General features: G+C 56.7%; 62 protein-coding genes and 1 tRNA gene (2 of these 63 only partly in view). 41 read left to right on the forward strand and 22 right to left on the reverse strand.

Features of this window, described 5'->3' with window-relative positions; all coding sequences use genetic code 11:
• From acuI to RUM8411_RS18015, 14 genes are all read left to right on the forward strand, one after another.
• Nucleotides 1-343 carry the 3' portion of an acryloyl-CoA reductase gene (gene acuI / locus RUM8411_RS17955; RefSeq protein ID WP_085824098.1) on the forward strand. The gene continues 653 nt to the left of window position 1, outside the view, so only the last 343 of its 996 coding nucleotides appear in the window; its start codon lies beyond the left edge, outside the window; the stop codon is at nucleotides 341-343.
• A 186-nt stretch (nucleotides 344-529) separates the two neighbouring features.
• Nucleotides 530-1093 (forward strand): ribosome recycling factor, encoded by a 564-nt coding sequence (gene frr / locus RUM8411_RS17960; RefSeq protein ID WP_085824099.1) that lies wholly within the window; start codon nucleotides 530-532, stop codon nucleotides 1091-1093.
• 9 nt (nucleotides 1094-1102) lie between these two features.
• A complete protein-coding gene (gene uppS / locus RUM8411_RS17965) occupies nucleotides 1103-1834 on the forward strand; it encodes an undecaprenyl pyrophosphate synthase (RefSeq protein WP_085824100.1) in 732 nt (243 codons plus the stop codon).
• A complete protein-coding gene (locus tag RUM8411_RS17970) occupies nucleotides 1831-2613 on the forward strand; it encodes a phosphatidate cytidylyltransferase (protein WP_085824101.1) in 783 nt (260 codons plus the stop codon). The genes uppS and RUM8411_RS17970 overlap by 4 nt, the downstream gene beginning before the upstream one ends.
• Complete coding sequence (gene dxr / locus RUM8411_RS17975; RefSeq protein ID WP_085824102.1) at nucleotides 2613-3785, forward strand: 1-deoxy-D-xylulose-5-phosphate reductoisomerase; 1173 nt, start codon at nucleotides 2613-2615, stop codon at nucleotides 3783-3785. The genes RUM8411_RS17970 and dxr overlap by 1 nt, the downstream gene beginning before the upstream one ends.
• A gap of 4 nt (nucleotides 3786-3789) precedes the next feature.
• Nucleotides 3790-5142, forward strand: coding sequence for an RIP metalloprotease RseP (gene rseP / locus RUM8411_RS17980; RefSeq protein WP_085824103.1), 1353 nt, complete (start codon nucleotides 3790-3792; stop codon nucleotides 5140-5142).
• 90 nt (nucleotides 5143-5232) lie between these two features.
• Complete coding sequence (locus RUM8411_RS23170) at nucleotides 5233-5361, forward strand: hypothetical protein (RefSeq protein ID WP_268808365.1); 129 nt, start codon at nucleotides 5233-5235, stop codon at nucleotides 5359-5361.
• A gap of 127 nt (nucleotides 5362-5488) precedes the next feature.
• On the forward strand, nucleotides 5489-7849 hold the full coding sequence (gene bamA / locus RUM8411_RS17985) for an outer membrane protein assembly factor BamA (protein WP_085824104.1): 2361 nt from the start codon (nucleotides 5489-5491) through the stop codon (nucleotides 7847-7849).
• Nucleotides 7850-7957: 108 nt separating this feature from the next.
• On the forward strand, nucleotides 7958-8440 hold the full coding sequence (locus RUM8411_RS17990) for an OmpH/Skp family outer membrane protein (protein WP_234995289.1): 483 nt from the start codon (nucleotides 7958-7960) through the stop codon (nucleotides 8438-8440).
• A gap of 72 nt (nucleotides 8441-8512) precedes the next feature.
• Nucleotides 8513-8986 (forward strand): 3-hydroxyacyl-ACP dehydratase FabZ, encoded by a 474-nt coding sequence (gene fabZ, locus RUM8411_RS17995; RefSeq protein ID WP_085824106.1) that lies wholly within the window; start codon nucleotides 8513-8515, stop codon nucleotides 8984-8986.
• Nucleotides 8983-9768: an acyl-ACP--UDP-N-acetylglucosamine O-acyltransferase gene (lpxA, locus tag RUM8411_RS18000; RefSeq protein ID WP_085824107.1), complete on the forward strand. Its 786-nt coding sequence runs from the start codon at nucleotides 8983-8985 to the stop codon at nucleotides 9766-9768. Before fabZ ends, lpxA begins: the two co-directional genes overlap by 4 nt.
• 4 nt (nucleotides 9769-9772) lie before the next feature.
• The gene (locus RUM8411_RS18005) at nucleotides 9773-10567 is read left to right on the forward strand and encodes an LpxI family protein (protein ID WP_085824108.1); all 795 of its coding nucleotides are present in this window, start codon (nucleotides 9773-9775) and stop codon (nucleotides 10565-10567) included.
• The gene (lpxB, locus tag RUM8411_RS18010) at nucleotides 10567-11724 is read left to right on the forward strand and encodes a lipid-A-disaccharide synthase (RefSeq protein ID WP_085824109.1); all 1158 of its coding nucleotides are present in this window, start codon (nucleotides 10567-10569) and stop codon (nucleotides 11722-11724) included. The genes RUM8411_RS18005 and lpxB overlap by 1 nt, the downstream gene beginning before the upstream one ends.
• Nucleotides 11724-12305, forward strand: coding sequence for a cadmium resistance transporter (locus RUM8411_RS18015; protein WP_085824110.1), 582 nt, complete (start codon nucleotides 11724-11726; stop codon nucleotides 12303-12305). Before lpxB ends, RUM8411_RS18015 begins: the two co-directional genes overlap by 1 nt.
• Here RUM8411_RS18015 and mnmA read toward each other — a convergent pair.
• Nucleotides 12302-13447, reverse strand: a complete 1146-nt coding sequence (gene mnmA, locus RUM8411_RS18020) for a tRNA 2-thiouridine(34) synthase MnmA (RefSeq protein ID WP_085824111.1) — start codon at nucleotides 13445-13447, stop codon at nucleotides 12302-12304. The two genes, RUM8411_RS18015 and mnmA, sit on opposite strands and share 4 nt — an antisense overlap.
• A gap of 129 nt (nucleotides 13448-13576) precedes the next feature.
• Here mnmA and sciP point away from each other — a divergent pair, with 129 nt between their 5' ends.
• The 5 genes from sciP to RUM8411_RS23175 all read left to right on the forward strand — a co-directional run bounded on the left by sciP (nucleotide 13577) and on the right by RUM8411_RS23175 (nucleotide 19240).
• The gene (gene sciP / locus RUM8411_RS18025; RefSeq protein WP_085824112.1) at nucleotides 13577-13885 is read left to right on the forward strand and encodes a CtrA inhibitor SciP; all 309 of its coding nucleotides are present in this window, start codon (nucleotides 13577-13579) and stop codon (nucleotides 13883-13885) included.
• Nucleotides 13886-13951: 66 nt separating this feature from the next.
• Entirely contained in the window at nucleotides 13952-14668 is a 717-nt protein-coding gene (gene ctrA, locus RUM8411_RS18030; protein ID WP_085824113.1) for a response regulator transcription factor CtrA, read from the forward strand.
• Between the two features lie 123 nt (nucleotides 14669-14791).
• Complete coding sequence (ligA, locus tag RUM8411_RS18035; protein WP_085824114.1) at nucleotides 14792-16918, forward strand: NAD-dependent DNA ligase LigA; 2127 nt, start codon at nucleotides 14792-14794, stop codon at nucleotides 16916-16918.
• Nucleotides 16915-19005 carry an ATP-dependent DNA helicase RecG gene (gene recG, locus RUM8411_RS18040; protein WP_085824115.1) on the forward strand — a complete coding sequence of 697 codons (2091 nt, stop codon included), beginning with the start codon at nucleotides 16915-16917 and terminating at the stop codon, nucleotides 19003-19005. Before ligA ends, recG begins: the two co-directional genes overlap by 4 nt.
• A gap of 112 nt (nucleotides 19006-19117) precedes the next feature.
• Nucleotides 19118-19240, forward strand: coding sequence for a hypothetical protein (locus RUM8411_RS23175; protein ID WP_268808366.1), 123 nt, complete (start codon nucleotides 19118-19120; stop codon nucleotides 19238-19240).
• Nucleotides 19241-19424: 184 nt separating this feature from the next.
• Here the strand turns inward: RUM8411_RS23175 and RUM8411_RS18045 are convergent, their stop codons facing one another.
• The gene (locus tag RUM8411_RS18045) at nucleotides 19425-20063 is read right to left on the reverse strand and encodes a MarC family protein (protein WP_085824193.1); all 639 of its coding nucleotides are present in this window, start codon (nucleotides 20061-20063) and stop codon (nucleotides 19425-19427) included.
• Between the two features lie 59 nt (nucleotides 20064-20122).
• Nucleotides 20123-20575 (reverse strand): iron-sulfur cluster assembly scaffold protein, encoded by a 453-nt coding sequence (locus RUM8411_RS18050; protein WP_085824116.1) that lies wholly within the window; start codon nucleotides 20573-20575, stop codon nucleotides 20123-20125.
• A gap of 65 nt (nucleotides 20576-20640) precedes the next feature.
• Between RUM8411_RS18050 and hisI the strand changes: the two genes are divergently transcribed.
• Nucleotides 20641-21012, forward strand: coding sequence for a phosphoribosyl-AMP cyclohydrolase (gene hisI / locus RUM8411_RS18055; RefSeq protein WP_085824117.1), 372 nt, complete (start codon nucleotides 20641-20643; stop codon nucleotides 21010-21012).
• A gap of 5 nt (nucleotides 21013-21017) precedes the next feature.
• Here hisI and gluQRS read toward each other — a convergent pair whose 3' ends face one another.
• From gluQRS to RUM8411_RS18075, 4 genes are all read right to left on the reverse strand, one after another.
• Nucleotides 21018-21914: a tRNA glutamyl-Q(34) synthetase GluQRS gene (gluQRS, locus tag RUM8411_RS18060; protein WP_085824118.1), complete on the reverse strand. Its 897-nt coding sequence runs from the start codon at nucleotides 21912-21914 to the stop codon at nucleotides 21018-21020.
• Complete coding sequence (locus tag RUM8411_RS18065; RefSeq protein ID WP_085824119.1) at nucleotides 21911-22525, reverse strand: class I SAM-dependent DNA methyltransferase; 615 nt, start codon at nucleotides 22523-22525, stop codon at nucleotides 21911-21913. The genes gluQRS and RUM8411_RS18065 overlap by 4 nt, the downstream gene beginning before the upstream one ends.
• Before the next feature lie 37 nt (nucleotides 22526-22562).
• On the reverse strand, nucleotides 22563-23903 hold the full coding sequence (trmFO, locus tag RUM8411_RS18070; RefSeq protein ID WP_085824194.1) for a methylenetetrahydrofolate--tRNA-(uracil(54)-C(5))-methyltransferase (FADH(2)-oxidizing) TrmFO: 1341 nt from the start codon (nucleotides 23901-23903) through the stop codon (nucleotides 22563-22565).
• Between the two features lie 264 nt (nucleotides 23904-24167).
• A complete protein-coding gene (locus RUM8411_RS18075; RefSeq protein ID WP_085824120.1) occupies nucleotides 24168-24953 on the reverse strand; it encodes an enoyl-CoA hydratase in 786 nt (261 codons plus the stop codon).
• Nucleotides 24954-25011: 58 nt separating this feature from the next.
• On the opposite strand from RUM8411_RS18075, the gene RUM8411_RS18080 reads away from it, so the two are divergent.
• Nucleotides 25012-25455, forward strand: coding sequence for a PaaI family thioesterase (locus tag RUM8411_RS18080; protein WP_085824121.1), 444 nt, complete (start codon nucleotides 25012-25014; stop codon nucleotides 25453-25455).
• Nucleotides 25456-25515: 60 nt separating this feature from the next.
• Here the strand turns inward: RUM8411_RS18080 and RUM8411_RS18085 are convergent, their stop codons facing one another.
• The gene (locus tag RUM8411_RS18085) at nucleotides 25516-25743 is read right to left on the reverse strand and encodes a DUF1127 domain-containing protein (RefSeq protein ID WP_085824122.1); all 228 of its coding nucleotides are present in this window, start codon (nucleotides 25741-25743) and stop codon (nucleotides 25516-25518) included.
• Nucleotides 25744-25842: 99 nt separating this feature from the next.
• On the opposite strand from RUM8411_RS18085, the gene RUM8411_RS18090 reads away from it, so the two are divergent.
• Entirely contained in the window at nucleotides 25843-27246 is a 1404-nt protein-coding gene (locus RUM8411_RS18090) for an aminotransferase-like domain-containing protein (RefSeq protein ID WP_085824123.1), read from the forward strand.
• On the opposite strand, the gene RUM8411_RS18095 is transcribed toward RUM8411_RS18090, so the two are convergent.
• Nucleotides 27243-27608 (reverse strand): nuclear transport factor 2 family protein, encoded by a 366-nt coding sequence (locus RUM8411_RS18095; RefSeq protein ID WP_085824124.1) that lies wholly within the window; start codon nucleotides 27606-27608, stop codon nucleotides 27243-27245. The genes RUM8411_RS18090 and RUM8411_RS18095 overlap by 4 nt on opposite strands.
• A 229-nt stretch (nucleotides 27609-27837) precedes the next feature.
• Between RUM8411_RS18095 and rplM the strand changes: the two genes are divergently transcribed.
• Together rplM and rpsI are read left to right on the forward strand one after the other, a co-directional pair.
• Nucleotides 27838-28296 carry a 50S ribosomal protein L13 gene (gene rplM, locus RUM8411_RS18100; protein WP_085824125.1) on the forward strand — a complete coding sequence of 153 codons (459 nt, stop codon included), beginning with the start codon at nucleotides 27838-27840 and terminating at the stop codon, nucleotides 28294-28296.
• Between the two features lie 5 nt (nucleotides 28297-28301).
• A complete protein-coding gene (rpsI, locus tag RUM8411_RS18105) occupies nucleotides 28302-28787 on the forward strand; it encodes a 30S ribosomal protein S9 (protein ID WP_085824195.1) in 486 nt (161 codons plus the stop codon).
• 68 nt (nucleotides 28788-28855) lie between these two features.
• Here the strand turns inward: rpsI and RUM8411_RS18110 are convergent, their stop codons facing one another.
• The 8 genes from RUM8411_RS18110 to RUM8411_RS18145 all read right to left on the reverse strand — a co-directional run bounded on the left by RUM8411_RS18110 (nucleotide 28856) and on the right by RUM8411_RS18145 (nucleotide 37249).
• Entirely contained in the window at nucleotides 28856-30016 is a 1161-nt protein-coding gene (locus RUM8411_RS18110; protein WP_085824126.1) for an ABC transporter substrate-binding protein, read from the reverse strand.
• A gap of 31 nt (nucleotides 30017-30047) precedes the next feature.
• A complete protein-coding gene (locus tag RUM8411_RS18115; protein ID WP_085824127.1) occupies nucleotides 30048-31934 on the reverse strand; it encodes an AMP-dependent synthetase/ligase in 1887 nt (628 codons plus the stop codon).
• 4 nt (nucleotides 31935-31938) lie between these two features.
• On the reverse strand, nucleotides 31939-32712 hold the full coding sequence (locus RUM8411_RS18120; protein WP_085824128.1) for an ABC transporter ATP-binding protein: 774 nt from the start codon (nucleotides 32710-32712) through the stop codon (nucleotides 31939-31941).
• Nucleotides 32709-33473: an ABC transporter ATP-binding protein gene (locus RUM8411_RS18125; protein WP_085824129.1), complete on the reverse strand. Its 765-nt coding sequence runs from the start codon at nucleotides 33471-33473 to the stop codon at nucleotides 32709-32711. Before RUM8411_RS18125 ends, RUM8411_RS18120 begins: the two co-directional genes overlap by 4 nt.
• The gene (locus RUM8411_RS18130; protein ID WP_085824130.1) at nucleotides 33470-34567 is read right to left on the reverse strand and encodes a branched-chain amino acid ABC transporter permease; all 1098 of its coding nucleotides are present in this window, start codon (nucleotides 34565-34567) and stop codon (nucleotides 33470-33472) included. The genes RUM8411_RS18125 and RUM8411_RS18130 overlap by 4 nt, the downstream gene beginning before the upstream one ends.
• A 4-nt stretch (nucleotides 34568-34571) precedes the next feature.
• On the reverse strand, nucleotides 34572-35447 hold the full coding sequence (locus RUM8411_RS18135; RefSeq protein ID WP_085824131.1) for a branched-chain amino acid ABC transporter permease: 876 nt from the start codon (nucleotides 35445-35447) through the stop codon (nucleotides 34572-34574).
• A gap of 74 nt (nucleotides 35448-35521) precedes the next feature.
• A complete protein-coding gene (locus RUM8411_RS18140) occupies nucleotides 35522-36550 on the reverse strand; it encodes an alcohol dehydrogenase catalytic domain-containing protein (protein ID WP_085824196.1) in 1029 nt (342 codons plus the stop codon).
• A 207-nt stretch (nucleotides 36551-36757) separates the two neighbouring features.
• Nucleotides 36758-37249, reverse strand: a complete 492-nt coding sequence (locus tag RUM8411_RS18145; RefSeq protein WP_085824132.1) for a hypothetical protein — start codon at nucleotides 37247-37249, stop codon at nucleotides 36758-36760.
• A 298-nt stretch (nucleotides 37250-37547) separates the two neighbouring features.
• Between RUM8411_RS18145 and RUM8411_RS18150 the strand changes: the two genes are divergently transcribed.
• Nucleotides 37548-38138 (forward strand): GNAT family N-acetyltransferase, encoded by a 591-nt coding sequence (locus RUM8411_RS18150; protein WP_159453927.1) that lies wholly within the window; start codon nucleotides 37548-37550, stop codon nucleotides 38136-38138.
• 197 nt (nucleotides 38139-38335) lie between these two features.
• Here the strand turns inward: RUM8411_RS18150 and RUM8411_RS18155 are convergent.
• A tRNA-Ser gene (locus RUM8411_RS18155) sits at nucleotides 38336-38425 on the reverse strand.
• Between the two features lie 123 nt (nucleotides 38426-38548).
• Between RUM8411_RS18155 and RUM8411_RS18160 the strand changes: the two genes are divergently transcribed.
• The 9 genes from RUM8411_RS18160 (at nucleotide 38549) to RUM8411_RS18200 (ending at nucleotide 46011) form a co-directional block, all read left to right on the forward strand.
• Nucleotides 38549-39391 carry a DUF2059 domain-containing protein gene (locus RUM8411_RS18160; protein WP_085824134.1) on the forward strand — a complete coding sequence of 281 codons (843 nt, stop codon included), beginning with the start codon at nucleotides 38549-38551 and terminating at the stop codon, nucleotides 39389-39391.
• Complete coding sequence (locus RUM8411_RS18165) at nucleotides 39391-40191, forward strand: DUF2059 domain-containing protein (protein WP_085824135.1); 801 nt, start codon at nucleotides 39391-39393, stop codon at nucleotides 40189-40191. The genes RUM8411_RS18160 and RUM8411_RS18165 overlap by 1 nt, the downstream gene beginning before the upstream one ends.
• A 212-nt stretch (nucleotides 40192-40403) precedes the next feature.
• Nucleotides 40404-41021 carry a 50S ribosomal protein L21 gene (locus RUM8411_RS18170; RefSeq protein WP_085824197.1) on the forward strand — a complete coding sequence of 206 codons (618 nt, stop codon included), beginning with the start codon at nucleotides 40404-40406 and terminating at the stop codon, nucleotides 41019-41021.
• Nucleotides 41022-41032: 11 nt separating this feature from the next.
• The gene (rpmA, locus tag RUM8411_RS18175) at nucleotides 41033-41302 is read left to right on the forward strand and encodes a 50S ribosomal protein L27 (RefSeq protein WP_085824136.1); all 270 of its coding nucleotides are present in this window, start codon (nucleotides 41033-41035) and stop codon (nucleotides 41300-41302) included.
• A 93-nt stretch (nucleotides 41303-41395) separates the two neighbouring features.
• Complete coding sequence (locus RUM8411_RS18180) at nucleotides 41396-42004, forward strand: LysE family translocator (protein WP_085824137.1); 609 nt, start codon at nucleotides 41396-41398, stop codon at nucleotides 42002-42004.
• Nucleotides 42001-42537, forward strand: a complete 537-nt coding sequence (locus tag RUM8411_RS18185; RefSeq protein ID WP_085824138.1) for a GNAT family N-acetyltransferase — start codon at nucleotides 42001-42003, stop codon at nucleotides 42535-42537. Before RUM8411_RS18180 ends, RUM8411_RS18185 begins: the two co-directional genes overlap by 4 nt.
• 37 nt (nucleotides 42538-42574) lie before the next feature.
• The gene (gene obgE, locus RUM8411_RS18190; protein WP_085824139.1) at nucleotides 42575-43609 is read left to right on the forward strand and encodes a GTPase ObgE; all 1035 of its coding nucleotides are present in this window, start codon (nucleotides 42575-42577) and stop codon (nucleotides 43607-43609) included.
• Nucleotides 43597-44703, forward strand: coding sequence for a glutamate 5-kinase (gene proB, locus RUM8411_RS18195; RefSeq protein ID WP_085824140.1), 1107 nt, complete (start codon nucleotides 43597-43599; stop codon nucleotides 44701-44703). Before obgE ends, proB begins: the two co-directional genes overlap by 13 nt.
• A 45-nt stretch (nucleotides 44704-44748) precedes the next feature.
• On the forward strand, nucleotides 44749-46011 hold the full coding sequence (locus RUM8411_RS18200) for a glutamate-5-semialdehyde dehydrogenase (RefSeq protein WP_085824198.1): 1263 nt from the start codon (nucleotides 44749-44751) through the stop codon (nucleotides 46009-46011).
• Here the strand turns inward: RUM8411_RS18200 and RUM8411_RS18205 are convergent.
• Complete coding sequence (locus tag RUM8411_RS18205) at nucleotides 46008-46604, reverse strand: histidine phosphotransferase family protein (protein ID WP_085824141.1); 597 nt, start codon at nucleotides 46602-46604, stop codon at nucleotides 46008-46010. The genes RUM8411_RS18200 and RUM8411_RS18205 overlap by 4 nt on opposite strands.
• 42 nt (nucleotides 46605-46646) lie before the next feature.
• Between RUM8411_RS18205 and RUM8411_RS18210 the strand changes: the two genes are divergently transcribed.
• The 5 genes from RUM8411_RS18210 (at nucleotide 46647) to tsf (ending at nucleotide 50446) form a co-directional block, all read left to right on the forward strand.
• On the forward strand, nucleotides 46647-46829 hold the full coding sequence (locus tag RUM8411_RS18210; protein ID WP_085824142.1) for a DUF3553 domain-containing protein: 183 nt from the start codon (nucleotides 46647-46649) through the stop codon (nucleotides 46827-46829).
• A 97-nt stretch (nucleotides 46830-46926) separates the two neighbouring features.
• A complete protein-coding gene (olsB, locus tag RUM8411_RS18215) occupies nucleotides 46927-47682 on the forward strand; it encodes an L-ornithine N(alpha)-acyltransferase (protein ID WP_085824143.1) in 756 nt (251 codons plus the stop codon).
• A complete protein-coding gene (gene olsA, locus RUM8411_RS18220; RefSeq protein ID WP_085824144.1) occupies nucleotides 47648-48523 on the forward strand; it encodes a lyso-ornithine lipid O-acyltransferase in 876 nt (291 codons plus the stop codon). The genes olsB and olsA overlap by 35 nt, the downstream gene beginning before the upstream one ends.
• A 167-nt stretch (nucleotides 48524-48690) precedes the next feature.
• Nucleotides 48691-49494: a 30S ribosomal protein S2 gene (gene rpsB / locus RUM8411_RS18225; RefSeq protein ID WP_085824145.1), complete on the forward strand. Its 804-nt coding sequence runs from the start codon at nucleotides 48691-48693 to the stop codon at nucleotides 49492-49494.
• Between the two features lie 76 nt (nucleotides 49495-49570).
• Nucleotides 49571-50446: a translation elongation factor Ts gene (gene tsf, locus RUM8411_RS18230; protein WP_085824146.1), complete on the forward strand. Its 876-nt coding sequence runs from the start codon at nucleotides 49571-49573 to the stop codon at nucleotides 50444-50446.
• Between the two features lie 392 nt (nucleotides 50447-50838).
• On the opposite strand, the gene RUM8411_RS18235 is transcribed toward tsf, so the two are convergent.
• From RUM8411_RS18235 to RUM8411_RS18245, 3 genes are all read right to left on the reverse strand, one after another.
• Nucleotides 50839-51594: an autoinducer binding domain-containing protein gene (locus tag RUM8411_RS18235; RefSeq protein ID WP_085824147.1), complete on the reverse strand. Its 756-nt coding sequence runs from the start codon at nucleotides 51592-51594 to the stop codon at nucleotides 50839-50841.
• Nucleotides 51591-52040, reverse strand: a complete 450-nt coding sequence (gene aroQ / locus RUM8411_RS18240; RefSeq protein ID WP_085824148.1) for a type II 3-dehydroquinate dehydratase — start codon at nucleotides 52038-52040, stop codon at nucleotides 51591-51593. Before aroQ ends, RUM8411_RS18235 begins: the two co-directional genes overlap by 4 nt.
• A 127-nt stretch (nucleotides 52041-52167) precedes the next feature.
• Entirely contained in the window at nucleotides 52168-53169 is a 1002-nt protein-coding gene (locus RUM8411_RS18245) for an NADPH:quinone oxidoreductase family protein (protein WP_085824149.1), read from the reverse strand.
• 132 nt (nucleotides 53170-53301) lie between these two features.
• Here RUM8411_RS18245 and RUM8411_RS18250 point away from each other — a divergent pair, with 132 nt between their 5' ends.
• Nucleotides 53302-54120 (forward strand): SDR family oxidoreductase, encoded by an 819-nt coding sequence (locus RUM8411_RS18250; protein ID WP_085824199.1) that lies wholly within the window; start codon nucleotides 53302-53304, stop codon nucleotides 54118-54120.
• Nucleotides 54121-54131: 11 nt separating this feature from the next.
• On the forward strand, nucleotides 54132-54521 hold the 5' end (the start) of the coding sequence (locus tag RUM8411_RS18255; RefSeq protein WP_085824150.1) for a phosphotransferase. Its footprint extends 633 nt past the window's final position; 390 of the gene's 1023 nt are visible here — the first part of the coding sequence; it begins with the start codon at nucleotides 54132-54134; its stop codon lies beyond the right edge, outside the window.

A 54521-nucleotide genomic window follows, 5' to 3' on the forward strand; every position in this document is an offset into this window, starting at 1 on the left:
GGCCGGATGTGTGGATGCCGTTGGCGGAGAGATGCTGGCGCGCGTACTGGGTCAGATGAAATACGGAGCGTCTGTCGCGGCCGTAGGTCTGGCTGGTGGCGCGGGCCTGCCTGCGACGGTTATCCCGTTCCTGCTGCGCGGGGTCAATCTGTTGGGTATCGACAGTGTGATGCAACCCTATGACAACCGCCTCCGGGCCTGGCAACGTATCGCCACGGATTTGCCGATGGAAAAGTTGGACGCCATGGTGCACCCCGCAACGCTGGGTGATCTGCCCCAATTGGGGGCCGATATCCTGAAAGGTCAGGTCAAAGGCCGTGTGGTAGTGGACGTAAACGCCTGATCCACATGATTTCCATGGGGCCGGCCTGCCTGTGCACTGGCCGGTCTTTGTGGTCTTGGAATCGTCCAAAAAATGCCGGAAACACCTCTGGTCAATGGCGCATTTCCGCATCATCATTGCTATACATCCCAATTGCGATGGCTTATGAGCCATGCAAACAGTACCTGAAGACGGGGAGTGAGCAGAATGTCTGACGATTTCGAACTGGATACCGATGATCTGAAACGGCGCATGGACGGCGCAATGGCCAATCTCAAAACCGAATTCGCCTCGCTTCGGACCGGTCGTGCGTCGGCCTCGATGCTCGAGCCCGTCATGGTGGATGCCTACGGGTCGATGACGCCGATTAACCAAGTGGGAACGGTCAACGTGCCGGAACCACGCATGGTCACGATCAATGTCTGGGACAAGGGCCTGGTTGGTAAGGTTGAAAAAGCGATCCGCGAAAGCGGTCTGGGTATCAATCCACAGCTGAATGGCACCATCATCATGCTGCCAATCCCGGAACTGAACGAAGAGCGCCGCCGCGAGTTGACCAAGGTTGCTGGTCAATATGCCGAGAACGCTCGGGTCTCGGTCCGTAATGTGCGTCGCGACGGTATGGATCAGATCAAAAAGGCCAAATCAGACGGTATGTCCGAAGACGACCAGAAATTCTGGGAAAGCGAAGTTCAGGATTTGACCGATACGATGATCAAGGCCGTAGACGCCGCGCTTGAGACCAAGCAGGCCGAGATTATGCAGGTCTGAAACCAGAATATGCTCAACTCTCCGCATACTGCGCCCGATGCCGGGCCGCGCCATGTCGCTATCATTATGGATGGCAACGGTCGCTGGGCGCAGGCGCGCGGCAGGCCAAGACTGTTCGGTCACCACGCCGGTGCGCGACGCGTGCGGGAGGTCGTCGAAGCGTGCCCGGGGCTTGGAATAAAGTATCTAACGGTGTTTGCGTTTTCGACCGAGAACTGGAAACGCACGCAGGCCGAGGTCGCAGGTCTTATGAGCCTGTTTCGGCGGTACATCATCAAGGAAACCCGAACTCTGAAGGAAAACGGGGTTCGAGTACGCTTTATCGGCGATCGGGTACGCCTTGATTCCAAGTTGACCGGTTTGATGGACGCGCTGGAAGAGCAAACCAAAGATAACGATCTGATTCACCTGACCATCGCGCTGAACTATGGTGGTCGGGACGAAGTCGCGCGGGCCACCAAACGTTTGGCACGGGATGTGGCCAAGGGGCATCTTTGCCCCGAAGATGTAGATGAAGAAACTTTGACCCGGTACCTGGATACGTGTGTTCTTCCCGATCCGGATCTGGTGATCAGGACAAGTGGCGAGGCACGCATCTCGAATTTCCTTCTGTGGCAATCTGCCTATTCGGAATACGAATTCATCGATACGCTCTGGCCGGATTTCACCGCGGCAGAACTGGAACGGCTGTGCCGTAACTTCGGCACTCGGGATCGCCGTTTCGGGGCAGTTCTGGCATGAGCGACGGCCGATGGTCCGACCTGACTGCGCGGGTTCTTTCCGCCGTCGTGCTGGTTGCCATTGGCTCGGTCGAGGTTTGGCTGGGCGGGTTCTGGTTTGAGACCTTCATCGCCATTGCCTGTGGGCTGATGACCTGGGAGTTGGTCCGGATGATCGACCCGGGCAGCCGTGGAACTGCCATTCAGCTTGGGGTCCTCACAGGGGTTGCCGTGATCCTCAGCTATCATTTGCCGCCGCTTTACAAATTGCCGTTCCTGCTGGCTCCGGCTTTGGTCGGGGCAGGGCAGGTCAGCCGGTCCAAAGGGACCTATGCGCTGTTTGCCATCTGGATTGCCGCCGCCGGGCTTGGCTTTATCTCGATCCGTGAGAACATGGGTTTTGGCTGGATGGTGTGGCTGATCACGGTTGTTGTAGCAACGGATGTGGCCGGGTATTTCGTGGGTAAAACCTTTGGTGGACCCAAGTTCTGGCCCCAGGTCAGCCCCAAGAAAACCTGGTCTGGAACTGCCGGGGGATGGGCCGCAGCCGCTCTCGTAGGGATCGTATTCGCCTATAGCGCTGGGTTTGGAGTCATGTTTGTTGTGATCTCTGTGATGGCCTCAATGGCCAGCCAGGCGGGTGACATCGTTGAAAGCGCGACCAAGCGTAAATTTTGCGTCAAGGACAGCTCGAACCTGATACCGGGGCATGGTGGTTTTCTGGATCGGTTTGACGGGATGATGGGAGCGGCCCTGTTTGTCTTGATTGCTGGGCTTTTCTATTCTCCCGGGGCCATGTGATGCGCAAGGTTTCGATTTTTGGCGCGACCGGTTCGATTGGGCAAAACACCATTGATCTGATCAGCCGGAACCCCTCGGCCTATGACGTAGTAGCGCTGACAGGTGGTGCGAATATTGAACAACTGGCCGACGATGCCCGACGCCTGAGCGCAGATGTCGCTGTCACCGCGCATGAAGATCGGCTGGAGGATCTGCGGTCCGCTCTGACCGGCACCGGGGTTGAGGTTGCCGCCGGGCAGGCGGCCCTGACTGAGGCTGCGGCCCGCCCGGCAGATTGGGTAATGTCCGCCATCGTAGGTGCAGCGGGTCTGCCGCCCGGGCTAGAGGCCTTGAAACAGGGTGCGACCCTGGCGCTGGCGAACAAAGAAACGCTGGTTTGTGCGGGGGCGCTGGTGCTGGGTACAGCCCGCAAGCACAACGCCCAGCTGTTGCCGGTCGACAGTGAGCATTCCGCCGTGTTTCAGGCACTGGTGGGCGAGGATATTGATGCGGTTGAGCGTATCATCATTACCGCCAGCGGCGGAGCGTTTCGCGACTGGCCGCTAGGTGATCTGGCCAGCGCCACAGTTGAACAAGCCTCAAGCCACCCAAACTGGAACATGGGTCAAAGGATCACTATCGACAGCGCGTCGATGTTCAACAAGGCACTGGAGTTGATTGAAACCAAAGAGTTCTTTGGTGTCGCCGCGGATCAGATCGAAGTCCTTGTTCATCCGGAGTCCATCGTGCACTCGCTGGTCGGGTTCAGGGACGGTGCGGTCATGGCGCATATGGGCGCGCCAGATATGCGCCACGCGATCGGTTATGCCCTGCATTGGCCTGAACGCCGCGACCTGCCGATCGAACGCCTGAATTTGGCAAAACTCGGCCAGCTTCGGTTTCAAGACCCGGACGAGGCGCGCTATCCGGCGCTGCGCCTGGCCCGAAACGTGATGGAGCGCGGCGGCCTGTCCGGAGCGGTCTTCAATGCCGCCAAAGAGCGCGCGCTTGATCACTTTATCGCCCGCAAGGTCGGCTTTCTGGAAATGGCTGAAATTGTTGAGACTGTTTTGAACAGATTTGAGGGCGCAGACAGCCTTATTGATGCCCCCATAACCCTTGATAACGTACTGCAAACGGACCATCTGGCACGTAAATGGGCGGATGATACCGTGATGAAAAGAGCAGGATAGAAACTTGGACGTACTCTCTCTGATCCCTCAATTCGGCAACTTGGTTTACACCATCGTGGCCTTTGTGATCGCCTTGTCTGTGATTGTCGCGGTGCACGAATATGGCCACTACATCGTTGGCCGCTGGTCAGGCATCCATGCGGAGGTCTTTTCTATCGGCTTTGGCCCCGTTCTCTGGAGCCGTGTGGACAAACGCGGGACCAGATGGCAGATCGCAGCGCTGCCATTTGGCGGTTACGTCAAGTTTCTGGGCGACGCCAACGCGGCCTCGGGCAAAGACGAAGATGCCATGAATGAGATTTCCGAACAAAGCCCGGAGGAACTGCGCCGCACGATGCATGGTGCGCCACTGTGGGCGCGGGCCGCCACCGTTGCGGCCGGACCTGTGTTCAATTTTGTGATGTCTATTCTGGTGTTTGGTCTGATTTTCTTTTCACAGGGCGTCACTAAAGAACCGCTGACCGTTGGCACCCTGCACCCCTTGCCTGGTACAGCTCAGGGGCTGCAGGACGGGGATGAGATTGTCGCTGTAGCCGGTCAGAACCTACCGGATTTTGATCAGGAGGGGTCCTGGTCCGATTTCACCGACGCGCTTCCGGTCGAACCTGCTCTGGATTATACCGTTATCCGGGACGGCCAAACGATTGATGTCAGTGGGCCCTGGCTTTACCCGCCACTGATTCAGCAAGTTGCCCCGCGCAGTGCAGCCATGGATATTGACCTCAAGCAAGGCGACGTCATCACTGCCGTAAACGGCGATCCAATTTTTGCCTTTGAACAGCTGAAAGATCATGTCGAGAGCTCGGACGGCAAAGTACTGTTGCTGAACGTCTGGCGTGACGGTGCCGATCTTGAATTTGCGCTGGCCCCACGTCGCACGGACGAGCCGGGTTCAGACGGTGGTTTTGTAACCCATTGGCGGATTGGTATTGTTGGCGGCATGGTTCTTGAACCCGCCACCGAACCCGCGGGTGTCATTGCATCCCTGTCAGGTGGCGTTCAGCAAACCATGCGTATCGTCGAGGGATCCCTGTCAGGCATCTGGCATATGGTGACCGGCGCAATCAGCACCTGCAATATGTCCGGGCCTATCGGTATCGCCGAAACATCTGGGGCCATGGCCAGCCAGGGGGCGCAGAATTTCATTTTCTTCATTGCCGTTTTGTCGACCGCCGTAGGCTTGTTGAACCTGTTTCCGATCCCTGCTCTGGACGGGGGACACCTGGTTTTCTACGCCTATGAGGCCGTGACCGGCAAACCGCCCAGCGACGGCGCCCTGCGCATTCTGATGGGTGTTGGTATATCGCTGATTCTGGGTCTTATGTTGTTTTCAGTCACGAACGACCTGTTCTGCTAATTGTGGCGACCCTTACACAGGGATGCCGCAATTCCGCCGCATTCAGGCCGTAGATTATCACGCGAAAATTGTGCGTGTTAGGGGTTTGAGATGACGAAGGCGCTGCAAAAATCTGTACGAAGCTTCGGCTTTCTCTTTGCGCTGAACTGGGATTCTATCCTGTTTTTCAGCGCGACCGCACTAGCGATGGCTGGCTGGGCTTATCTCATCCTTATGTGATTCTGAATCCAGGAATGGATTATTACGTAAACGGCCCTCGTGGCCGTTTTCTTTTTTGGTGTTTTGACAAGGTTACGCAATCTCGCTACTCAGCAATAAAGTCCAAAAATATTGGGTAGTGAAAAAAATGACTAATAGGCGAGGCGCGGGCATATCCTGCGGAGGGCAAAAGCCGGAAAACAAGATTTTGTGGCGACCACTAGCGTTATTTATTCTTATTTCCCTTGTGAGTTTAATGCCTGCCCCTAGGGCAGCATGGGCTCAGTCTTTCACCATCAACTCGTTTGATGTCGAGGGCAATCAGCGCATCGAAACTTCGACGATTATCGCGCGGACGGGGATTGAACCGGGGCAGACGGTAACCGCCGGACAATTGAACGACGCCTTTCAGCGATTGCTTGACAGTGGTGTTTTTGAGACAGTTGAACTGACGCCACGCGGCAACACCTTGCTGATTGAGGTCGAGGAATACCCGACGATCAACCAGATCAGCGTCGAAGGGAATCGCCGCGTTAAGGACGATGTCCTTCTGGAAGCTATCTCTTCTGAATCTCGTCGGGTCTTTACGCCCCAGGTGGCCGAAGCGGATGCTGATTTGATCGCCGAGATATATTCCTCGCAGGGCCGTGTATCCGCGACCGTCATTCCGCGCATCATTCGCCGCAGTGACAACCGGGTCGATCTGGTTTTCGAGGTGGCCGAAGGAACCACGATCGAAGTGGAGCGGGTCAGCTTTGTTGGCAACCGTGCTTATTCGGACCGTCGTTTGCGCCGGGTTTTGCAAACCAAACAGGCAAACGTGCTGCGGACCTTCCTGCGGGGTGACACGTTCATTGCCGACCGGATCGAGTTCGACAAACAGGTCATTCGGGATTTCTACCTGTCTCGTGGCTATGTCGATTTCCGCGTCAACAGCGCCAATGTTGAGTTTACACGAGAGAGAGACGCTTTCTTCCTGGTGATGAATATCACCGAGGGTCAAAAATTCTCATTTGGGCAGATTTCGACTGTCAGCGAAATTCCCGGGGTTGATCCTGCGATCTATCAGGAAGCTCTGAAAATCAAACCTGGCGTGACTTATACCCCGTCGCTGGTCGAGAACTCGATTGCGCGGATGGAGCGTCTGGGGATCAAGCAGGGCGTCGATTTCCTGCGCGTGGAACCACGAGTTTCCAGAAACCAACGAGATTTGACACTGGACGTTCAGTTTGTTCTGACTAAAGGTCCGCGGATTTTTGTTGAGCGGATCGACATCGAAGGCAACACGACGACGCTGGACCGTGTGATCCGTCGTCAGTTCGACACTGTAGAAGGTGATCCTTTCAATCCGCGTGAAATTCGACAGGCTGCGGAACGCATTCGTGCCCTTGGTTTCTTTGCGGTTGCCGATGTGGAACCGCGCGAAGGGTCTTCGCCAAGCCAGGTGATTGTTGACGTGGATGTTGAAGAGCAACCAACCGGGTCGCTGAGCCTCGGTGGTAGCTACTCGGTGTCCGACGGTTTCGGAATCGCGGTTGGTTTGAGTGAATCGAACTTTCTGGGTCGTGGTCAAACAGTGAGCTTGAACTTGGCGACAGCACAGGACGCCGAGCAATACACGATCGGCTTTAGTGAACCCTATTTGTTGGGCCGCAAGCTGCGCTTTGACCTTGGTCTAGGATTGTCTTCGACCAACTCGAGCTTTGCCAGCTATGACACCGAGACGTTGTTCTTCCGCCCTCAAGTTAGCTATGCAATTGGCGAGTTGTCTTCATTGCGCCTGCGCTATGGCTGGGAACGCAGCGAGATGTCGCAGCAAGATGATGAAATCAATGGCGCGGTCGTATCTTCCGAGATCGCTCAGGGCAAACGTACAACCAGCTCGCTGGGTGTGTCGTATGTGTATGACAGCCGCCTTGGCGGTCTGAACCCAAATGCTGGCGTTCTGTTTGAAGTTGGTGTCGATGCAGCCGGGCTGGGCGGTGACAACGAATTCTACAAATCGACCGCGCGTGGTATCGCGCAGACCCGTGTGTGGAACGAAGAAGTTGTACTGCGTGCTTCACTGGAACTGGGCGCACTGCATTGGCGGGGAGACGATTTCAGCCGGACCCTCGACCGCTTTGTTCTGGGGCCCAGCACCTTCCGTGGTTTTGAACCGGCCGGTATCGGTCCGCGTGACCTGTCCAACGGTCAGGATGATGCAACTGGTGGTAACTACTATTGGGTTGCCCGGTTCGAGTCGGACTTTCCCCTGGGCTTGCCTGAAGAACTGGGCCTGCGCGGCGGCGTGTTCTACGATGTCGGGAACCTGTACAACATCGATAACGTAGACACTACCGGCGCCAATATCGTTGGTGCTGACGGCTCGATCCGCCACACCATCGGGGTTTCGGTTTTGTGGGAAACACCGTTTGGACCATTGCGGTTCAACTTCTCGCAAGCGTTGAAGAAAGAGGATTTCGACAAGGAACAGAATTTCGACCTGACTGTTCAGGCCCAGTTCTGATCCCGAATGTTGATCAATCTGATATCTAAGCCACGGGGCCCATTGCGGGCCCTGTGTGTTTTTTTCTTGCTGGCGTGTTCTGCACCGGCAGTAGCACAGCAGCTAGGAGTGCCAGGAACCAGCGTTCTGACGATATCCAGCGACCGCCTGTTTTCGGATTCTGAGTTTGGACAGCGTGTTCTGCGCGAATTCGAGGCCGAAGGCGCTTTGCTGGCCGAAGAAAACGAACGGATCGTGGACGAGCTAAGCCGCGAGGAAAAGGACCTGACCGAAAAACGGGCGAGCATGCAACCCGGTGACTTTCGCCCCCTTGCCGAAGCGTTTGACAACAAGGTGCAATCCCACCGCGAAGGACAACGCGCAAAGCTGGACGCTCTGTCTCGTCAAAGCGAGGAAGCGCGTCAGAAGTTTTACGAATTGGTCCAGCCGATATTGATTGACTTGCTACGCGAGACCGGGGCGTCGGTTATCATCGAACGCTCAAACGTGTTTCTCAGCTCGGACCGGACCGATATCACCGACACGGCCATTGCACGGATCAACACTGTGATCGGCGATGGAAGCGGCCTTGATCCCCAGACCAGCGAATAGCGCAGCTTGCCCTTGAGGCCCGGTATTGCTAACCACGCCGGAAACAGAAATCCAGAACGGGACGACAGCATCATGAGCACGGAAACCAAGAGCGCCGACATTCAGCTGATCCAGCGGATATTGCCGCATCGCTATCCGTTTCTTCTGGTCGACAAGGTCGTGGAAATTTCAGGCTACAATTCAGCGGTTGGCATCAAAAACGTCACCATGAACGAGCCTCATTTTCAGGGTCACTTCCCCGGAACGCCGATCATGCCGGGCGTAACTATAGTCGAGGCGATGGCCCAGACCGCTGGCGTTATGCTGGGCGTTGGCATGGATGTGATCGACAGCGAGTTGCTGATCTATTTCATGAACATCGACAAATGCAAATTCCGCCGCAAGGTTGTTCCGGGCGACGTTCTTGAGATGCATGTCGAAACCGTGCGCGGCAAAAAAGGCGGAAAGATCTTCAAGTTCAGCGGTCGCGCAACTGTAGAGGGTGAGGTCGCAGCCGAGGCAGAATTTTCGGCCTATGTCGACTGGGACATGGAAAAAACGACATGAGCCAAATCCACCCAAGTGCAATTATTGAAGACGGTGCGCAGGTTGGCGATGACTGCATCATCGGCCCTTTCTGCTATGTGGGCAGTCAGGTCACGCTGGCGGATCGGGTCGAACTGAAATCCCACGTTGTGGTAACTGGTGACACGTCGGTTGGCGAAGACACCGTTATCTTCAACTTCTCTGTCATCGGTGAGATCCCGCAGGATCTGAAATTCGGTGGTGAAAACACCCGACTGGAAATTGGTAAGCGCAACCGCATTCGGGAACATGTGACAGTGAACACTGGCACTGACGGTGGCGGCGGCGTAACCCGAATTGGCGACGATTGTTTGCTGATGGCAGGCGTTCATGTGGCGCATGATGTTCAGATCGGCAACCGCGTGATCATGGTGAACCATGCCGGAGCTGCCGGACATTGCATCGTCGAGGACGACGTGATTGTCGGCGGCATATCCGGGCTGCATCAATGGGTGCGCGTGGGGCGCGGCGCCATCATCGGCGCCCTGACAATGGTACCCAACGACGTAATCCCCTATGGTCTGGTGCAAGCCCCGCGGGGTGAGCTGGACGGGCTGAACCTTGTCGGCCTGAAACGCAAAGGCGTCTCGCGTGAGGATATCTCAGCCCTTCGCGCTGCGTTCCGCGAGCTGTCCAAGGGCGATGGCACATTCATGGAGCGTGCGCATCGTGTGGGTGAGGGCAACGAAAGCGAATATGTTCAGCGGATCGTTGACTTTGTGACCGGCCACTCAGACCGGTCCTTTTTGACACCGGGGAAGTAATGCGATGCTGGCGCTGATTGCGGGAACAGGTGCTTTGCCGGGCGCGGTCGTGGGTCACCTCGCAGCGCCTCCTATGATCTGCGGCATCGAAGGGTTCGTGCCAGACTCTGTCACGGCCGAAGTCATTTTTCCGCTGGAGAAGCTGGGCAGTTTTATCGCCGAGTTGCACACGCGCGGCGTGACTGAAATTTGCATGGCAGGCGCGATCGAACGGCCTGTGATTGATCCCTCGCGGATCGATGCCGCTACAATGCCATTGGTGCCGATCCTGCAAAAGGCGCTTATGTCCGGGGATGACGGGGCTCTGCGGGCGGCGATTGGCATATTCGAGACCGCGGGCTTTACCGTACTTGCCGCGCATGAGATTGCGCCGAACCTGCTGCCTCAGCTTGGCAGCCTGACGGATGCAACGCCTTCCGAGGCCGATCTGGACGACGCGACGCGGGGTGCCGGGATTCTTCGCGTCATGGGGTCGGCGGATATCGGGCAGGCCTGTGCCGTATCCAAGGGACAGGCCTTGGCGGTGGAAAGTATCTTTGGCACAGACTGGATGCTACAATCTCTGACTCAGCGCCCAGATGCGGGTGGTGGTGTTTTGTTCAAGGCACCGAAACCCGATCAGGACCGTCGCGCTGATTTGCCGACAATTGGACCTGATACCGTGTCCGCCGCCGTGGCTGCCGGCCTTGCCGGTATTGTGATTGAAAAGGGCGGGGTGATCGTGTTGCAACAAGACCGCGTCGTGGCGGAATGCAACCGGCTGGGCCTATTTCTATACGTACGCGAGCGGGCCAACTGATGCGCGTATTTCTGGTCGCCGGAGAACCCTCGGGCGACCGGTTGGGCGGCGCATTGATGGAAGGTCTGCGCAGCCTGGATCCCCAAGTTCAGTTTGACGGGGTAGGGGGTCCTCTGATGCAGGCACAGGGCCTGCAAAGTCGCTTTCCGATGGCGGAATTGTCAGTGATGGGGTTGGTGGAGGTTCTTCCCAAGTTCTTTCACCTCAAACGTCGAATATCCGAGACCGCGCAGGCCGTGTTGAACATCCAGCCTGACGTATTGCTCACGATTGACAGCCCGGATTTTTCCTTGCGCGTCGCCAAGCTGGTAAAAGCCAGCAGCACGATCCGAACCGTGCATTATGTTGCCCCCAGCGTCTGGGCCTGGCGGCCTGGTCGCGCGGACAAGATGGCCAAGGTAATCGACCATGTTCTGGCACTGCTGCCATTCGAGCCGCCCTATATGGAGCGCGCCGGGATGGAGTGCGATTTCGTCGGCCATCCAGTTGTCAATGAACCGGTTGCGGCGGGCGAGGACATCGCCGCGTTTCGTTTGGCCTATGATCTGGGTGAGGCGCCGATCGTCCTGACCTTGCCAGGCTCACGCGGGGGAGAAATTGACCGCCTGGCCCCAGTATTTGGCGACGCGTTACGCCTGTACTTGCAGGACAGTCCAGATACGCGAGTGGTTGTGCCGACTGTTGCGCACATGGTCGACGTCGTGACTGAGCATGTCAGATCCTGGCCCGGAAATCCGGTGGTCGTGGACCCGAGAAACATGCCATCTGTCGACGCGGTTGCGCAGAAACGGGCGGCATTTGCAGCGGCAGATCTGGCGTTGGCAGCCTCGGGGACCGTATCGCTGGAACTGGCTGCGCAGGCCACGCCGATGGTAATTGCCTATAAGCTCAGCTGGCTAACCCAGAAGATGGCCGAGCGGATGGTCAAGCTGGACACGGTCACTCTGGTCAACCTGGTGTCTGACACCCGAACCGTTCCGGAATGTTTGCTGGATGATTGTCAGCCTGAACAGATCGCAGCTGCGCTTAGACAGGTCGCAGATGCGCCGACTGCGCAGCGCGAAGCAATGGCAACAACGATGGAGAGGTTGGGGCGCGGAGGTGAAGCCCCCGGCTTGCGTGCAGCAAAGGCCGTTCTGGCCCGGATGAGCGCCTGATGCTGGATCTTGCAGTTTTTGGCCTGTCGGCCTTTATGGCGCAGGTTTTGACCAATTTGGACAATCTGGCGGCCTTGCTGGCGTTGATGCTGGTGTCCGGAGCCAAACGTTCGGTTTTTGGGTTTCTGCTGGCACAATTGATTGTGATTTGCGCTGCGATGCTGGTGGCGCTGGGAGTGGATGATGTTGTGCCGCACTGGGCCGGCTACCTGGGTGTCATTCCGCTGAGCCTTGGTATCTTTGCCCTTATTCGGCAAAGGCGCGGCTCGGATATACAAGCTGACCCGCATCTGGAAACCGGCGCATCTATTGTTGTAGTCACGTTGCTGTTCATCAGCTTGTCGATGGACACGTTTGCGGTTCTTGCGCCTCTGCTCGCTGACTCGGCCCCGGGCTACCGAACAGCTGGCGTCGCAGGGGCCGTTTTGGCCGCGCTTAGCCTGGCAACCCTGGCGTTGCTGGGCGCCAAATCCCCTTTGATGACCGGGACACTGGCCCGCAGGCTTGAGACGCTCGTGCCCTACGTGATGATTTGTGCCGGGCTCTATATCCTCAGCAATTCGTGGACCGACGCGGTTTAATACCCGCGCCAGATCCAGCCGCCGCCAAAGATGCGGCTGCCTTCCGAAGCATAGAACACACAGGCCTGACCCGGTGAGACGCCTTCCTCTGACGTCAACAGTTCAACCTCGGCCGTGTTGTCCGTGAGCGGACGTATGATCGCCTCACGCGGGGGTCGGGTTGACCGCACCTTGACCGAGACATGCCATTCCTTCTGCGAGGTAAAGGGCGCATCCCCAAGCCAGTTGATTTCACGCACGGGAATAGTGCGTGTGGCCAACAATTCCTTAGGTCCGACAACAACCTGCTTTTTGTCAACATCCAGGCGTACGACATACAACGGCTCGCTGAGGCCACCGATCCCCAGACCACGGCGTTGGCCGATCGTATAGTGGATGACGCCGTCATGCTGCGCTAGAACGCGACCGTCGTCATGCACGATCTCGCCGGGTTCGGCTGCGCCGGGGCGCAGCTTTTCGATGACACTGGCATAGTTGCCATTGGGCACGAAACAGATGTCCTGACTGTCCGGCTTGTCCGCAACGGCCAGCCCGTATTGCGCCGCCATTTCGCGGGTCGCGTCCTTGGACGGCAAATGCCCAAGTGGAAAGCGCAAAAAGCTCAGCTGCTCGGGCGTGGTCGAGAACAGAAAGTACGACTGATCGCGGTTCGCATCCTCTGCGCTGTGCAGTTCCGGCCCATTGGGTCCCATCATGCGCTGAATATAATGGCCAGTTGCCATACAGTCGGCCTCGAGGTCTTTGGCGGTTTCCAGCAGATCCTTGAACTTCACCCGTTCGTTGCAACGGATACACGGCACCGGAGTGGCACCAGCCAGATAGCTGTCGGCAAACTCGTCGATCACCGCATCTTTGAAGATGTTTTCATAATCCAGAACGTAATGGGGGAACCCGCGCTCTTCTGCCACGCGCCGTGCGTCATGGATATCGATCCCGGCACAACACGCGCCCTTCTTGGCCAGGGCCGCGCCGTGATCATAAAGCTGCAGCGTCACGCCCACCACGTCATACCCCTGATCGGCCAGATAGGCAGCCACAACCGAGCTGTCGACGCCTCCGGACATGGCGACAACCACCCTGGTCTCGGATGGCGACTTGGCAAAGCCAAGTGAGTTCAGTGGTGTCTCGGTATCGAGGGCCATGACGGTTCCAGTGCGGGTTAAGAAAGACCGGCAGAATATAGGAAAATTCTACACACTCTCAAGGGGCGGTTTCACCGCACATTAAGTAGGCTGGTGTCAGCTTTGTCGCAGCACGAAGAGGGCAGAGATATGTATTTGCCCAAAGTCGAAGGGCCAAGGTCCGTAACCCTGCCGGATGGAACGGTTTTATCGCATGCCGATCTGCCGCCGGATGACACGAACCGATGGGTCGCCTCACGTAAAATTATTGTGGTTCGAGGCGTGTTATATGGGCTGATTTCTATGTCAGACGCCAAAAAACGCTATGGGCTGAGTGATGAGGAGTTCAATTCCTGGGTTTCTGCGGTTGCCGAGCACGGAACAGACGCATTGAAGGTCACTGCGTTAAAAAAACATCGACAACCTAAAGATGAAAGTGAACAATTGATTCAACGGTAACGTCAGATTAACCATTTTTGATCAGGCTCATTTTAATTGGAAAATTGAACCGAATTGGAGCAGTAAATGCGTATACTTCTTGTCGAGGATGATCCAACCACGTCCAAAAGCATCGAGCTGATGCTGACACACGCTAATCTCAACGTTTATGCGACGGATCTTGGGGAAGAAGGCATCGACCTGGCCAAGCTGTATGATTACGATTTGATCCTGCTTGATCTGAACCTGCCGGATATGAACGGGCATGAAGTACTGCGACAGCTGCGCATCGCGCGGGTAGAAACGCCCATCCTGATCCTGTCAGGGGCGGACGACACTGAGAGTAAAATCAAGGGCTTTGGTTTTGGCGCCGACGATTACATGACCAAGCCGTTCCATCGCGAAGAACTGGTGGCGCGGATTCACGCGATTATCCGGCGCTCCAAAGGACATTCGCAGTCGATCATCCATACCGGTCGCGTGGCAGTCAACCTGGATGCCAAAACGGTTGAGGTTGAAGGTAAGGCGGTTCATCTGACCGGCAAGGAATACCAGATGCTTGAGCTTCTGAGCCTGCGCAAAGGCACGACTCTGACCAAAGAGATGTTTTTGAACCATCTTTATGGCGGCATGGACGAACCCGAACTGAAAATCATTGACGTATTCATCTGCAAACTGCGCAAGAAACTCAGCAACGCAACCGGTGGCGATAACTATATTGAAACCGTTTGGGGCAGGGGATACGTGCTTCGCGATCCCCAGAGCAACAGTGCTGACGAACCCCGTCTGGCTGTCGGCGCGTGACCTGATCCCAAACCGATCACCGCTGGTCCAGGGCGGTCCCCACACTCACTGAACAGCACGTCTGGACCTGACCATGGCCTCGCCCTATCACTGGGGTCCAAGAATATGTGACAGGGCGAGGCCATGCGTAAATTGATTCCGGTATCTGACCTGACCGAAGATGCAGCACAGGCAGAGCTTGCGCATCTGGCCGCGCAACTTTCACGTGCGAATACGTTGTATCACGGTGAAGATGCGCCGGAGATATCAGACGCGGAGTATGACGCGCTCAAGCGTCGAAATGCTGAGATTGAAGATCGATTCCCACATCTCAAACGCACAGACAGCGCCACAGACCAAGTCGGTGCGCGACCCGGCGAAGGGTTTTCAAAAGTTACACACGCAGTTCGGATGATGTCGCTGGGCAATGCCTTTGACGATGAAGACGTTCAGGACTTTGACCGCTCGATCCGGAAATACCTTGGGTTGGATGCCACGGATCCTCTGGCGTTTACAGCTGAACCAAAGATCGACGGCCTGTCACTTTCGCTGCGCTATGATCAGGGGAAACTTGTCCAGGCGGCAACGCGAGGGGATGGGGAAGTTGGGGAAAATGTCACCGCGAACGCACTAACCATATCCGACATTCCGCACGTCATAGAAGATGCCCCGAGCGTTCTTGAGGTCCGCGGTGAAGTTTACATGTCGCATGAGGACTTTGAGGCACTAAATGCGCGGCAGGCAGAAACAGGTGACAAACTGTTTGCCAATCCTCGAAACGCGGCAGCCGGGTCGCTTCGGCAATTGGACGCCACCATAACGCGCGCGCGCCCGTTGCGGTTCTTTGCGTATGCTTGGGGAGAGTTGTCCGCGCCGCTGGCGAACACTCAACTGCATGCAATTGAACAGCTTGGCGCATTTGGATTTGCAACCAACCCCCTGACTCAGCTCTGCGATACAACGGACCGGATGCTGGCGCATTACCGCGAGATTGAGGCGCAACGGTCGACTCTTGGCTATGACATCGACGGGGTCGTGTACAAGGTAGACGATCTGGCGCTGCAAGCCCGCCTGGGGTTCCGGTCGACCACACCCAGATGGGCGATTGCGCATAAATTCCCGGCCGAGTTAGCCTGGACCCGGCTTGAGGGGATCGACATTCAGGTTGGTCGCACCGGCGCGCTTAGCCCTGTGGCGCGGCTGCATCCTGTGACTGTTGGTGGTGTGGTGGTATCAAACGCAACTTTGCATAACGAGGACTACATCGCTGGGCGGGATGCTAAAGGGGAAACGATCCGTGATGGCAAGGACATTCGGGTCGGCGATTGGGTGCAGGTTTATCGCGCCGGTGATGTCATTCCAAAGCTGGCCGACGTTGACCTGTCAAAACGGCCTGACGGGACGACACCCTTTGCGTTTCCAAAGACTTGCCCCGAATGCCAAAGTGACGCTGTCCGTGAAGAAGGCGACGCTGTTCGACGCTGCACGGGAGGGTTGATTTGCCCCGCACAAGCTGTTGAAAAGCTGAAACATTTTGTATCCCGTAAGGCTTTCGACATCGAAGGGCTAGGCGCGAAACAGATCGAGATGTTCTATGAAGATCCCGATCTGCCTGTCCGGTCCCCAGTGGATATCTTCACTCTGCAGACCCGTGATGCTGCGAACCTGACCAAACTGGCAAACCGCAAGGGCTGGGGCGCGCAAAGTGCCAGCAATCTGTGGTTGGCCATCGATGAAAAACGCAAGATCCCGTTTGGGCGGCTGCTGTTTGCGTTGGGCATTCGGCACATGGGTGAAGCGGCTTCGAACCTGATCGCGACGCACTACGGGATTTGGGAAGAATTCGAGCGCGCCATCACAGCAGCCGCCGGATTTGAAGGTCCTGAATGGGAGGACTTGCTGGACGTCGATGGCATGGGCGAGGTTATGGCCCGCGCGCTTGTGTCCGCCTTCGCGCAGAGCGCCGAACGCGCAAGCATAGACGCGTTGGTGACGCAGTTGGACGTTCAAGAAGCCAAACGCCCCGATACCGCGGGCAGCCCGGTCGCAGGCAAAACCGTTGTGTTTACTGGCACGTTGGAGAAGATGACTCGCGCCGAGGCCAAGGCACGGGCAGAAGCTCTGGGCGCGAAAGTCTCGGGGTCGGTCAGTAAGAAAACCGATATTCTTGTGGCCGGGCCGGGTGCAGGGTCCAAGGCAAAGAAGGCGGCTGAGTTGGGTATTGAGACTCTGGATGAGGATGGCTGGCTGCAGCTGATCACCACGGCATGAGCGGCCGGCCGGAGCTTTTGTTCCCGCTGTTTGCAGGGTTGGAAACGCTTGAAGGTGTAGGCCCCAAGACGGCCCAGGTTCTAACGCAGGCTGGCACAGATTCGCCGCGCGATGTGTTGTTTAGTCTTCCTTATGCCGTCATCGACCGAAGGCGGCGCGAGACGATCAAAGGAGTCGACCTGCCCGCAACTTTAACGGTTGAAATAACAGTTAGTACCCACAGGCCGTCCCGCAACAAGGGCGGTGCCTACCGGGTACATGTTGAGGATACGCAGACCGATTTCCAGCTGGTTTTTTTCCACGCACGCGGGGACTATTTGAAGCGGGTCCTACCAGAAGGCGCACGGCGGCTGATTTCCGGCAAGCTTGAACTGTTCGACGGCATGGCGCAGATGGTTCACCCCGATCATATGGTGCCGCTGGAAGAGGCGCAGGACATCCCGGACTTTGAACCGGTGTATCACCTGACGCAGGGAGTCACGCAGAAAACGGCGTTCAAGGCAGCGCGCAGCGCGTTGACCCGCGCTCCGGTTCTGGCCGAGTGGATTGATCCGGCGCTTATGTCCAAACAAGGCTGGCCAGACTGGGTCGGCGCGATTTCAGCCGCTCATAACCCACAGGGCGCGGACGATGTGGCAGCTCATGCCCCGGCCCGCGAACGCCTGGCCTATGATGAGCTGTTTGCACATCAGATGACGCTGGCTTTGGCGCGGCAACGGGAACGCAAGGCCAAAGGGATCGCCAGTGCCGGAACAGGCAAGCTACAGGCCAAGGTCTTGGCCGGTCTGCCATACCGACCAACAGGTGCTCAAACCCGCGCGATTGATGACATTGCCGCCGATATGGCCACGGGTGCGCGGATGAACCGGTTGCTACAGGGTGATGTCGGATCCGGTAAGACTCTGGTTGCCTTTATGGCCCTGTTGGTCGCAGTTGAGGCCGGCGGGCAAGGTGTCATGATGGCCCCAACCGAGATTCTGGCGCGCCAACACCTCGAAGGCCTGCGCCCCCTGGCCGAAGAGGCTGGCGTTGTGCTGGAAATCCTGACCGGCCGCGACAAAGGCGCGGAACGGCGCGCAAAGCTGGCAGCGCTGAAGAATGGGGACATTCGTATTTTGGTCGGCACCCATGCTGTGTTCCAAAGTGACGTAGAATTCAGTGCCTTGCGCCTGGCCATCGTCGACGAACAGCACCGGTTCGGCGTTCGCCAACGCATGGAGTTGTCAGAGAAGGGGCAGGGCGCGGATGTTCTTGTGATGACTGCCACCCCAATCCCCCGCAGCCTGTCGCTGGCGCAATATGGTGACATGGATGTGTCGGTGCTGGACGAAAAACCACCCGGCCGAAAACCGATCAAAACGGCTGTCATCAGCACAGACCGGATGGATGAGGTTGTGGCCCATTTGCGTCGCGCCATAGATGAAGGTCGCCAATGTTACTGGGTGTGTCCCTTGGTCGACGAATCCGAGGTATCGGATTTGACGGCCGCCGAAGAGCGGTTCAAACGACTGCGGGCGATACTCGGGGAAGGCACGGTTGGGCTGGTGCATGGGCAAATGCCCGCAGCCGACAAAGATGCCGCAATGAAAGCGTTTCAGGAAGGGCAGACCAAGGTTCTGGTCGCAACAACAGTCATTGAAGTTGGTGTCAATGTCCCCAATGCCTCGATCATGGTGATCGAGCGTGCCGAAACCTTCGGGTTGGCGCAACTGCACCAGCTACGCGGGCGGGTTGGGCGAGGTGACGCGGAATCGACCTGTTTGCTGATGTACCAAGCTCCGCTCAGCGAAGGTGGGCGAAAACGGCTTGAGGTTCTGCGCGAAACCGAGGACGGGTTTCGGATTTCTGAAACTGACCTTCAGATGCGTGGGGCCGGGGACCTGATCGGAACGGCCCAATCCGGGCTCCCGAAGTTCCGGATCGCTGATCTGGAGCGTCAGGCCGGGCTGATGGCAACTGCTCAGACAGATGCCCGCGCGTTGCTTTCCGCGGACCCTCAGTTGAACTCGGACCGGGGGCAGGCGGCCCGGGTGCTGTTGTGGCTGATGAAGCAGGATCAGGCAATTCGTTTAATTTCAGTGGGTTAGGAATTATGTTCCGATAAGTTCGCAAATGTTCTCAAAAAGTTCTTTACCGACTCGCTAAAATATGAGAACAAAAGGTCAACAAAGGCTTAAAACTCTGACCGGAGGTGAGACCATGCTGACCCAGATCAAGACCGCAATTAGCCGCTCGCAATCAACGATTGTTCAGGATGCAGTGGGTGCGGTGTCTCTGGTGGTCATGCTGGTGGTTGCCCTTCACATGCCGGGAACGTTCTGACCCTTTCTGCCTGCGATCTCGTGCCGATCTAACCGCGCTGTCATCCCAATCTCAGTCAAGGGTGACCTGCCTGTCCCAATTCCCTTGAGGGGCCATGCCTCGGCCCCGTGCGGCTATCCGGACCCCACACGAGAAACGCATTACCTGCCGCCGCCCTTTCCGCCCGGAAGGAGCGGCGGCTTTTTTATAACTGACCAGTTTTCATGATCTCAAGCATCGCAGACAGGACCGAGTTGACCGCAACCGAAGCCAGGATCATCCCCATGACGCGACTGATGATCGCCGCGCCGGAATGCCCGATAAGCCGGATAATCGGCTCGGCCATCAGCATCAGAACAAACGCAATCGCCACAACAGATAGCATCACAAGCGCGGTTACACCCTGATCCACCACACTGAACCGGTTATTGTCGGTCAGAATAACAATCGCCAGCATCGCCCCGGGGGACGCCAACGAGGGCACAGCCAGCGGAAAGATCGCCGGGTTGTGCTGATGCATTTTGTCTTCCTGATCGTCTTCGGCAGCACGCTGTTCGGCTTCTTGTTTGCTTTCGCCAAAGATCATCGTCAGTGCAAACAAGAACAAGATGATCCCGCCAGCCACCTGAAAAGAGTTGAGGCCAATATCCAGCGCTTCAATCAGCAATTGGCCGAAGATCAGGAAGAACACCAGAATCCCTGCACTGACCAACGAGGCCATAAGCGCTAGCTTGCGCCGTGCGGCGATCTCCATACCCGCAGTCACGGCGATAAAGACCGGGATGGTGCCAATAGGATCAATGACAACCCACAGAGTTACGAAATGCTCAAGCAGACTATTCAAACCAACCACTCCCCCGGAATTTTGCTGAGGTTAGACGGGTTTGCGCAAGAAAGCCACGCTCAGGCGCAATTGGCCTGTTCGGCTTGCTCCATCGCTTCGGTCAGGGCGTCCAATGCCAACAGGATCGAGGCATGGCGGTTCTTGTAGTCCCGCGCCGGGATCAAAACCTCGAGCCCGTCAAACGGCGCGTCGGGTGCGGGGCCGTCCTTCTTCAGCATAGCAGACAACTGATCCCGCGCTGTCTCGATTTGCGCGCGGGTAGTGCCGATAATGGCGCTGCCAACCACCGAGGCAGACGCTTGCCCCAGAGCGCAGGCTTTAACGTCCTGCCCATAGTCTGAAACCTTGCCGTCCTGAACCTTTAAATCCACGGTCACCGTCGAGCCGCACAAGGGTGAGCGCTTTTTCACTGTGGCATCAGCGTTATCCAACCGCTCCAGATGCGGGATATCTGCGGCAAGCGCCAGAATGCGCCCGGAATACAGCTTGATCAGATCGTTCTCGCCCGACATGGCTTTCCCTCGTTGTCTGTTCCCCATACATAGTGAGCATCCACCGGGATGCAAAAGGTTTTCTCATGTCTGCTACTGTCACGTTTGACCCATCAACTCTAAAGCTGAACGAGGCGGGCCTGATCCCGGCGATTGCACAGGATGCAAGCTCGGGCGAGGTTCTTATGATGGCCTGGATGAACGTTGAAGCCATTGAAAAAACACTGGAAACCGGGCGCGTCACTTATTGGTCTCGGTCCCGCCAGTCATTCTGGATCAAAGGCGAAAGCTCGGGCCATGTGCAGGAACTGGTGGATTTCCGCGTCGATTGTGATCGGGATTGTCTTTTGGTCGTCGTGCGCCAAACAGGACCAGCCTGCCACACCAACCGACGCAGTTGTTTCTACACGGCCGTCCGCGATGGCGATGAGGTTGAACTCATGTCACCAATGGAGTGACCGAATTACAAGCCGACCTTCGCCCGGATATCTGCCGGGCTGCAGCCTTCTATGCGATATTTTGAGATCGCTCGAGCATCGTCCCGTTTTGCGAGGCGCTTGCCTGCATCGTCACGGATCAACCGATGGTGATGGTACTGAGGCGTTGGCAGGTCCAGCAACTTTTGCAGCAGGACATGAATTCGGGTGGCCTCGAACAGATCCTGCCCACGCACCACGTGGGTGATGCCCTGTGCGGCATCGTCCAAAACCACCGACAGGTGATAAGACGTGCCCATGTCGCGTCGGGACAGAACAACATCACCGATCGTGTCCGTCAGTTCGGTCAGGTTAAAGTTTACCTCACCAGATTCACCACTCGGACCTGCGCCCGTTTCGACAAAAGATCCAACCTTTGCATTGCCTTGCCTGGCATCACTAATCTGCGCCGCGGCGAAGGTAATGTCCAAACGCAACGGGACATCAGTAGGTCGTTTTCCGATGCCTCGGTTAGTGTCCTGCCATTTTTTCCGGCAAGTACCCGGGTAAATGATTCCATCCGGGCCAAGCAATGGCGCACCTTCTTGCGGCGCACTGGCAGCAGCGGCGATATCCCGACGATTACAAGTGCATGGATATAGCAGTCCGCGCGACCAAAGCGTGTCGAGCGCGCTGGTATAACTGGGCAGACGGTCCGACTGCCGAAATACCGGTTCATGCCAATTCAGACCCAGCCACCCAAGATCATCGTAGATCTGTGCTTCCCATTGCGAACGCGACCGCGCCCGGTCGATATCTTCGATCCGCAGCAAGAACGCGCCGCCCGCAGACTTCGCCAGATCGTTGGCCAATAACGCCGAATACGCATGCCCAAGATGCAGCGGACCAGTGGGGGTTGGCGCAAAACGAGTTCTAAATGTCACGCTTTTTCAACAATATACACGTCTGACTTAAGGTCCATTCCCGGCAGATGAGGGCCATATTCACGGAACAAAAGCCGAGCAGCCCCCATATCCAGCCAATCCGTCAAACGTGTGGTGTAGGACGGGTCCTCAAGGGTATGATCATTAAAGGAAAATGCCAGCAACCCATTCTTAGGCAGAGCGTGCATCAACAGATCGAAGACCTCGGGCGGCGCCGCGCCGGCTCCAATGACACCGATGGCGGTGATTGCCCTATAGGCATCCTGCTCCAAGGGGCTCGGGTCGGTGATCTCAAAGGTGGACAGCGTGCGATAGACCCCTTTGGCCGCAGCGCCTTTCAGCATCTTTGGAGTAGGATCGATCCCGTCGATCACCTGAAACCCCGCAGCGTGCAAAGCCTCGCCCGACAGTCCAGTACCGCAGCCATAATCCAGAATGGGGGTTTGGGGCTCTGGCAGTTTTGACCAGAGCGCTTCAGCCACGCGCCCCGGCGTTGCGTACCCATGCGCGCCAACTTCTGCGTCATAAGAGGAGGCCCATTTCTGGTAATGCGCGCGGGTGGCTTGCGGTGTGTCCAGATTGTAGGTGTCTTTGAGGTACTTATCACTCATCCCACGATGTTACGCCGCGCGGGGCACAGGCGTCCAGTCAGCAATGCGTTAACCAGCTGTTCCATTCTTCCTTGGCCCGGTCTGTATAGGCCTTGTAGCGATCCTTGCGGCCACGTCGTCCACCTTTCAGGCCATCAACCGGACGGAACAGGCCGAAATTGACGTTCATGGGCTGAAAGGTCTTGGCCTCAGCCCCGCCGGTGATGTGATGGATCAGGGCCCCCATGGCGCTGTCCTGTGGTACTTCGGGCAGGACCTGCCCCAGAATTTCAGCAGCAGCCAGACGGCCAGCCAGCAGCCCCATGGCCGCGCTTTCGACATAACCTTCGACCCCGGTGATCTGACCGGCAAAACGGATGTTCGGTCTGGATTTCAGGCGCATCTGAGAATCCAGCAAGGTAGGAGAGTTAATGAACGTGTTACGGTGGATACCGCCCAGACGTGCAAAGCTGGCGTTTTCCAGGCCGGGGATCATGCGGAACACATCGGTCTGAGCACCGTATTTCATCTTGGTTTGAAACCCAACGATGTTGAACAGCGTTCCCAGGGCATTGTCACGGCGCAATTGAACCACCGCATGGGGCTTGACGTCCGGCTGATGCGGGTTGGTCAGGCCAACGGGCTTCATAGGACCATGACGCAGGGTTTCACGCCCACGCTCTGACATCACCTCAATCGGCAGGCAGCCATCGAAATAGCCCGCGGTTTCGCCCTCGTGGAACTCGGTCTTGTCGGCGGCCAGCAGGGCGTCGATAAAGGCTTCGTACTGATCGCGGTCCATCGGGCAGTTCAGATAGGCAGTGCGTTCCTCTTCGGTTTCGCCCTTGTCATAGCGCGACTGCATCCACGCTTTGCTCATGTCGATGCTTTCAGCGTAGACAATCGGTGCAATGGCATCGAAAAACGCCAGCGACTCGGCGCCGGTCTCAGACCGGATGGCCGCTCCTAAATCGGCAGAGGTCAGCGGGCCGGTGGCAAAGATCCAATGTCCATCGTCGGGCAGGGTGGTCACCTCCTCTGAAGTAACTTCAACCCGTGGATGGACCTGCAACTTGGCAGTGACAGCTTCGGCAAATAGATCGCGGTCAACAGCCAACGCACCGCCCGCAGGCAGCTTGTATTCGTCAGCAGTTGTCATAATCAACCCGTCAGCGGCGCGCATTTCCCAATGCAGCAATCCCACGGCGTTTTGTTCATCATCGTCCGAGCGGAAGGAGTTTGAACAGACCATCTCGGCCAGGTTGCTGGTTTGATGCGCAAAGGTGCCCACATTGGGGCGCATTTCGTGGATCACCACGTCCACGCCCATTTCCGCCGCCTGCCACGCAGCCTCGGACCCGGCCATGCCGCCGCCCACGATATGCAATTTCTGTGTCATGCGCTGCCACATATGGCAGGTCACCACACAACGCAACACGAGCCATCATCGACTGTTCGAATTAACAATGCAAAGAGAGGTCTTGGGGTCGCCGTTGCGGGAATGTCTACGCCGGTGAGAGAAACCAGCTCGGAGGGACCTTCCGCCCACAGCGACCCAAAAGTGTATCCAGAGCCTTAGCCCTGACCCAGCTTTGACACAGTGTTGCCCTTTTGAAAAGTGCTAAAATGAGAACAGTAGTGAAAAATGTTGATTACAATCGCCTTATTGACGCCAATTTGGGGGTCTTTTCTCAATAAATGCCGAGATTCCTTCTTCGGTATCCCGATACAACATATTCTGTGCCATTACCTCGCCAGCATAGGCATAGGCCTGTTCAACGGGCAATTCCAACTGCTTGTAGAACGCCTGCTTGCCGATTTTCACCGCAGATCCCAGCTTGGACGCCAATTGATTGGCGAAGGCGGTTGTTTCATGTTCCAACAGCATTTCCGGCACAACACGGTTGATCAGACCCAATTCTGCCGCTTTTTCGGCAGAAATGAAATCGCCAGTGGTCAGCATCTCGAACGCGCGCTTGCGTGGGATGTTGCGACTGAGCGCAACCATCGGCGTTGAACAGAACAGTCCGATATTCACACCGTTGACGCCAAACCGCGTCCCCTCGGCTGCGACAGCCAAATCACAAGTCGCCACCAGCTGACATCCCGCGGCGGTGGCGATTCCGTGAACCTGCGCGATGACGGGTTGGGGCAGAGACTGGATCGACAACATCATCTGGGTGCACCTGCCGAACAGGTCTTCGAAATAGGCCTTTCCGCCGTCTTCTGCCTGACGCCCAGCGGTCATCTGTTTCAGGTCATGCCCGGCGCAGAACGCCTTACCCTCACCGGACAGTACAACAGCGCGAACCGATCTATCCTCGCGCAAAGCGTCGAACTCGGCCTGAAGGGCGGCCAGCATCTCATCGCTCAGGGCGTTCAGGCGCTCTGGCGTGTTCATTTTCAATTTGGCGACCGCGCCGTTGTCGCTACGTTCCAGAATTGCCATCTTGCCCTCCGATGTGATGTCGGGCCAACTCTAGGCGGGCAAATCGAGGAGGGGAAGTATGTCATTGGTCATGAACCAGGAACAGCTTGCGGACTATATGGAGAATATCTTTCCGCAAGTGCATAAGGATTTTGTAGTCGAGGAACTGAACGAGACCTCAATCGTCATGCGCCTGCTGGTCAGGGATGCCCATCTACGTCCAGGCGGAACCGTATCAGGGCCGTCCATGTTTGGGCTGGCCGACGTCTGCGTCTATGCTATCATACTGGCCCGTAAAGGCCGTCAAGCCCTTGCAGTGACAACGGGGTGCTCGATGGATTTCATGCGCAAACCGGACGGCGGCAACGATATGATAGCCCGTTGTACATTGCTGAAACTTGGGCGATCGCTCGCGGTTGGCGATGTTCTTTTGTACTCTGAAGGATCAGACAAACCAGTAGCGCGCGCAACATTGACGTATTCTCTGCCACCCGAAGGCTCGGCCGCTGCGGAATTTGGGTAAAAAAGGGCCGGGTGTAAAACCCGGCCAAGGAAGAGGTCCCGAAATGGGACTGGGGATTAACTAGCCTTGCCAGAACTGGCGGCTTACCTCCTGTGAGGCCTGATACCGGGTTAACCCGACATCCTTCAAAAGCCTGTCGTCCAGTTTTGACAAGTTAATACGGCTGCGGCGTTGACGTTCCCATCTTGTGACAGTCGCCGCAAACCGCACGGCCAGCGCAGCGATCAGCGGCAGCCGGGGACTGTCGTTCAGCAGCATGAGGGCGGGGGTGTGCATTGCGCGTGTCATCGTGGGTATCCTTTCAAATTGTATTGACACAAAGGTAATATGTTCGGTACATGTACTTGATACATTCAGGATTGTGTCAAAATCAAAGGAAGAATTGTAATGGATACAATTTGGCCAGAGGCGCTGCCGAAATCCAAGGGCCCAAAGTACGCCGTAGTCGCTGATACAATCCGAAAAGCGATTGATAACAAGATACTGGAGGTCGGAACAAAGCTGCCTCCGGTGCGGGAACTTGCCTACCGGTTACAAATCACGCCAGGCACGGTCGCGCGGGCCTATACGATTCTGACAGATGAAGGATTGTTACTGGCCGAGGTTGGGCGTGGTACATTTGTAGCCCCCCCAAAGGCCCCGATTTTGGATGACGTCTGGGCCCGGCAACTGCATCTGAAGGACGAAAAGTATGACGCAAATGTCAGCTTGTTCAGCCCGCGATTGGCAGATGTGGGGCAGGTGGCCCTGATCCGGGAGTGCCTTGAGAAAGTCTCGCAGTCTGATCCGCGACTTTTCCTGAACTATCCGACACGCGATGCCTATAAGCCGATGCGGCAAGCGGTGGTGGACTGGTTGTCTGACCTTCCGCTGGGCCCTCTGTCCCATGACGACATTGTCCTGACCCATGGGGGACAAAACGGGCTGTGCCTTGTGTTTCAAACTATCCTGCGCGGGCCCAAACCGGTCGTATTGGTTGAAGACCTGTCTTACGCAGGTTTCCGCCGCGCCGGAGAACTGATGCGCGCCGAAGTGGTCGGCGTGAAGATGGACAAATGGGGGGTCGACCCGATGGCGATGGAACATGTGCTGCGCCAGACCCCGGCGCAGGCCATTTGCGTCTCACCCGAAGTACAAAATCCGACCGGCACCCATACCCCACTTGAACGCCGCAAGGAAATTGTCGACGTCGCGCGGCGGTTCGATGTTCAGATCATCGAGGATGATTGTTATCGCATGGGTGACGCTCGCGAACCCAGCTATCGCGCTTTGGCCCCGGAAAGGGGGTGGCACGTGTCGTCAATCTCAAAAATTCTGACGCCTGCGTTGCGCGTCGGTTTTGCCATTGCACCAAGAGAGCGTAGCGTCGACCTGCGGCGATCTGCTGAATATGGGTATTTTGGGTTGGCGCAACCGCTGGCCGAACTGACCCGCCTGCTTCTGTCCGACCCTCGAACGCGCCAAATCGCTAAAAACGTTCGGGTGCGCATGGGGGACTATGTGCGGGTTGCGGTTAACGCACTGGGCGGGTTCGATCTGAACTGGGCACCCGACGTACCCTTTGTCTGGCTCAGCCTGCCGTCGGGCTGGCGCGCAGCCGCGTTCAGCCGCGCGGCCGAGCGGGAAGGGATTCAATTGCGGTCAGCTGATGAGTTTGCCCTGCGCGACGGACGCGCGCCCAACGCTGTGCGCATTGCCATGAACGGGCATGTGTCACTGGATCGGTTCGAAGACGCGATGCACCGGTTGCGGGCGCTGCTGGACAACCCGCCCGAGCAGATCAGCGTCTAGCCTATGGGGTCAGGGTCCCCAAAAAATCCGGCCAGGAAAGCAATCTTTCCGGCCTCATTCAATCGAACGAAATCGTGGCCAGAGACATACTCACGACCGTCGGGCCCAATCATATGCCATGTAAAGTGGACAACATCGTGATGGTTGGTCGGTTTGCTTGTCAGCTCAACTCGGCCGTCAGAACTCTGCAGAACATCTCCGATATGATCACACAAACCTGTCCGACCTCGTACCTCTGCTGTTGGGTCGACATAACGGCCATCTTCGGCAAAACACGCCTTTAAAAGGTCCAGACGTTTGCCAGCATCCGCTTGTTGCCAGGCTGCTCCATACGTCGCGATAGCTTGCTGCCAGTCTGTCATTGCGTGCTCCTTTAGCGAATTGAGCCTGGGCGAGTGTACTTTGGTTTTGCAAGAAACCAGGAAAATTATGGGGTAATATAATACCTATTTTTTAACGTCTTGTTTTTACTTATTTAAATCAAGATTACTGTCCTTGACGCGCCGATCAGCTGCCTCTAGATACCCATCCATCGAATTCGGACCGCACCGCAAGGGGGCGGTCTTTCACATCAAACAGGACTATCCTGCCATGAAAACCTTTTCTGCAACACCTGCAGACATCGACAAGAAATGGATCCTGATCGACGCCGAAGGCGTTGTTCTGGGCCGTCTTGCCTCGATCGTCGCCATGCGTCTGCGTGGCAAGCACAAAGCGTCGTTCACCCCGAACATGGACATGGGCGACAATGTCATCGTGATCAACGCTGACAAAATCCAGATGACCGGCAAGAAGCGCGAAGAGAACTTCTACTGGCACACTGGCCACCCGGGCGGTATCAAATCGCGCACCAAGCAGCAGATCCTCGAGGGTGCACACCCCGAGCGCGTCGTGACCCAAGCCGTCAAGCGCATGCTGCCAGGCAACCGCCTGTCGCGTCAGGTTATGACCAACCTGCGTGTTTATGCTGGTGCCGAGCACCCGCATGAAGCCCAGTCGCCCGAAGTTCTGGATGTTGCATCCATGAACAAGAAAAACACCCGGAGCTAATGACCATGGCTGATCAGATCAATACTCTCGAAGAGCTGAGCGCCGTTGCAGGCGTTGAAGCCGTGGCCGAAGAAGTCATTGCACGTGAACCCGTGCGTGATGAACTTGGCCGCTCCTACGCAACCGGCAAGCGTAAAGACGCTGTTGCCCGCGTTTGGATCAAGCCGGGTTCCGGCAAGGTCACCGTGAACGGCAAGGACCAGGATGTATACTTTGCGCGTCCCGTTCTGCAGCTGATCCTGCGCCAGCCGTTCCAGGTTGCTGGTGTGGAAGGTGAGTTCGACGTTGTCGCAACCGTCAAAGGCGGTGGCCTGACCGGTCAGGCCGGTGCGGTCAAGCACGGCATCTCGAAAGCGCTGCAACTGTACGATCCGTCCCTGCGTGGCGCATTGAAAGCCGCGGGCTTCCTGACCCGCGACAGCCGCGTTGTCGAACGTAAGAAATACGGTAAGCGCAAAGCGCGTCGTTCGTTCCAGTTCTCCAAGCGCTAATTGCTGCGGGATACGAAAAAGAAAGGGCTCGCAATCGCGAGCCCTTTTTCATTGAGAAGGCGAGAGGGTTATTCCTCGTAGACCAGTGTCCAACTTCCGTTTTCAACGACGCTGACGTAAATGGAATCCGCGCCTTGATGATCATCTGGACCAAACGTCATATGATTGCCGATCAGCTCATCCTGATAGTCCAACGTCTCCATCGCGGCGATAAAGCCTTCTGAGGTCAAATCGGGACCAGCTGCCTCAAGCGCTTTGACCATCGTTTCGGCCGCCGAATATCCCAGCATCGAAAAACCTACCGGGTCTTCACCGGTGGCGGCCTTGTATTCTTCGATAAATGCCGCAGGGGCCGGTTGATCCGCGCGCGCCCATAGGTCCTGCCACGAAGCGGCAGCATAAAACCCATCCGTCACGCCTCCGGGAACCTGCGCCACAACGGTTAGGAAACTGGCCGAGGTTCCCAGAAATTTCATATCTGTCAGGCCCATCTTCTTAGCCGTGCCGACCACGGTGATTGCCTGACGCACGCCTAGGGCTATGGTGACGATGTCGCAGCCTTCTTCCTTCAACTTGCTCAGCGATCCCACAAATTCTGTTTCATCTGGTTTATGAGTAGTTTCTGCGACAAAGTTAATCCCAGCCGCTTCTGCACCAGCGATACTGCCTTCCAGGATTTCCTGCCCGAAATCCGTAGGCAGATACATCGAACATACTGATTGTGATTCAAATTGCTGGGCCAGGTATTTCACGCCTACACGGCTTTGATCAAAATACGTCGAAAAGGCTGTGAACTTGTTGTCCATCGGCTCTTGCAGCATCTGCCGAGCTGCAGACAGCGGAGCGACCGTGGGTATTCCTTTAGGGTCCAGCAGCTTGAATCCCGCCAGATTCATAGGCGTGCCTAGCGACAGCAACATGGCAAAAACCTTGTCGCGATTGAGCAGCTTGTTATAGCCCTGCATCGCGCGCGGCATCTGATAGCCATTGTCTTCGACAACAAATCGGATCGTACGCCCATGGATTCCACCGGCCGCGTTGACCCGGTCGAACACTACATTCGCACCCTTGGTGGCCGGAACGCCGACTGCCGCGAAAATGCCGCTTAGATCGTTGACCGATCCGATGACAATCTCATCATCTGTCACACCTTGCGTTTGCGCTCCTGCGAACGTTGCGGATGCCGTCAAAGCTGTCGCAGTTGCTAGCCGTTTGATCACGTTCCTCATGAGTTCTCCTCCCTTTGGGTAATTCCTTGGTTCAATTGTACATGTCTTCAATTAGATGTCCGTGTTTCTTCTCTACAAAACTCCGCTTTAGCTTCATCGTGGCCGTGAGTTCATCGTCGTCAGCTGTCAGCAGAACGTCGATCAGGCGAAAGTCCTTGATCTGTTCAACCCGCGCAAATTCCGCGTTGACAGCATCGACCTCGGCCTTGATCCGCTGCAAAACCTCAGGGGCAGCGCACAGGGACGCAAAATTCGAAAATGGAATTTTCTGGTCCTGCGCAAACTTCTCGACATTTTCCTGATCGATCATGATCAATGCCGTCAGGTATTTGCGTTTATCGCCAATAATGACCGCGTCCGAGATAAACTGGCTGAACTTCAACCGGCTTTCTATCTCGGCCGGGGTTATGTTTTTACCGCCAGCGGTGATTATGATGTCTTTCTTTCGCCCGGTGATTTTGACGTAGCCCTCATCATCAATCTCGCCCATGTCCCCGGTTTGCAGCCAGCCGTCAGCGGTAAATGTCTCGGCTGTTTTAGAGTTGTTGCGCCAATAGCCCTGAAAGACGTTAAGCCCTTTCAGCTGAATTTCACCTTCCGCCGAGATGCGGATGTCGTTACCTGGAACCGCCCGTCCGATGGTTCCGATCTTATTACCTTTGATCGTATTAAGCGTAGCCAGCCCCGAGGTTTCAGTCATGCCGAACCCTTCGATCAGAGACACACCAATGGCCCAATACCATTTCAACAACTCGGTTGAGATCGGCGCGGCCCCGGTTCCACCACGCCGCATTTTGTCCAGCCCCAACATCCGGCGAAGGTTACGCAGCACCAGCCGATCCCACAGCCAGAACTGCGCGGCGATGGCCGCGGGAACCGGTTTGCCCGCAAGAACATACTCGGCCCGGGCAAGGCCTACCTTTATCGCCATGCCATAGGCAGCGCGGCCTGCCGGGGTTGCGTCCTGTACCAGTATCTGGACCTGGGAAAAAATCTTCTCCCAGACTCGCGGAACGGCGATGAAAGTCGAAGGCGAAACTTCTTGCAGGTTGGCAAAAACAGTCTCGGGACTTTCTGCGAAATTCACCACGCATTTCCCTGCCAGAGGGAAATACACTGACACGTCACGTTCCAGGATATGGCAGAGCGGCAGGAAACACAGCTGCTCATCGCTGTCCAACGTGGGTAAGGCGTGGGCACCGCATTCGATGGCGGCCAGAATGTTCTCATGACTCAGCATCGCACCTTTGGGCATACCTGTGGTGCCCGACGTATAGACCAAAAGCGCCGTATCCTGAGGCGAGGCCAGTGCAATCTCAGCCTCAAAGCGCTCTGGCTCTTCCGCCTCGACCTGTTGCCCGAGTGCGTACAGATCCTGGATCATCATGCAGCGCGGATGGGTCAGGTCATGCAGGCCTTCGTCCTCCAGAATGATGACGTTCACAAGGCCAGACACATCGGCTTCGATCTCTAGATACTTGTCGAGGTGTTCTTCGTTTTCCACGATCAAAAAGCGGCTGTCGCTGTCATTGATCAGATATTTCAGCTGGTTCGCGGAATCCGTTGTGTAAACGCCCGAGGCTATGCCTCCGACGCCCTGAATGCCCATGTCGAACCACGCCCACTCCTTGCGATCTTCGGACAAGATCGAAACAACCTCGCCCCGTTGCAACCCCAGCTTGCGCAGGGCCAGCCCAATCCACTTTGCATGCTGCCAGTAGTCGGCCCAGGAATAGGGCTTCCAGATGCCAAAGTCTTTTTCCCGATGTGCAGTCCGGTCGCCGAGATTCGCGCAGCGCTTTTGGAAAAGTTCGCAAATGGTCTTGCATTCATCCACGACCAAGGGGCGCTGACCGGGGGTCGCGTTGAACCGGATGCCATTGATCGTGGTTTGCGGGGGCAGGGTACTGATGTTCACGCCGTCACCTCCACGTCTTTTTACGCTTCCAGCGGCGGTTTTCCCGCGCGCCCTCTTCTTGAACGCCCAGATAGAAGTTCTGGATGTCGTCGGACTGCATCAGAATATCGGCGGCACCATCCATGACGATGCGACCGACCTCCATCACATAACCGTGGCGGGCCAAATCCAACGCTGCATTGGCGTTCTGCTCGACCAGCATCATGGTCATGTTCTGTTCAGTGTTCAGCCGTTTCAGAATGCCAAAGATTTCCTGTACCAGCAATGGGGACAGGCCCAGGGACGGCTCGTCCAGCAGCATGATCTTAGGGCTGGCCATCAATCCCCGACCAATCGCCAACATCTGTTGCTGACCACCTGACAGGGTGCCCGCCTCTTGCATGCGGCGGTCCTTGAGGATGGGAAAGTAGGAAAACACCAGATCGCGGTCATGGTCTATCTGACCCTTGTTCGAGGATGTGTATGCCCCGAGGCTGAGGTTTTCATCCACCGTCATCAACGGAAAAACTTCGCGGCCTTCAGGAACATGCACAATGCCTTTTTGCACGACCTTATGCGGCTCCAAGCCTTGGATTTCCTGGTCGTCAAAGATGATTTTGCCTTTTTCGGGATCCATCACACCCGAGACAGTTTTCAGCAGCGTGGTCTTGCCCGCGCCGTTGGCTCCAAGGATTGAGACGATCTGACCGACATGGACGTCCAGAGACACACCCCGAATAGCCATGATCGGACCATAAAAGCTTTCGACATTGCGAATGGTGAGGATCGGCTCGGTCATGAGGCCTTCCCCAGATAGGCCTCAACCACGGCCGGATGCGACTGCACCTGCGCGGGTGTTCCCAGCGCCAGCTTGGCCCCGTCCGCCATCGCCAGAACCCGATCGGACACTCCCGACACCAGACCCATATCATGCTCGACCATCAGAACAGTAATGCCCATCTGACGCCGGATATCGTCGATCCACCAGCGCATATCGGTGGTCTCCTCAACCGACAGACCCGAGGCCGGTTCGTCCAGCAGCAACAGTTTGGGATCCGTGGCCAGTGCCCGCGCCACCTCGACAACTTTGCGCACGCCGTAAGGAAGACCCGAGATCATTTTGTCGCGAAAGGCCTGCAGGTCGAGGAAATCTATGATCTTTTCAACCTTTTCCCGGTTCGCAATCTCTTGTCGTCGCGCCGAAGGCAGGAACAAAATCTCGGACAGCACGTTGGTCTTGCGATGCCGATGCCGCCCGACCAGCAGGTTTTGCAAAACGGTAGCGTGTTCGAACAGTTCGATGTTCTGAAATGTTCGCGCCACGCCATAAGCTGCAACGCCTGACGGTTTGACCTTCAGCAGGTCATGCCCGTCAAACTGGATCGTTCCGGCATAGGGATCGTAGAACCGGGAAATCAGATTAAAGACCGTGGATTTGCCAGCGCCGTTGGGGCCAACGATGGCAAAAACCTCGCCTTCTTCAACAGCAAATGACAGGTCCTTTACCGCGGTCAGGCCACCGAATTTCAGGGTGACGTTTTCGAACTCAAGAAGGCTCATCTCAGACGCTCCGTCTTGAGATAGGATTTCTGACGCTTGAACATATCCTTGCGGTAAAAGGGAAACAGCTCGAACCAGGTGCGGATCTTCAGCCAACGGCCATACATGCCCATGGGTTCGAACAGAATGAAGGCGATCAGGATCATGCCGAAGACGCCGAATTCCAACCCCGGTATCGCGACTGTATTACCGCCAAGCAGTGCACCAAAGTATTCCTTCGAGATCGACAGGAATTGCGGCAGGAAGCCGATGATGACAGCCCCCAAAAACGCCCCATGGATTGAGCCCAGCCCTCCGATTACGATCATCATCAGCAACTGGATCGAGATCAAGACGTTGAAGGATTCATTGTTGAAGGCGCCTGCATACATTCCCATCAGCGCGCCGGCCCAGCCTGTAACGGCGCAGGACAGGGCGAAAGAAATCATCTTGGTCCGGGCGATATCCACGCCCATCGCCTGCGCCGAAACCTCGGAATCGCGCACGGCGATAAAACTGCGCCCCAAAGGCGCGCGCAGCAGGTTGATATAGCCAAGTGTGACCAGGACCACGACGCCAAGCACCAGCCAGAAAAACTGAACCGGGGTGGCCCAGCGATCGACAAGATGGCCAAGTATTTCTACGCCACCCAGGTACTTACCAGCCACACCACCGGTAAGAGGTTCGGCCAGAACAATAACGTCATCCATCAGGATCGACAGCGCCATGGTGAAGATCGCCAGATAGATGCCGTGCAGGCGTAGGGCAGGGATGGCAACGGTCACCCCGGCAATCCCGGTCAGGACACCGGCCAAGGGGAAGGCGATCAGAAACGGCACTCCTGCCTCGATCAGGATGACGTTAGCATAGCAGCCAAAGGCCAGAAATGCCGCGTGGCCCAGGCTGACCTGACCGGTGTGACCAGTCAGCACCATGAGACCAAGCCCGGCGACAGCCCAGATCAGGACATTTGTCAGTTCTCCGAGGTAGAAGTCATCCAGCCACCAAGGTGCCACGGCAACAACGACCAGCAAGATCAAATAGAGGCAGAGCTGGTAGCCATCTTTCCATGGTCGGATATCTTGCATGTAGTTGGTTTTGAAAACGATCCGCATGGGCTTAGACCTTTTTGATCCGAACCTGACTGAACAGCCCGTTGGGCCGGAAGATCAGAACCACCAGAAGCAATGCGTAGGGTGCGATCTGGCTGTAACCTGCGGCAATGTAACGGCTGGCAAAAGGTTCAATCACACCGACGATCAGCCCTCCGGCCAGCGCGCCGGGAAGGCTGCCGAACCCACCGATCACCGCTGCGGCAAAAGCCTTGATCCCCAACAGACCGGTTGTAGGGTCCACCGATCCCTTGGCCGCAAACAGGATACCCGCAATTCCGGCCACCACACCCGCCAGCGCCCAGATAAAGCCCTGAACACGTTTTACCGGAATTCCCATGTAATACGCCGCCAACTGGTTCTGCGACGCGCCCTGCATCGCAAGACCCAGCTTTGTGCGGCTGAAAAAGACGTATAGCCCCCAGGTCAACAGGATAGTGACGACGATAACGGCCACGTCCTCCATCCCCAGAACCAGCCCACCAAACCGGACCTCTTTCCCGGCCAGAGGGTTCTGCAGCGTCTGCGGCTCGTGCCCCCAAATCAACCCGGCCGCGAACCGGATGACAAAGCCCAGGGCGATCGTCAGGATCACAACAGCCGTCTGGCTTTCGCCAAATATGCGACGGATGATCAGGCGATCAAGCAGATAGCCCAAGGCCCCCATGATCCCCAGTGAGATCGGTAGAGCCAGCCAGAAGGGCAGGCCCATGTATTCGGTATTGGTAAGGCCGATGGTGACAAACGCCCCCAGCATCATGAAATCGCCCTGTGCGAAGTTCACCGCCTCTGTCGCTTTGTAGATCAAAACAAATCCAAGGGCGATTAGGCCGTAGACACAGCCATTCGCCAGCCCGCTAATCAGCAGCTGCGCGTTATCCAAAGTCACCTCCCAATGCCGGTTCGTCCGGCGTTATGGTGCCCCGGATATGCTCGGCCATCCGGGGCTTGGTTCTACTATGGCGTGATAATCACCTTTCCGTCACCCTTTTTCAGCGCATCAGCCAGATTTGATACCACATCCCGCAGTGCAAGCCGTTCGGATACATCGGTTTTCCAACGTCCATCAGCAAAACGCGCCTGAACTTCACCCACAACCCGCATCTGATCGGCGGGCGGGGTCGAGGTCATCCACTGGGTCAGCCAAAAGCCCTCGATCCGTTTGCCCATGAATATCAACTGCCCGGTTTGCGTCAGTTTCGGCAACTCGGCGCTGAGCTTGCCATAACAAATCCAACGTGCGCCGTTTGGCATGGCGCAGAATATCTGCTCGGATAGCTGATCGGCGACGGCATCCAGAAATACCCGTGGTTTGAGCTCTTTGCTTAGCGCCGCGAATTTCTGGGTTACATCTGGATCGGTTGCGACCAAAACCTCATGTGCGCCCAGCTCTTTGAGCGCTTCGACCGCATCCGACCGACGCACCAGGGCGATGGGTTTCAAGCCCAGATCCCGGCCAAGGCTGCACATGAGTTTGCCCAACTGGCTGGTTGCCGCCGACACAACAAAAGCATCGCCATCGCCGCGCGCGATGTCCACCATCGCCATCGCGGTCAGAGGGTTCACGATCTGCGCGGACCCGTCCTCGTCCGAAATCTCGGGGCGCAGAGGAATGCACATTTGTGCTTGTGTCACCACGTATTCCGCCCAGGCGCCTGCGTTTGCTGCCACAAATGCCACGCGCAGACCATTTAAGGCTTCAGCCCCTGCGCCAGTGGCCACCACATCGCCGCATCCTTCGAATCCAGCCGGGGTATCCTGGACACGGGGTTGGCCGTATTCGCCCTTGATAAAGTGAATATCTGATGGGTTCACCGACGCGGTACGCAAGCGGATCAGAACCTGTCCCGGGCCGGGCTGTGGCACCGGAACCTCGGCTTCGGCCAACCAATCAGCAGCGGCGTCAATAACGGGTCCGGTTGCGGTGTCAGAATACCCGTCATGGGTTTGTATGACGGCGAACATGGTCGAAGGCAGGGTTGTCATTGTCGGTTCCTTATCCTGAAAAATCCCAGCCCCAAAGTGGGGCGGGGATACAGCAAAACCCTGATCTGAGCGCATTGATATGGTTCAGTCTGGTGTGTGCTTCTGTATAGAAGAACCCAAACAAATGCTTGGCGGATCGTCAATCTGGCTAAGCCGTGACGTTACAGGAGTTCGGATCAGCACCGAGAGTCGAGGGCGCCCATAAACTTATTGCCCGGTCAGAAGGGTCCGAAGCTCTTCAATTTTGGCCACAATGGTCTGCGGGGATGCCTTGATGTCATCCAGTATTTGGATGGCCTGTGTCTTGATATCCTGCGCCATAGTGCTTTCCTGAATGGACGCAACCATCGTGTCATAATCAAAGTTCTGCACCGTCAGTGCGCCATCTTCGATCCATGAGTTGATCAGGTCTTGCCCCTGATTTGCCAGCGCAGCAACCTCATCACCTGCCTGATTGGCCAGATCGGTTGCCGCATCTCCGGCTTGTTCTACTGCGTCTGATGCCTGAGTGGCGATCGACGAAGCAGCCTCGTTCGCTTGTTCAGTGGTGGCATCCACTGCGTCGTTGACCGCATCACCAGCATCCTGCGCTGCCGATTGCAATTGTTCGGCCGGTGTGGATTCGGGTTGGTTCAGATAATAATAAAGTCCGGCCCCAAGGCCGGCTATGATTACAGCAAATAGGATTGTTCGCGACATAGGAGTCTCCTTTGGAATGTCAGTCGCTGAGATGTCTGTAAACTATCTGATTGCAAAGGGGAAAACCTGCCAAATCTGTTCAATTACAGGGATTGAGCCACAGAGCGCCGATCAGATGAGACCTTGCTGGCAACAATATGCCACTCATCACGTCTGCATCTCAATTCAGCTAACTTACGCTTCCGCTGGGGCAGTCCTCGACAAACTTTTGGGTATTGGGCAGACTCGATGCGTCGTTTGATCCCTAGAAGGGCTAACTTCGCCTGCCATGACAGAATTTCGCCAAACAGGAGCTTGCATGAGCATCAGATACCTTCGCCCCGATGAGCACGATCTTATTGGCGCGATAATTGGCGAGAGCTTTACTGGTGATCCGGTAAACGACTTTTTGCTGGGGCCGCAGGCCTCAATCACAGCATACAACACGTTTGTTGCCCGGGAATTGTATCTAAAGCATGGCTTCGGCCACGTGGCCGACGATCATTCCGGCGGCACGATGTGGATACCTCCTGAAGTGCCCAAACATATCGCCTTTGTTAAGATGGTTCCCACGGCATGTACCTTGATCCGCCACGGAGGCTTGCGTCGCCTGATCCGGGCATTGCCCGCAGATGACACGATTGCCAGCCACCAACCCAAGGAACCACACTTTTATTTATACGTGATCGGCACAACAGTTGCGGCAAGGGGCACGGGCGTGGGTGGCAAATTGATGGAAGCTGGCCTTGAACTGGCCGATCAGGCCAACAAACCCGCATATCTGGAGTGCAGCAAAGAAGAAAACGTCAGCTTCTATGAACGGTACGGGTTCGAAGTGACCGGCATGTGTAATCCGGTTGAAGGTTGCCCTCCTGAGTGGCTGATGTGGCGTCCTGCACAGCGATCCTGATACGTGTCGGGCGTTTCGAGGCCCGACAATTAAGTCGAACGTTCTGTGGTTGCTTAAGCTGCCAATGAAAGTGAAGGCTCTACAGATTGACCCGGATTAGGCTTGAGCACTAAGTGCTTACACCACAGTTCAACCCTCTTTCCGAAAGAAAAGCCGTTTTGTTTCTTGCAAGTAGTCTAAGCTATGCCTGGGAATAGTGGCGGAGAGACAGGGATTCGAACCCTGGGTGGGCTTGCACCCACAACGGTTTTCGAGACCGCCCCGTTCGACCACTCCGGCACCTCTCCGCGGGGGTCTGTGAGGGGGGGATTTAGTGAGGAAAGCGCAGGGGTGCAAGCAGAAAATTCCGGAAATTCACTAAGTCGGGATTTTCCATTGCCTGACGGCAGAAAACGCCTAGGCTTCTGATTATGACTTATCTAACGCACCGCATCGCCCTTCCTTTTTCCCTGCTTCTTTTGGCCCTGTCATTGGTGCCTTTGCCTTCTGCCGCCGCCAGCCGGGACCGGATTGAGGCATTTCTGACCACAACCGGCTTTGACGTCGCTTTGGAAAGCATCGCGCTGGCGTCAGCTTCGGCGCCGCAGATGTTGGGGATTGATCCCGATGGGTTCGGGTCCGATTGGACGCGCCTGACCAAAGAGGTTTTCGACACCGAGGACATGCATGAAACCGCTGTGTCCATTCTGGAGCAAACCCTGAGCGACGACGCCTTGAACCATGCGGTGGAGTTTTATGCCTCGGATCTGGGCCAACGGCTGGTTGAGGCGGAGAACACTTCGCATATGATCGAAGATGACGGTGCGAAGCAGCTGGAAGGGCAAGAGATTGTCGCCGATCTGATCCAGGAAGGGTCGCTGCGGGTTGAAAACCTCAAACGTATGAACAACGCCATTGATTCCAGCGGAACGGCGTTGCGGGCCCTGCAGGAAATTCAGATACGGTTCCTTCTGGCCGCCAGCGCCTCGGGCATTATTGAACTTCAGCTTGGCGCGGATGAGTTGCGGAACATGATGAAGCAGAACGAAACCGGCATGCGTCAATCGCTGCAACTGTCCGCGTTGGCCGGGGCAGCTTATACCTATCAGGATTTTTCGGACGCGGATGTCATTTCTTATGCGGAAGCGCTGGAACAGCCGTTGATGCAAGAGGTCTATGAACTTCTGAACGCCATCCAATATGAGATCATGGCCCGGAAGTTTGAGATTCTGGCTGTCAAAATGGCGGATCTGCACCCCGCACAGGATATCTGATGCGTCAGGTCGCAGCAGTTGCGGCGTTTGCTCTTTGGGCCTTTCCATTGCAGGCCGAGGAACAGCTGGATCGCCTGATGCAGGCGATGCAAATGGATCAGGTCATCGAAATTCTGCGCGATGAGGGCAACGCTGCGGGGCAAGAGATCAAGACCTCTTTCCTTAACAACGCCGGCGGACCCGTATTCGACGCCCAGGTGGACAGGATTTATGACCCGGTCTGGATGCACAATGAGATTTCCACGGTATTTCGCCAGGAATTAACCGACAGCCAATTAGAACGCGCTATAGTGTTCTTTGAAAGCGATCTGGGCCAGACCATCGTGACGCTGGAGAACTCGGCCCGCGTAGCCTTTGCCGACGAAGCAATCGAGGAATTGGCCAAGGACAGTTATCGGACCGGGGACCGCGACAGCGAGATATTCCGGCTTGTTACTGAGTTCATTCAGGTCAACGATCTGATCGACCAGAATGTTCAAAACGCCATAAGCGCTGATTACAACTTTTTCCGGGGCATGAATGCGCTGCTCGGGGGCGATGATGCCGACCTGCTGGCCGAGCTTTTGTCGCAGCAGGACAGCATAACGCAAGAGACTGAGACCTGGCTTTATTCCTTTCTTCTGCTTGCCTATCAACCGCTGAGCGACGCGCAGATACGCGAGAACATCGCCTTTTCGCGCACCGACACAGGCAAAGCTGTCAATTCGGCCCTGTTTGAAAGCTTTGACCGGATGTATGATAAGATATATTTTGAGATGGGTCAGGCGGTCTCGCAGGTTCTGAGCGGCTCGGATCTTTAAGCCTGCATTACGTGTTGACTTTCTCCTGCAATCTATGGATAAGCGCGCATCCCGGCCGGTTCTTCCGCGCCGGGTCTCGTTATTATTGACCCAACGGGCCTGTCCCAGGGGTCGTCACACAGCCCGAAAAGGGCGCGCTGTTCGAGGTGGCGAAAGCCGAAAACACCCGTGAATCGGGGACCACAGAACGCGGTTTTGAAAAGGAAAGACGCATGTTTGCGGTCCTCAAGACTGGCGGCAAGCAGTACAAGGTTCAGGCGGGTGATATCCTCCGTATTGAAAAGCTGGCTGCCGACGCAGGTGAAAAAGTTCAATTCAACGACGTACTGATGCTGGGCGGTGACGCTCCGGTTGTTGGCGCGCCTTTCGTTGACGGTGCGGCCGTACAGGCCGAAGTGATCGAACAGATCAAAGGTGACAAGGTCATCAACTTCGTCAAGCGCCGTCGTAAACACAGCTCGAAGCGTACTGTTGGCCACCGTCAAAAGCTGACTCTGGTCAAGATCACCGACATCCTGTCGTCGGGCGCTGACAAATCCGGCCTGAAAGCTGCAACCGGTTCCGCACCGGCCGGCGAAGCTGCTCCGGCGGCGAAAAAGCCTGCCAAGAAAGCTGAGCCCAAGGCAGAGGCACCTGCCGCTGCTGCGGCCGCAGACGATCTGACTGCGCTGACAGGTGTCGGCCCTGCCGCTGCCAAGAAGCTGAATGAAGCTGGTATCGAGAGCTTTGCCGCTCTGGCCGCCTTGTCGGACGAGCAGATTGCTGCTATCGAAACGGTCAAAGTGAAACCCGAATGGGTTGAGCAGGCCAAAGAGCTGGCTAAAGGCTAAGGAGAGAGAGAATGGCACATAAAAAAGCTGGCGGTTCCTCCCGTAACGGTCGCGACTCAGCTGGTCGCCGCCTTGGCGTGAAACTCTATGGTGGTCAGGCCGCCATCTCGGGCAACATCATCGTACGTCAGCGCGGTACCAAGTTTTGGCCGGGCGAGGGCGTAGGTATGGGCAAAGATCACACGATCTTTGCGACCACAGATGGCGCTGTAAAGTTCCACAAGGGTCTCAAAAACCGCACCTTTATTTCGGTCCTGCCAGTGGCGGAGGCCGCAGAGTAAGCCGAAACCCATAAGGTTTGAAAATTCATGGGGGACCGGCAGCAAATGCCGGTCCCCTTTCTCGTTTTAACGAAGTTTTGATCGAAAAGTCCGATGACAGTCGCAACCACCAGTTTCCTCATCTTTGCCGCCAGTCAGGTCGGCACGCCGGGACCAGCCAATATGGTCCTGCTGGGAACAGGTGCGCGCTATGGATTCCGTTCGGCTCTGCCTTTTGTCGGCGGCGTCATTCTTGGAAAGCAATTGATTATCTGGCCTGTGGGCTTTGGTTTGCTACAACTGGCTGAACAGGCACCTGCGGTGTTTGCGGTGCTTAAATATGCCTCGGCTGCCTATATTATTTGGTTGGCCTGGAAGATCGCCAATACGCGCCTGTCGCGGCACGAGGGTGAGGGCACCGCCCCAGGGTTTTGGGCCGGGCTTGTTGTCCACCCGCTGAACCCCAAGGCTTGGGCGATGATCATTGCAGGGTTCACCGGCTTTGTCGCAGCAGGAACGCCGACGTTTGAGGCGACGGTCACAATCGCTGTATGTTTGTTGATTTGTCAGGTCGTTCTTCACCCAATCTGGACATTTGCGGGCGATAGAATCGCCCATGCGGTTGAAGGACAGCCTGTCGAAAAATATCTGATGTGGACGTTAGCAGGCCTCACTGTTGCGTCTGTACTTTTTGTGTTGTTCGGAGGAGGAACGCACTCATGAAACTTGAGACGATAATAAACCAGCCGGTCATTGAAACCGAGCGGTTCGATCTGCGCCCCTTGCGCCGTTCGGATCTGGGTCTCATCGAACATTATGCAGGCGATGAGCGCGTGGCGCGTATGACAACGTCAATCCCGCATCCGCTGCCTCCGGGATCTATCGAAGCGTTTGTAACACGGTCGATGGCGGACGAGCGGGACGAGGATGTCTGGGCGCTGGACGCAACCAAGGACGGCGGGCCAGAGCTGATCGGTCTGATCTCGCTGACAAGACTGGACCGCAACCAGTCCGAAGTCGGGTATTGGGTTGCGCCGGTCTACTGGAACACCGGCGTTGCGTCGCTGGCAGTTGAGGCATTGGTTGTGGCCAACCCGCTGGAAAACAGCTCGATGTTTGCCAGTGTGTTTCAAGACAATCCGGCCTCGGCCCGGGTACTGACCCATTGCGGGTTTGAATACCTTGGCGATGCCGAAATCTATTCGGTGGCGCGCGATGCGAATGTGCCCACCTGGACATACACCAAAAAACTCTGACTTGTGGCCGATGGGGCCTTTGCAGTAGGGGACTAACATGAAATTTCTCGATCTTGCAAAGGTCTACATCCGGTCCGGGGCCGGCGGTGGCGGTTGCGTCAGCTTTCGGCGTGAAAAATACATTGAATATGGCGGACCCGATGGCGGTGACGGCGGCAAGGGCGGATCGGTCTGGGCCGAGGTTGTTGACGGGCTCAACACGCTTATCGACTTTCGATATCAGCAGCATTTCTTTGCCAAGAGCGGCCAACCCGGCCGTGGTCAACAGCGCACCGGCAAGGATGGCGACGACATCATCCTGCGGGTGCCGGTCGGCACGGAAATCCTCGACGAGGACGAAGAGACGGTCATCTGCGATCTGACGCAGGTGGGCGAACGGGTCTTGCTGGCCAAGGGCGGCAATGGCGGCTTTGGCAACCTGCATTTCAAATCAGCGACAAACCAGGCGCCACGCCGGGCCAATCCGGGGCAGGACGGGATTGATCGCACCATCTGGTTGCGGTTGAAACTGATCGCCGACGTCGGCCTTCTGGGGATGCCCAACGCCGGCAAGTCAACCTTTCTGGCCGCGACATCGAACGCGCGCCCCAAGATTGCGGACTATCCGTTTACCACCTTGCACCCCAATCTGGGCGTTGTGGGGGTTGATAACGTTGAATTCGTTGTGGCCGACATCCCCGGCCTGATCGAAGGCGCACACGAAGGCCGCGGGATCGGGGATCGGTTCCTGGGCCACGTAGAGCGCTGCGCGGTGTTGTTGCATCTGGTCGATGGCACCTCTGAGTCCGTCGCAGAAGATTACCGGACAATCATTCACGAGCTTGAGGCATATGGCGGTGAATTGGCGGAAAAACCTCGGATTACCGTCCTGAACAAAGTCGACGCGCTAGACGAAGACGAACAGGCGTTGGCCAAGGCCGAGTTGGAAGAGGCCGTTGGCGGCCCCGTTATGATGATGTCCGGCGTCGCGCATCTGGGCGTAACCGAGGTTCTGCGCGCATTGCGAGCGCAAATCGACGAAAACCGTCTGCGCCAAAAACCCGTTGAGGAGATGCAGTCTTGGCAACCCTGACCGCAGCCAAACGACTGGTGGTCAAAATCGGATCTGCCTTGTTGGTGGATCGACACACCGGCTTGCTGCGATCCGACTGGCTGCACTCGCTGGCACAGGATGTGGCCTGGTTGAAAAGGGAAGGGACGGACGTCATTCTGGTGTCCTCGGGATCAATTGCTTTGGGGCGGGGCGTTTTGAACCTGCCGATGCAGACCCTGCCGCTGGAGCAATCTCAGGCTGCGGCGGCCGTCGGGCAAATCCGTCTGGCCCGCGCCTATGAAGAGGCGTTGACCCCGCACAAGATCACCACCGCGCAGGTTCTGGTGACGCTGGAAGATAGCGCCAACCGTCGCCGGTACCTGAACTCTCGCGCAACGCTCGAGACTTTGCTGGGCTTGGGTGTGGTTCCGATCGTCAATGAAAACGACACCGTGGCCACCGACGAAATCCGATATGGCGACAATGACCGGCTGGCCGCACAAATCGCCGTCACCGTCGGTGCGGATCAGTTGATTCTGCTGTCGGATGTGGACGGGTTCTATACCGGCAACCCGAACGACGACCCAAACGCCATGCGCTATGACGTGATCCGCGATATCACTCCCGAAATCGAAGAGATGGCGGGTGATGCTGGCTCGGGTCTGTCCAAGGGGGGTATGAAAACCAAGCTGCTCGCCGCGAAGATGGCGACTGCCGCCGGCTGCGACATGGCAATCATCGAAGGCTCGCCATTGAACCCGCTGAAAACGCTGGAAAATGGCGCGAATAGCACGTGGTTTACGGCCACGCTGGACCCACATGCCGCGCGAAAACGCTGGATCTCGGCAATGAAACCTCGGGGTGAGATTGTTGTTGATGAAGGCGCGGCGCAGGCGCTTGGCAATGGCAAAAGCTTGCTTCCAGCCGGTATCGTCGAAGTGACAGGCGACTTTGGCCGTGGCGACCCGGTGGCCATTCTTGATCCAACGGCCCGCCGTCTGGCGCAGGGGCTCAGCCGCTATACCGCGCAAGAGGCGGATGCAATCAAAGGGCGCAAGTCCTCTGAAATTGAGGCGACTTTGGGCTATCCGGGCCGGGCTGTATTGATCCACAGGGACGATTTGGCGCTGTAGCCGCGCGATGCTAAGACACCAATGACCGATCGAAAGGCACATGAGATGAAGGATTTCGACAACGTTCCCAGCATGATGGCCGATCTTGGGAAGCGCGCCAAAGCGGCCTCGGCTGATCTGGCCTTTGCCAGTGCCGAGCGCAAACATGCCGCGCTGATCGCGGCAGCGGATGCGGTTTGGGCCAACCGGGCACAGATCATCAAAGCCAACCAGAAAGATCTGGATTTTGGCCGCGACAAGGGCCTGAGCCCGGCGATGATGGATCGCCTGATGCTGGATGAAGCCCGCGTTCAGGGCATGGTCGACGGGCTGCGCACAGTTGCTGATCAAGCCGATCCCGTGGGCGAAGTGCTGACCGAATGGGACATGCCCACAGGTCTGAACATTCAGCGCGTGCGTACTCCGCTTGGCGTCATCGGTGTGATCTATGAGAGCCGCCCCAACGTGACGGCTGACGCGGGCGCCTTGTGCCTGAAATCCGGTAATGCGGTCATTCTGCGCGGTGGGTCTGAAAGCTTCCACTCTTCCGGGGCCATCCGTGCCTGTCTGGTCGAAGGATTGAAGGCTGCGAACCTGCCCGAGGACGCGATCCAACTGGTGCCCACTCGGGATCGTGCGGCGGTTCAGGAATTGTTGACCATGACCGACTATGTCGACGTCATTGTCCCGCGCGGTGGCAAAGGGTTGGTCGGATTGGTACAGCGCGAAGCCCGTGTGCCGGTTTTTGCCCATCTCGAAGGCATCGTGCATATCTATGTCGACAAGGCGGCTGATCCCCAGAAAACACAGGATGTCGTGCTAAACGCCAAGACCCGCCGCACCGGTATTTGCGGCGCGGCTGAATGCCTGCTGATCCATCAGGACGTGGTGGAAACGCTGGGCAGGGATGTTATTGCATCCCTTCTTGCCGCGGGGGTCGAGGTTCATGCGCATGGTCAATTGGACGTGGATGGTGTGGTTGAGGCAACTGCCGACGATTGGGGCAAGGAATTCCTCGACAGCGTTATTGCTGCCAAGCCCGTCGCGGATATCGACGCGGCGATTGCCCATATCCGCCAGTTTGGGTCCAATCACACCGATTGCATCATGACCGAGGATCCGGACGCCGCCGCCCGGTTTTTTGAACGGCTCGACAGCGCGATCCTGATGCACAACGCGTCAACCCAGTTTGCCGATGGTGGTGAGTTCGGGATGGGCGCTGAAATTGGCATCGCCACTGGTAAGATGCACGCACGAGGCCCGGTAGGGGCGGCGCAGCTGACCAGCTTTAAATACCTTGTGCGCGGGAACGGAACGGTTCGGGCTTAAAACCGGATCGTAACGCGGGTTGAGGTGGTTTCCGCCGCAACCCGCCGTCCCATCGCCGTGGCGTTTTCGGGCAGCAGGGCGAACTGCACCTGAGAAGGCGTCACAGGTTTGGCAAAATGCCCCGAAGGCAGGCTTTTCCAGAGATCATTATCCACATTGAGCTTGTCGGCGGATCCGGTAATGGTCCAGCTTTCGCCCGCATGATCAATCGTAACTTCGCCACCAAACGGCATCGCGCTTTCACAGCACATCAGTGCCAGAAACGCCAGTTTGACCTGGTTGCGCGGCACGGCCTCGGTCAGGTGCCAGTTTACTCGCACACGACCGGCCCGTTCGACATCCTTCAGCAACGCAGTCACCTCGGCCCGGCCCAAGGGCTGATCGCCGGCTGACCCGAAAGCCACGCGGAAGAAACGAATTCTGGCCCCAGCACTGCCGACACTGCCCGAGATCAGCTCCATCTCGGGTCCCTGAACCGCACCAACCATTTCAAGCAGCTCAAGACCATTGGTGATCGCCCCGATGGGGCTGATAAGATCGTGACAGATCCGCGAGCCGATCAACTCGGCCAGGTTGACGTCTGAGTCGCGCATGCGTACCTCCTGCTTCATCTGCCGCTGGACCGGAGCCCTTGCATGACAGACCTTAATGCCATTTTCGCACCGGGCATGTTTGTCCGCCACCCCGATTATCCCGACTGGGGCGTTGGACAAGTGCAGTCCAACATCGGGGGCAAGATCACCGTGAATTTTCGCGAGCAGGGAAAAGTGGTGATTGACGGAACGCGCATCGCCCTGATGCCGGTCTTTGATCCGTGAAACTGGTTTAGGAAAGGTTAACGTCACGGGATTTCGCCCGTGTTGCCATCTGCCCGAGAACTGCGGTATCAGCGCGCAAACAAGAACGGAATTTCTGATGTCGGATGCAGGCCCATCCTTTACCGTCAAACTCGCCGAGACTGAGGCCGAATTGCGTGCTGCGCAGCGGCTTCGCTATGACGTGTTTGTGCGCGAACTGGGTGGCGGAGGAGAGATGGTCGATCACGATGCAGGGCTGGAACAAGACAGGTTCGACCCTCACTTTGACCACATGCTGGCGATTGATGACCTAACCGGTGAAACAATTGGTGTTTACAGACTGTTACCGGGTGAACGTGTCGAAGAAATGGGCCAGTTTTATTCCGAAGATGAATACGACCTGAGCATCCTCAAACAAAGCGGTCGCAAGCTGCTGGAGCTTGGTCGCTCGTGCCTGCACGCCAACTACCGTGGTGGCACGGCCATGTATCACCTTTGGAACGGTTTGGCCGCTTATGTTGCCGAACGAGAGATCGAAGTGCTGTTTGGCGTGGCCAGTTTCCACGGCACCAACCTGCACGACCTGGCGCAACCCTTGTCGATGTTGCACCACAACAACCTGGCACCACCTGACCTGCGTGTGAAGGCCCAGCCGGACAGGTATCAGAACATGAACCTTGTTGCGCCCGAAGACCTGGACCGCCGCACCGCAATGGTGCAGGTGCCGTCGCTAATCAAAGCCTATCTGCGGTTGGGCGGGTTTGTGGGAGAGGGCGCCTTTATCGACCATGCGTTCAACACCACTGATGTGTGCCTGATCCTGGACACCGCCCGCATGAATGAGCGCCAGCGTCGTATCTATAGTGGGGCGTAATCTGGTGAGCGATCAATCCTGGCAAAGCGAAGATGCGCCCGATCCGATCGAGCTTGGCGTAATCGGGTGGGGGCTGGTGATCTTGCGCGGCCTGCCGCTAGCCCTTTTGGTGACTAGCGGCCTGATCCTGTTGCTGACCGTCCGCCTGGTCGAACGTCCGATCTACGGTCCACGCCGACCGATCACACCCTTCATCAGCCAGTTTGTCTGCCGCAACGCGTTTCGCATTCTGGGCGTCGGGTTCCGAACCTCGGGTGACTTGATGCAAGAACGCGGGGCCGTGGTGGCTAATCACTCCTCGTGGCTGGATATTTTTGCGCTGAACGCCCGCAAACGGGTCTTTTTTGTCTCGAAGGCCGAGGTCGCGAAATGGCCCGGTATCGGCTGGCTGGCACGCGCGACCGGCACAGTGTTTATCGAGCGTGACCGCAAGAAGGCGCGCGAGCAAACAAAGGTGTTTGAGGAACGATTGACCGCTGGGCACAAACTGCTGTTCTTCCCCGAGGGCACCTCTACGGACGGATTGCGAATTTTGCCATTTAAAACAACGCTGTTCGCGGCGTTCTTTTCAGATGAACTGCGCAATTTCATGTATGTTCAACCGGTTTCCGTGGTCTTCCATGCCCCGAAGGGGCAGCCCGACCGGTTCTATGGTTGGTGGGGCGATATGGAGTTTGGCCCGCATCTGTTAAAGACACTGGGCGCGTGTCGGCAAGGCTCGGTAGAGTTGATCTATCACACGCCCGCCAAGGTTAGCGACTTTGACAGCCGCAAGGCGTTGGCGGCCCATTGCGAAGCCGTCGTGCGCCACGCACATACCTTGGCACGGCTTGAAAAATAGGGGCATTTGGCCCTTGCGCTGCATGTCAACCTGCCGTATACGCGCGCCATTCAAACCCGCAGGCGGGGTTTGGGCTTTGTAGGGGAGACATCCTTACCTGGCCCGCCGGTTGGAGCATCCGCTTCTTTCACCCCCGCCGAGGCGTAAACCGGAAAAGGAAATAAAGCATGGCTCTTCCCGAGTTCACCATGCGTCAGCTGCTGGAAGCTGGCGTACATTTTGGTCACCAGACACAGCGTTGGAATCCCCGCATGGGCCCGTTCATCTACGGCTCGCGCAATGGTATCCACATCATGGACCTGACCCAGACCGTTCCGATGCTGGACCAGGCGCTGCAGGCTGTTCGTGACACCGTCGCAAAAGGTGGCCGCGTTCTGTTCGTCGGCACCAAGCGTCAGGCTGCTCAACCAATCGCAGACGCTGCTGAAAAGTCTGCTCAGTACTACATGAACCACCGCTGGCTGGGTGGCACGTTGACCAACTGGAAAACCGTTTCCCAGTCGATCAACCGTCTGAACCAGATCGACGAAGCCATGGAAGCCGGTGCCGAAGGCCTGACCAAGAAAGAGCGTCTGGGCATGGAACGTGACCAGATCAAGCTGCAGGCATCCCTGGGCGGTATCCGCGAAATGGGCGGCGTTCCGGACCTTCTGTTCGTCATTGACGTCAAAAAAGAAGCACTGGCCATTGCCGAAGCCAACAAGCTGGGTATCCCAGTCGTAGCAATCGTCGACACCAACTGCTCACCTGATGGTGTTGATTACATCATTCCCGGCAACGATGACGCAGCGCGCGCCATTTCTCTGTATTGCGATCTTGTTGCGCGTGCCGCTCTGGACGGTATGACCGCTCAGATGGGTGCCGCCGGAGTTGACTTGGGCGCGTTCGAAGAAGCACCGGTTGAAGAAGCCGTTGCAGAAGAGCCTGCCGCTGCAGAAGAAGCCGCGCCGGAAGCCAAGGCCGAAGCGTAAGCTGCCCGTCACGTAAATGACATATGGGGCAGGGTAGACCTGCCCCAATTCCGTTTGAATTGAGGAGAGCCAAGAGATGGCAATCACAGCAGCAATGGTGAAACAACTGCGCGACACAACCGGCGCAGGCATGATGGACGCAAAGAAGGCGCTGACCGAAACCGGCGGCAACATGGACGAAGCCGTCGATTGGCTGCGCACCAAAGGCCTGGCCAAAGCGGCCAAGAAATCGGGACGTACCGCAGCCGAAGGTCTGGTTGCTGTTCACGTCAAAGACGGCACCGGTGTTGCTGTCGAAGTGAACTCGGAAACCGACTTTGTTGGCAAAAACGCCGAGTTTCAGGAAATGGTCGGCAAGATCGCCTATGCCGCAGAAGGCGTCGACAATGTCGAAGCTTTGCTGGCGGCCGATCTGGGCGGCAAATCCGTTGCAGACACGCTGACCGACAAAATCGCCACCATCGGCGAAAACATGTCGGTCCGCCGTATGTCCAAGCTGTCGGGCGACACGGTTGTGTCCTACGTCCATAACGCAGCCACCAACGGCATGGGTAAAATCGGCGTTCTGGTCGCTCTGTCCGGTGGTGACGAAGCGATCGGCAAACAGATTGCGATGCATATCGCAGCTGTGAACCCTGCTGCCCTGTCCGAGGCGGACATGGACCCAGCTGTGGTCGAGAAGGAAAAACAGGTTCAGATGGACATCGCCCGCGAATCCGGCAAGCCGGAGCAGGTAATCGAAAAGATGATCGTTGGCCGCATGAAGAAGTTCGTTGCGGAATCGACATTGCTGAGCCAAGCGTTTGTTGTGAACCCTGACCTGACCGTCGAAGCCGCTGCCAAAGAAGCAGGCACAACCATCACTGGCTTTGTACGTCTGGAAGTTGGCGAAGGCATCGTTGTCGAAAAAGAAGACTTCGCCGCCGAAGTTGCCAAGGCCGCACAAGGCTAATTGGTTTTTCCCGGGCGTCGAAAGGCGGCCGCGTGCATCTAACCAGACCGGTTACGCAGCTGCGTAACCGGTTTTTTTGTGCGTTTCAGTCATAGGGAAACAAAAAGGGACGCCGAAGCGTCCACGTCTATTACACGTTTGGATTGAGGGGCCCCGCAAGATGGGGATGGTCGAGGCCCCCCAAAATTCCGACAAAGGTACGTGGACGAATAGACGCCCCTGTGTCAGAGCAACCGGAGAGCCTTGGAATTGCAAAGATCCGATCAAAACGTTCCCTGGCTAAAGCCACCACTCACGGAACAATATTACTTTGCAATTCGGGTTCAGATTTGGAAAGTCATGATTTCCTTACCCTAGGTAAATTGACGCAGCTTAGCGTCAATTTTGATGACTCAGGCCTCGACGACAAACATCTGGTTTTGCAGCGATGCTTTCAAAACGGCCTGTGCCGTCGTCTCAACCGAAAGCGAATCGCGCGCCAGCCTCAGGTGCTTTTCCACGGTCGCCGCCGTCAGTCCCATCAACAAGGCGATATCCTGCGTGGTCTTGCCATCACCAACCCATTGCAATGCCTCGCGCTGTCGTTTGGTCAGCGCGCGGTTCGGCGCGTTGTAGGGCAGGGTGAGGATCTTCAAATGCGCGACATTGTTCATCAACAGGATATCGTCACCATGTTCCGCCCAGATCTCATCCACCTCTGCCTGTGTCAGCGTGTCACGCGCAGACAGAGAAATCGCGCCTTTCGACCGCATGGATACCGACGTGAAGCTGACCGTGTATCCGGAAATGACCTTCTTGGACTTGTTGAATTCAATAACCGCACGTTCTTTCGGGGTCAGAGTGCCCGCCGACATCTGATCCTGCGTCATCTTCCAGCTTGCCGCACCTTCGTTCTGCAGTGCCCACTTCAACATCGGGGCATGGAAATACAATCCACCCCGGAGAAAACCGTCCAGGTATTCCTGTCCATGGTTCGTCAGAATCACAAAGTCTTCAGGATCACCCAAAGATGTTTCAGTGCGATACTGGGTGTATCCGTAAAGAAGCCGAATGAACCCGTACTTTGCCATTTGCCGGCAATGCGCGTCCCAAAGCTCTTCCAGCGTCTTTGTATAGCTGAGGAAGTGAAGGTATTCGCTCAGCTTCATCCAACCCCTCCCCGTTTCAGATGCGCCGACAGGGCGTCCAGCGCCAGTACATAGCTCTGCGCCCCAAAGCCGCTGATCTGCCCGACGGCGACCTTCGAGATGTAGGATTTGTGGCGGAACGCCTCACGCGCATGGATGTTGGACAGATGCACCTCGATCACCGGAAGTTCGACCGATGCAATCGCGTCCATCAAGGCGATCGACGTATGCGTATAGGCTCCGGCATTCAGAACGATCCCGTCATGCACGCCCTTGGCAGCGTGAATAGCGTCAATCAGGGCACCTTCGTGGTTGGATTGAAGACACGACACATCAAAGCCAAGAGAAGCTCCGTGGCTTTGGCACAAATCTTCAACCATCTTCAACGTGGTGCTACCGTAAACCTCAGGCTGACGCGTCCCCAGAAGGTTAAGGTTCGGACCATTCAAAATCAGAGCTTTTTGCATTATTTCACCGTTCCCATAACAGGTTGATAAACGCGAATTGGTGGGAATGTCTACCGGTCCGCGCACTCATGACGCGAACGTCGCCCAGCAGACACCCCATATGTCGAGTTTTCACTTGGTGATTTGCTCAGACCTCATCCAGCGTGACGACTATTTTTCCAAGCGCTGAGCGGTCGGCCAAATGAACCAACGCCTCAGCCGCGCGGTCCAGTGAGTACCTGGCGCTGATCTGAGGCTTGACCTGACCGCTCGCGTACAACCCAAACAATTCACTTACATTTTCGGCATGCCCCTTGGGATCACGGAAAACCGACGCCCCCCAGAATACACCCACGATCTGACAGCCTTTCAACAACGGCAAGTTCAGCGGAACCTTGGGAATTCCGGCCGGAAATCCGACAACAAGGTAACGACCGTTCCAGGCCATGCTACGCAGCGCGGGTTCAGCATAGTCGCCACCCACCGCGTCATAGACGACGTCCACGCCTTCGCCACCGGCCAATGCCTTGATTTCAGAAGAAAACGCCTTTTGCGCGTCCCTGTCCATGTCACGCGCATATACGATTGTCTCGTCCGCGCCGATCTTACGGCAGAATTCCGCTTTGTCCGGCGAAGACACCGCTGCAATCACGCGTGCGCCCATCGCCTTGCCAAGCTCAATCGCAGCCGATCCAACACCGCCGGCGGCGCCAAGGATAAGCAGGGTTTCCCCCTGTCGAATGGCAGCGCGATCCTTCAGTGCATGGTAGGAAGTGCCGTAGGTAAAGATGAAACAGGCGGCTTCCTCGAACGGTATCGTTTCAGGAAACTTCACTGCCATCTTGGCCTTGAGCGTCAGATGCGTGGCAAAGCCCCCATGACCGGTCAGCGCAAGAACACGGTCGCCCACCTCAAACCCGCTCACACCGTCACCAACCGCCTGAACCACGCCCGCGATCTCGCCCCCCGGTGCAAAAGGTCGCGGCGGTTTGATCTGGTACAGATCCCGGATCATCAGCGTATCGGGGAAATTAACACCGGCCGCCTTAACCGCAACCAGCAATTCACCCTTGCCTGGCACAGGATCGGGCAGGGTGGTCAATTCCAGAGTTTCCGGTCCACCCGGAGCGACGCTGAGTAAAGCTTGCATATCTGGCCTGATGTCCTTGTTATTTGTTCAGAAGGACCTTTGGCGCGGCAGCGGGTGTTGTCAAGAATTCAGGGTGATGCAAATCTGATCACCATCACCCAAGCGCCCATAATCAATATTGAGGAGCAGACCATGACCCCCGAAACGCTTTTTTCATTGCAGGGCAAGACCGCTCTTGTAACCGGTGGCGCCACGGGAATTGGGCGCATGGCCGCCGAGGCACTTGTGCGCGCCGGCGCGCGGGTCCTTATTGCTTCGCGCAAAGCAGAGGCATGCGAGGCCGTTGCAGATGAGTTGAACGAATTGGACGCCCCCGGCAGCGCTGAAGGGTTCGGCGGGGATGTCGGCACGAAAGAGGGGATCGATGCTCTGGTGTCGGAAGTTATAGGCCGAACGCAACGCCTTGATATTCTGATGAATAACGCGGGTGTATCCTGGGGTGCACCAATGGGGCAATTCCCTTATGACGCGTGGGATAAGGTCATGTCCGTCAACGTTGCGGGTATTTTCGACCTGTCCCAAAAACTGCTGCCGATGTTGATGAAATCAGGCACACCCGATGATCCAGCCCGCGTGGTCAATGTTGGCTCGGTCATGGGGGAGGTTCCGATGGGTGATGGCGCCTATAGCTACTCCGCTTCTAAAGCAGCCGTTCTGCATCTGACCAAGATCATGGCAAAAGAACTGGCGCCCTATCACGTCACCGTAAACGCACTGGCCCCCGGGCCGTTTGTGTCGCGCATGACCGCGTTTGCGACCGCTGACGAAGGCACCCGTGACAAAGTGGGCAAGTCGGTGCCCCTGGGCCGCGTCGGACGTGACGAGGACATCGCCGGATGTATGCTGTTCCTTTGCGGCCAGGGCGGCAGTTACATCACCGGGGCCGTGATCCCCGTATCCGGCGGCATCAACGTGGTGACGGCCGGTAACATTTTTGCCGAAGCGCTTTAGGGGCCTGAGGGATGACCGATAACACCGCACTGGATCTGCCCGCCATCGACGCCTATCTCAGCGCGCATCTCGACGGTTACAATGGCCCACTCAAAGCGACAAAGTTCGACGTCGGCCAATCTAACCCGACCTTTGAGCTGCGCACACCAGCCAAGAAATATGTATTGCGCCGAAAGCCACCAGGCGTTCTCTTGAAATCCGCCCACGCAGTAGACCGTGAATACCGCGTGCAAACAGCCCTCGCGGGCACCAAGGTTCCAGTCCCCGAGATGTATCTTTTATGCGAGGATAGCACCGTAATAGGCTCTGATTTCTACATCATGGAACGCCTTGATGGGCGCACTTTTCTTGAGCCCACGATGGAAAGTCAAAGCGTTGAAACGCGCAAAGCTATACTGGAC

Origin of the sequence: Ruegeria meonggei (assembly GCF_900172215.1) — a bacterium.
GTDB lineage: Bacteria > Pseudomonadota > Alphaproteobacteria > Rhodobacterales > Rhodobacteraceae > Ruegeria > Ruegeria meonggei.

Excerpts from the sequence above, each read along its gene's own strand:
- frr (WP_085824099.1), top strand. The coding sequence starts at position 530 with ATGTCTGACGATTTCGAACTGGATACCGATGATCTGAAACGGCGCATG.
- uppS (WP_085824100.1), top strand. The coding sequence starts at position 1,103 with ATGCTCAACTCTCCGCATACTGCGCCCGATGCCGGGCCGCGCCATGTC.
- RUM8411_RS17970 (WP_085824101.1), top strand. The coding sequence starts at position 1,831 with ATGAGCGACGGCCGATGGTCCGACCTGACTGCGCGGGTTCTTTCCGCC.
- dxr (WP_085824102.1), top strand. The coding sequence starts at position 2,613 with ATGCGCAAGGTTTCGATTTTTGGCGCGACCGGTTCGATTGGGCAAAAC.
- RUM8411_RS23170 (WP_268808365.1), top strand. The coding sequence starts at position 5,233 with ATGACGAAGGCGCTGCAAAAATCTGTACGAAGCTTCGGCTTTCTCTTT.
- bamA (WP_085824104.1), top strand. The coding sequence starts at position 5,489 with ATGACTAATAGGCGAGGCGCGGGCATATCCTGCGGAGGGCAAAAGCCG.
- fabZ (WP_085824106.1), top strand. The coding sequence starts at position 8,513 with ATGAGCACGGAAACCAAGAGCGCCGACATTCAGCTGATCCAGCGGATA.
- lpxA (WP_085824107.1), top strand. The coding sequence starts at position 8,983 with ATGAGCCAAATCCACCCAAGTGCAATTATTGAAGACGGTGCGCAGGTT.
- RUM8411_RS18005 (WP_085824108.1), top strand. The coding sequence starts at position 9,773 with ATGCTGGCGCTGATTGCGGGAACAGGTGCTTTGCCGGGCGCGGTCGTG.
- lpxB (WP_085824109.1), top strand. The coding sequence starts at position 10,567 with ATGCGCGTATTTCTGGTCGCCGGAGAACCCTCGGGCGACCGGTTGGGC.
- RUM8411_RS18015 (WP_085824110.1), top strand. The coding sequence starts at position 11,724 with ATGCTGGATCTTGCAGTTTTTGGCCTGTCGGCCTTTATGGCGCAGGTT.
- mnmA (WP_085824111.1), bottom strand. The coding sequence starts at position 13,447 with ATGGCCCTCGATACCGAGACACCACTGAACTCACTTGGCTTTGCCAAG.
- sciP (WP_085824112.1), top strand. The coding sequence starts at position 13,577 with ATGTATTTGCCCAAAGTCGAAGGGCCAAGGTCCGTAACCCTGCCGGAT.
- ctrA (WP_085824113.1), top strand. The coding sequence starts at position 13,952 with ATGCGTATACTTCTTGTCGAGGATGATCCAACCACGTCCAAAAGCATC.
- ligA (WP_085824114.1), top strand. The coding sequence starts at position 14,792 with ATGCGTAAATTGATTCCGGTATCTGACCTGACCGAAGATGCAGCACAG.
- recG (WP_085824115.1), top strand. The coding sequence starts at position 16,915 with ATGAGCGGCCGGCCGGAGCTTTTGTTCCCGCTGTTTGCAGGGTTGGAA.
- RUM8411_RS23175 (WP_268808366.1), top strand. The coding sequence starts at position 19,118 with ATGCTGACCCAGATCAAGACCGCAATTAGCCGCTCGCAATCAACGATT.
- RUM8411_RS18050 (WP_085824116.1), bottom strand. The coding sequence starts at position 20,575 with ATGTCGGGCGAGAACGATCTGATCAAGCTGTATTCCGGGCGCATTCTG.
- hisI (WP_085824117.1), top strand. The coding sequence starts at position 20,641 with ATGTCTGCTACTGTCACGTTTGACCCATCAACTCTAAAGCTGAACGAG.
- RUM8411_RS18065 (WP_085824119.1), bottom strand. The coding sequence starts at position 22,525 with ATGAGTGATAAGTACCTCAAAGACACCTACAATCTGGACACACCGCAA.
- trmFO (WP_085824194.1), bottom strand. The coding sequence starts at position 23,903 with ATGACACAGAAATTGCATATCGTGGGCGGCGGCATGGCCGGGTCCGAG.
- RUM8411_RS18075 (WP_085824120.1), bottom strand. The coding sequence starts at position 24,953 with ATGGCAATTCTGGAACGTAGCGACAACGGCGCGGTCGCCAAATTGAAA.
- RUM8411_RS18080 (WP_085824121.1), top strand. The coding sequence starts at position 25,012 with ATGTCATTGGTCATGAACCAGGAACAGCTTGCGGACTATATGGAGAAT.
- RUM8411_RS18085 (WP_085824122.1), bottom strand. The coding sequence starts at position 25,743 with ATGACACGCGCAATGCACACCCCCGCCCTCATGCTGCTGAACGACAGT.
- RUM8411_RS18090 (WP_085824123.1), top strand. The coding sequence starts at position 25,843 with ATGGATACAATTTGGCCAGAGGCGCTGCCGAAATCCAAGGGCCCAAAG.
- RUM8411_RS18095 (WP_085824124.1), bottom strand. The coding sequence starts at position 27,608 with ATGACAGACTGGCAGCAAGCTATCGCGACGTATGGAGCAGCCTGGCAA.
- rplM (WP_085824125.1), top strand. The coding sequence starts at position 27,838 with ATGAAAACCTTTTCTGCAACACCTGCAGACATCGACAAGAAATGGATC.
- rpsI (WP_085824195.1), top strand. The coding sequence starts at position 28,302 with ATGGCTGATCAGATCAATACTCTCGAAGAGCTGAGCGCCGTTGCAGGC.
- RUM8411_RS18110 (WP_085824126.1), bottom strand. The coding sequence starts at position 30,016 with ATGAGGAACGTGATCAAACGGCTAGCAACTGCGACAGCTTTGACGGCA.
- RUM8411_RS18120 (WP_085824128.1), bottom strand. The coding sequence starts at position 32,712 with ATGACCGAGCCGATCCTCACCATTCGCAATGTCGAAAGCTTTTATGGT.
- RUM8411_RS18125 (WP_085824129.1), bottom strand. The coding sequence starts at position 33,473 with ATGAGCCTTCTTGAGTTCGAAAACGTCACCCTGAAATTCGGTGGCCTG.
- RUM8411_RS18130 (WP_085824130.1), bottom strand. The coding sequence starts at position 34,567 with ATGCGGATCGTTTTCAAAACCAACTACATGCAAGATATCCGACCATGG.
- RUM8411_RS18140 (WP_085824196.1), bottom strand. The coding sequence starts at position 36,550 with ATGACAACCCTGCCTTCGACCATGTTCGCCGTCATACAAACCCATGAC.
- RUM8411_RS18145 (WP_085824132.1), bottom strand. The coding sequence starts at position 37,249 with ATGTCGCGAACAATCCTATTTGCTGTAATCATAGCCGGCCTTGGGGCC.
- RUM8411_RS18150 (WP_159453927.1), top strand. The coding sequence starts at position 37,548 with ATGAGCATCAGATACCTTCGCCCCGATGAGCACGATCTTATTGGCGCG.
- RUM8411_RS18160 (WP_085824134.1), top strand. The coding sequence starts at position 38,549 with ATGACTTATCTAACGCACCGCATCGCCCTTCCTTTTTCCCTGCTTCTT.
- RUM8411_RS18165 (WP_085824135.1), top strand. The coding sequence starts at position 39,391 with ATGCGTCAGGTCGCAGCAGTTGCGGCGTTTGCTCTTTGGGCCTTTCCA.
- RUM8411_RS18170 (WP_085824197.1), top strand. The coding sequence starts at position 40,404 with ATGTTTGCGGTCCTCAAGACTGGCGGCAAGCAGTACAAGGTTCAGGCG.
- rpmA (WP_085824136.1), top strand. The coding sequence starts at position 41,033 with ATGGCACATAAAAAAGCTGGCGGTTCCTCCCGTAACGGTCGCGACTCA.
- RUM8411_RS18180 (WP_085824137.1), top strand. The coding sequence starts at position 41,396 with ATGACAGTCGCAACCACCAGTTTCCTCATCTTTGCCGCCAGTCAGGTC.
- RUM8411_RS18185 (WP_085824138.1), top strand. The coding sequence starts at position 42,001 with ATGAAACTTGAGACGATAATAAACCAGCCGGTCATTGAAACCGAGCGG.
- obgE (WP_085824139.1), top strand. The coding sequence starts at position 42,575 with ATGAAATTTCTCGATCTTGCAAAGGTCTACATCCGGTCCGGGGCCGGC.
- RUM8411_RS18200 (WP_085824198.1), top strand. The coding sequence starts at position 44,749 with ATGAAGGATTTCGACAACGTTCCCAGCATGATGGCCGATCTTGGGAAG.
- RUM8411_RS18205 (WP_085824141.1), bottom strand. The coding sequence starts at position 46,604 with ATGCGCGACTCAGACGTCAACCTGGCCGAGTTGATCGGCTCGCGGATC.
- RUM8411_RS18210 (WP_085824142.1), top strand. The coding sequence starts at position 46,647 with ATGACAGACCTTAATGCCATTTTCGCACCGGGCATGTTTGTCCGCCAC.
- olsB (WP_085824143.1), top strand. The coding sequence starts at position 46,927 with ATGTCGGATGCAGGCCCATCCTTTACCGTCAAACTCGCCGAGACTGAG.
- olsA (WP_085824144.1), top strand. The coding sequence starts at position 47,648 with ATGAGCGCCAGCGTCGTATCTATAGTGGGGCGTAATCTGGTGAGCGAT.
- rpsB (WP_085824145.1), top strand. The coding sequence starts at position 48,691 with ATGGCTCTTCCCGAGTTCACCATGCGTCAGCTGCTGGAAGCTGGCGTA.
- tsf (WP_085824146.1), top strand. The coding sequence starts at position 49,571 with ATGGCAATCACAGCAGCAATGGTGAAACAACTGCGCGACACAACCGGC.
- RUM8411_RS18235 (WP_085824147.1), bottom strand. The coding sequence starts at position 51,594 with ATGAAGCTGAGCGAATACCTTCACTTCCTCAGCTATACAAAGACGCTG.
- aroQ (WP_085824148.1), bottom strand. The coding sequence starts at position 52,040 with ATGCAAAAAGCTCTGATTTTGAATGGTCCGAACCTTAACCTTCTGGGG.
- RUM8411_RS18245 (WP_085824149.1), bottom strand. The coding sequence starts at position 53,169 with ATGCAAGCTTTACTCAGCGTCGCTCCGGGTGGACCGGAAACTCTGGAA.
- RUM8411_RS18250 (WP_085824199.1), top strand. The coding sequence starts at position 53,302 with ATGACCCCCGAAACGCTTTTTTCATTGCAGGGCAAGACCGCTCTTGTA.